This window comes from Psychrobium sp. 1_MG-2023, assembly GCF_030689115.1.
Classification (GTDB): Bacteria; Pseudomonadota; Gammaproteobacteria; order Enterobacterales; family Psychrobiaceae; genus Psychrobium.
Genome location: NZ_JAUYVJ010000023.1, coordinates 1 through 55,793 on the forward strand (window position 1 = coordinate 1; position 55,793 = coordinate 55,793).

The window sequence follows — 55,793 nt, forward strand, 5'->3', positions numbered from 1 at the left end:
ACATTGCTAGACACCTATTTAGAGAAAGCCGCTGCAGAAATGTAGCGGCTTTTTTGTTTTCTGATGTTTAGTTATTTTCGCGTGATGATAAGCCTCATCACTGTGTAGTGAAACGATGTAGCGCCGAGGCAACGATCATCGCTCGTTGCAGTGACCGTTGTTTGACGGACTACTGCTCAAGAGAGCAGGACATTGCTAATACCTATATAGCTGAAATAACGTATTATGTTGCGAGAGCTTTTTCGTTGTGGGGCTTTGGTCACTACAGTGGCTGTGATTAATGTGGGTGTAATGAGGGAGACTGTGCTCCTAGGTAGATAACCTGATGTTGGACAGCTAACGCAATGCCGCTCCACTTTAAGCGAGTGAATAACTGAAGTTGGGTTTTGACATCCTAGAAATTGTGGAGCGCCTGATAGATGAGTGCGTTTCGTGATTCATTTTACTTAATTGATAAGTGTTTGCAAAATAATGTGTGTCATCGATAGCAACACTGTTTTATCTGGTACTTAGCAAACTACTTTGTGTGTTCCTGTTAGTTAATTCGTCAGTGAGTTAATAACGAAGACCGAAGAATACATGGTTGATTGTTAAAGTGTGCAGTGTATATCGTCTTTTTACAACAATAGTTCGATAACGCCTACAATCGCACTAATTAATGTTATATGAAGTAAATATCTAGCCTGATAAGTTAAGGTTAATACAACGACTAATACAGCTATGGTTAAGCAACCAAAAAAGGCACTTGGGCCTATCGACCATCCAAACTGGATAACTGAAACGACTAAACTTAGCATTGTTATCAACCAAGCTGAAGCTTTCAAATAGGCCGTATTTGGTAGTGTTATATTTTGGGGGATCGTTTCCTTTCTGTGCTTAGTTAACACCAGGGAAAAGTTACTCATGGCAACAATACAAAAGCATAGTAGAGATATCATTAGGTTCTCCCCATTCGTTTTGTGGCTAGTGTAGCTGTTATTTTTTCTCGTCGATATATTGCTGACTCTAAAGGATCTGTTGGCTTTAGCCTGACTGCTGCTGCAGTAAAACATAGGCCAATAATTAACATAGATAAGTCAAAAGCGGCGTAATTCCAATCACCAATAAATAAGGTTTCACCTAGGTGGCGATCGGTCGTCAATAGGTTAACTAATGGAATGCAACTAAATGCTATTGCAGCGATCAAGGATTGATCAAACCATGCTCTGGAGGTCGGTCTAAACATAGGTTGAATTAACATTATCGCCCAAACAATAAACATGATGTGAACTTCCCATTGGCCGCGATTTACTATATCTAATGGCAGGAGCCTGTTAGAGATGAATAAACAGGCGAGTGCTATCGGGAAACCAATAATTGTACCGACATTTAATTGGTCAACTAACTTGAATCCAAAACTAGGACCACCTTCTTTTTTCATTTCTTTTGGTTTGCGCTTACTAGTCCAGAGGATTAAGCCTGAGGCTATCATTGCGGCACCGAGTAAACCAGAAATCACATAAAATAAACGTAACAGCGGACCTGCAAATTGCCCCTCATGCAGTGAAAACAGCCCATTATGAATCATCGCTGGTACAGTATATTGCTTAATTGGTTGTTCAATTAGTTTACTGCTGGACCCATCAAAGGAGACGTAATCATAAGGATTATAGGTAATATCAGTTTCCCAACGGACAAATTTAACCCGGGAATTTTTATCTTGAGGTAATGATACTTCAATTCGGTCAAGTGAATCTTCCCCCCATACTTGTTGAGCTTGTACATACATTTTAGATAAAGGCTGTAATGGGGCATGAAGATTAGCTGGCTCTACGCTTTGAACTTTTGGAAATATTTGTGCACGTAATTGTTTATATTGCTCTTCATTAGTTTGGTAATCGACACTTGGAGCCATATAAGTAAATAGAAAGAAAATTAAGCCACTGTAAGTAATCATGAAATGATAGGGTAGTGCTGCAACACTAAAGACATTATGTATATCTAGCCAACCAGTGAGCCCCTTTTTAGCTCGAAAAGTAAAGAAATCAACGAAAATCTTTTTGTAAATCACTACGCCTGTTACAACGGCAATGAGTAAAATTAACGAGCAGACACCAACAATCCAATAGCTTATGTCTGTGCTCATATAATGAAGACGATAATGCATTCGATATAGAACGCGTCCTCCTATCGTATCTCTAGTGTTCACTGCTTCACCCGTTTGGGGATCAATAACTTTCTTAATATATTTCCCCCTGCGTTCGCCTTCTTTTGCAGACGCGCGCCAGCCAACTTGTAAGTTACCATCCCGCGCGCTGGGTAAAAATATATCCCATGACTTTGAATCAGCTGCGTGAATTTCTAGATATTTTTGTCCAGTATCGATCAGTTTTGTTTTAGGGATATGAGGAGTAATCAACGGACGCTCGGGTTGCATCCATCGATTAACTTCTTCATAAACGTAACCCACTGTTCCAGTGATAAACATAAAAAACAGGACCCAACCAACAATTAGTCCTACGCCAGTGTGAAGCCATTTCATTGATTGCCTAAATGTATTTTTCATTAGCTGATAACCTGTTCGAGAATAGCAATGAGGATAACTAAGGCAATAGAGCTCATAATACTTGAGAAAAGTAGGCCTCTTACTGATTGCGAACTAAAGCAATACATCGCATAAGCTGCATAAATAGTAAAACTTAAGAGTAAACCGATATGAATCGCATAGCTTGTATCAGTGAATAAACCAAGTAATAGTCCAATCGCTATTGTTGATAGTGTCGTGATCAGGTATCCACCAAATAATGCAATGGCTATTCGGGAAAGGATCTGCCAGTGTTGAGGAGATATTGTGGAAAATAGGTTTTTCAAAATGCGGCCCGTTAAGTAGATAAACTTTCAAGTATCTTCGAGCACTAAAGATTAACATAATTGATACTGTTAATCATTATCATTTAGTTTTGGTGGTTGGGATTTGTACGTTTCTAGACTAAAGGATAAAGAGCTTAGTGTTCTTTATCCGATTGTTCTTGCTGGGCAGCTAATTGTCGCTGTTGTTTACGATAAATGGAGAGCTGTTCATAGAAGTGATCCCATACACACGGTGAGCAAGCACCGCCACCGCAACAGTCATCATCGGCGGGTTTGGTTGGCTTTTCGATTAAGTCGCTCATATATATTATTTACCTGCAATTCAAATTATTTTGATTATATCACTTCTGTTACACAAACAAAAAAGCCGCCTAATAGGCGGCTTATAAAGTGAGCGCTAAGGTTCTATAGTTTAGGACCTGCGTCAACTAATGCTTTACCTTCGTCAGTGTCAGTGAACTTTTCGAAGTTATTGACAAAACGAGCAGCAAGATCTTGAGCTTTAGTTTCCCATTCAGTGGTATCACTGTAAGTATCACGTGGGTCTAAGATATCACCTTCAACACCATCAACGCTAGTTGGTACTTCTAAGTTGAAGAATGGTAGGTTTTGGCTCTCAGCTTTATCGATTGAACCATCTAGAATTGCATCGATGATTGCACGAGTTGCTTTAATTGAGATACGTTTACCAGTACCGTTCCAACCTGTATTGACTAGGTAAGCTTCTGCACCAGCCGCTTCCATACGCTTAGTTAACACTTCTGCGTATTGCGTTGGATGTAGAGTTAAGAACGCCGCACCAAAACATGAAGAGAATGTTGGTGTTGGTTCTGTAATGCCACGCTCTGTACCTGCTAATTTCGCAGTGAAACCAGATAGGAAGTAATAACGTGTTTGCTCCGGTGTTAATTTAGATACTGGCGGTAATACTCCGAAAGCATCAGCAGTTAAGAAAATCACTTTCTTAGCATGACCCGCTTTTGACACTGGCTTAACGATATTATCAATGTGATAGATTGGGTAAGATACGCGAGTGTTCTCTGTTTTAGAGTTATCGTCATAATCAATCTTACCGTCAGCTGCAACGGTTACATTTTCTAGTAAAGCATCACGGCGGATCGCATGGTAGATATCAGGTTCGTTTTCTTTGCTTAGGTTGATAGTTTTAGCATAACAACCACCTTCAAAGTTAAATACGCCATTATCATCCCAACCGTGCTCGTCATCACCAATTAGTTGACGTTTAGGGTCAGTTGATAAAGTCGTTTTACCTGTACCAGATAAACCGAAGAATACAGCTGTATCACCATCTTCACCAACATTTGCACTACAGTGCATTGAAGCGATACCACGTAATGGTAATAGGTAGTTCATCATTGAGAACATACCTTTTTTCATTTCGCCGCCGTACCATGTGCCACCAATTAACTGCATGCGTTCAGTTAAATTGAAAGCAACGAAATTCTCAGAGTTAAGACCTTGTTTTTCCCAGTTAGGGTTTGTTGTCTTAGCACCATTCATTACAACGAAATCAGGTTCAAATGATTGTAACTCTTCATCTGAAGGGCGGATAAACATATTTTTAACGAAATGTGCCTGCCAAGCTACTTCAGTGATGAAGCGAACCTTTAGACGAGTATCATCGTTAGCGCCACAATATGTATCTACTACGAATAAACGTTTTCCCGATAATTGAGTTGAAACTAAACCTTTAAGTTCTGTCCAAGTCTCAGTGCTCATTGGTTTGTTGTCATTCTTACCTTGATCTGACCACCATACTGTATCGCGTGTCGTGTCATCACGAACGATATACTTATCTTTCGGTGAGCGACCGGTAAAAATCCCTGTATCAACAGAAACCGCACCCGATTCGGTAATTACACCTTTATCATAGCCTTCAAGCGTTGATTTTGTTTCTTCTTCAAACAATAAATCATACGAAGGGTTATAAATAACTTCTTGGACGTCGTTAATACCATATTTTGTTAAATCAATAGTATTGTTACCAGCTGTGGCGACGGTCATTTTTGCTGCTCCTAGAGAGTGGTAAGTAATAAATTAAAATTACATCAAGGTTGTGTAATCTAGCTCAATAGCTAACGCGATTGTACAGGATCTTGTAGTGTGATTTAAACCACGTTATTCATATATATTAGTCTAACTACCTTAGTATCATACAATTGTTGTTCTAATGGATTGTTTTTTAAACAAAAGTAAATAGATAATTTAGAATAAAAAATTATGTAAGTCGAGGTGAAAGTATTACATTTTTATGGCGGTTAAATAACTCGTGCGAGGATTGGGTATAAAAAAAGGTCTATTAAGAATAATAGACCTTTAGATTAACTTGATTAAATTTATTAATGAAGTCTAGTGGAGCGTTTTATTTTGATCTGAATCATCAAATAAAGCTTTAACATCGCTTTGGTCAAAAATATACTCTTTATTACAGTAGTCACAATGCATGGTAATGCTGCCTTGCTCTGCAATAATCGACTCTGCTTCTTCTTGTCCTACCGAGATAATTGCCCCAGCACTGCGCTCCTGTGAACAGGTGCAACTAAAAGAAAGGGGTTGTGGATCGAATACTCTAACCTCTTCCTGATGGTAAAGCCGGGTCAGAATATCATTGGCTTCAAGAGAAAATAACTCTTCATCTTTGATCGTGGCAGTGATTTGACGTAAGTGATCATATTCTACGTCACTTTCTTCTGACTCTTCTGGTAATGCTTGAATCATCATCCCAGCAGCGTTATCTGCTGTCGCGCGTAACCAAAAATGGGTTTTCAATTGTTCTGATTGCTTAAAGTAAGTTTCTAAACACTCAGCTAAAGAGTCTTTATCTAAAGCTACAATACCTTGATAACGTTCGCCTTGTTTTGGCGTGATCGTGATAACCATATATCCTTTGTGAAATAGTTCGGTTAAATTGGTCGTCATAACATCACCGGTGATACGTGCAACGCCACGTAGCTGCTGTTGGTCATTGCCATTTACAACGATCAAAGGTACAGGCCCTTCGCCCTGTAATTGCACCGCAATATCCCCTTCAAACTTTAAAAGCGCTGTTAGCATTGATGTTGCAGCTAATAATTCACCAATGATTTGGTTTACTTGCGCAGGGTAATCATGGTTTTCAATGATTTCTTGATAGGTATTTGACGCTTGAACGAGTTCACCTCGGACATGAACATTATCAAATAGGTAACGGTTTAATTGATCTTTCACTTGCATTCCAACATTTACTAAATTATTGATTCTTAAACTGGATTATTTTTCTTCGCTGCTTTTTATCTGGGCGTTTATCGGGTCTAGGGTTATCTAGAGCGTGTAATCGGCGTAATTCAGCATTTTTTTCACGTTTCTCGATGCTCGGTTGTGTTTCTTGATATAACAGCTGAGCTTCTGGAGCACCACGTCGTTGATCACTGAGCTTAAGGATTTCAACTTGCTTTTCTTCATTGCCTTGACGAAGCTTTATCATAGCGCCGATCTCAACAGGCTTGCTCGGTTTTCCTCGTTGTTCATTATACGAAACTTTTCCTGATTGGATCATGTCGCGTGCAATGGAACGTGTTTTGTAAAATCGAGCAGCCCACAGCCATTTATCTAAACGGACAGCGATAGGCTTGGTGTCTTGAGATGATGATTTCATGATAACAGTACTCGATGAAAAACTGCTGCAAAAAGTAGCATAAATTGAAGCTTTTTTCTATGTGTTTAGCGTGATTTGTCTTGTGTTATCTATGGTTGTGACCGAGGCCATAGAATAGTATAGTAGTCGGCTGTTGATAATAGTTCGCAAAAACAATAACTCGTTAATGAACTCTGATAAATAGCTGTTGCGATGATAGATGGAAACTATGAATAAAATAATGACTGCTTTAGCTCTGCCGATGCACCGAATTGCTAACGTGATATTTGCTATGGTCTTAGTCTTTGTTCTCTATCTTATTGCTGAGTTAACATGGCTGCTCTTAACGCCTGAACAGCAAACTATAGCTTGGAAGCCTACAGCCCAAGAGGTTAATACTCAAAGTAATATAGGCAACGACTATTCAAGTTTTACCTGGTTTGGTAAAGCGAATGAGGCCCCAAAGGCTGCACCTATAAAAAAAGTGGCTACAGAAGCCCCAAAAACACGTCTTAAAGTCACCTTAACAGGTGTCGTTGCTCATAACCTAGAAGAGCGTTCGATGGCGATTATTGAACATCAAGGATCGCAAGAAACGTATATTATTAACCAAAAGATTAAATCTACTCGGGCCACAGTCTCTGAAATACACCCGGATCGTGTCATCCTTAAAAATAATGGTCGCTTTGAAACATTAATGCTCGATGGTTTTGATTATACGACGAAAAGCGTTTCGCCTTCACGAATGACGGATCATAAGAGTAGCAACTTAAATGCTGAGTTAGCTAAAACGCGCCGTGAGATATTAAAGAATCCGGGAAAAATTACAGACTACATTTCAATTACGCCAGTTAAACGAGATGGAAAAATAAAAGGTTATCGCTTAAATGCTGGAAGAAACCCTGCTTTGTTTAATCAATCAGGACTTAAACCAAATGATTTAGCGACGGCGATAAACTCGTATGATTTAACCGATATGTCTCAGGCCATGCAAGTGATGGCTGAACTTAAGAATATGAACGAATTAATGATCACCGTTGAGCGCGAAGGGCAGTTGACGGATATCCAATTTGCATTACCACAATAGAATAAGACGCGAAGGAATTTTATAAATGTCTGCAACTAGACGCTTTATCCCTACAGGGAAATGTGCTGCTTTATTATTAATGGCAAGTAGTCTTATTATGCCACCTGTGATGGCAAGTCAGTATTCTGCGAGCTTTAAAGGGACTGATATCAATGAGTTTATCAATACCATTGGTCGTTCCCTTAACAAAACAATTATCATTGAACCGAATGTGCGTGGAAAAATTAATGTCCGCAGCTATGAAACGTTCAATGAAGAACAATATTATCAATTCTTTCTAAGTGTCTTAGAGGTTTATGGTTATGCCGTTGTTGAGATGGATAACAATATTCTTAAAGTCATTAAAGATAAAGATGCCAAATCATCCGCTATTCCTGTAACAGGAGCTGATGATAAAGGCGTTGGTGATGCGATGGTTACTCGAATTGTCCCTGTTTATAATGTGCCAGTGCGAGAGTTAACCCCAATTCTACGTCAATTAAATGATAATAGTGGTGGTGGTAACATTGTGTCCCATGACCCATCGAACGTTATTATGCTGACTGGCCGAGCTGCTAAAGTGAATCGTATTGTTGAAATGATCCGCCGCGTTGATAAGCAAGGTGATCAAGAAGTAGCAATCGTGCAATTAAAGTATGCTTCTGCGCCAGAGCTGGTTCGTATTATTGAGCAAATCATTACAAACTCTGCTGGCGGTAAAGGTAAAAGCTCAAATCAGCTAACACCTAAGCTGGTTGCTGATGAACGGACCAATAGTGTTGTTGTGAGTGGCGAAAAGCGTGCTCGCGAGCGTGCGGTCAATTTAGTTAAGCGTCTTGATAACGAACAAGAGAGTTCAGGAAATACTAAGGTTGTGCATTTGAAATATGCACAAGCAAAAGAAGTCGCTCAAGTTTTAACCGGCGTAGCTGACTCGATTAAAGATGGCTCTGGTGCTCAAAAAGCTAAGGCCCAAAGCAACAAACGTGATGTTAATATTCAAGCCCACGAAGATACAAACTCACTCGTCATTACCGCACAACCGGATGTGATGCGTAGTTTAGATAGTGTGATTCGCCAGTTAGATTTTCGCCGTGCTCAAATTAATGTTGAAGCAATTATTGTAGAAGTGAGTGAAGGTGACGGCATCGACTTAGGCGTGCAATGGGCCAGTGAAGATGGCGGCATGATCCAGTTTAATAACAGTACCCCGATTAGTAACATTGTTGGTGGTGCTCTATCAGCTAGAACGGTTACGACAAAAGGTTCGACGATTATATCGGCTGAAGGTGCAACGACTAAAAATGAAGACCAAACAACAGAACCTGACTTTACCCAACTTTTCCAAGTATTAACCGGGGTTAACGGTGCATTAGCGGGATTAGTAAAAGGTGATTGGGGCGCAATTATTGAAGCGGTGAGTGCATCATCAACGTCAAATATCCTAGCAACACCTAATCTAACCACCCTTGATAATCAAGAAGCGGAGTTTATTGTGGGTGAAGATGTGCCGATCATTACTGGTTCTTCAATAAGCGCTGGTGGCGGTACTTCAGACCCGTTCCAAACCATTGAGCGTCGTGAAGTCGGTATTAAGTTAAAAGTTACACCACAAATCAATGAAGGTACCTCGGTTCAGCTAACTATCGAACAAGAAGTATCAGGGGTGAAAGGCGGTACGGCTGGCACAGCGGTCGATGTTATTTTCTCTAAACGTTCTGTGGCAACGAATGTAATGGTTGATGATGGTGAAATCGTGGTTATCGGTGGCCTGATTGATGAAAGTGTTCAGGAAACCGAGTCTAAAGTACCTCTACTAGGCGATATCCCTATATTAGGTCATTTGTTCCGTTCGACGTCGAGCTCAACGCAAAAACGTAATCTGATGATTTTCATTAAACCAACGATTATTCGTGATGCCGCGACGATGAGTAGCTTGAGCTCTCGTAAGTACAATATGATCCGTGCGGTCCAGTTAGAACAACAAGATGACGGAATTTCGTTAATGCCATTTACTGATCAGCCTATGCTTAATCAATTAGATAAGCCGGTTGAGTTACCTAAAACGCTACAAGATTTCTTGAAAGAGCATGAAGGTAAAACGGACACTGTGGAAGATGGTCGCGATGAGTAATCTAGGTGACGTTGATGAGGTAGCTCCACTAATGGAAGGTGAGGCACCTGAGGCTATCACATTAGCTGGGCGATTAAACTTCGCCTTTGCTAAACGCCATGGGGTGTTGTTAATTGAAGAGCAACAACCAGCGGTGTTGTTTTATCATCAAGATACAACGATGAGTGCGTTACTTGAGGCACGTCGTTTTGCTGCGCAGCATGCTGAATTACGTCTAGTTGATAAGGATGAGTTTGAGCGCGAACTCACCATTGCTTATCAGCACGATACTTCAGAAACCCAGCAGCTGGTGGAAGACTTAGGTAATGATGTTGACTTATTTACTTTGGCTGATGAGCTAACTGAAACTCAAGACCTATTAGAGTCTGAAGATGACGCACCGATTATCAAATTAATCAACGCAACACTTAGCGAAGCTATCAAAGAAGGGGCCAGTGATGTTCACATTGAAACCTTTGAAAAGCAGCTTAATATTCGCTTTCGTGTCGATGGTATTTTACGCGAGGTGTTAAAGCCAAACCGCAAGCTTGCTTCATTATTGGTGTCACGTATTAAAGTCATGGCTAAGCTAGATATTGCCGAAAAACGTGTGCCTCAAGATGGTCGTATTTCGTTACGCATTGCTGGTAGAGCTGTTGATGTACGTGTATCAACCATGCCGTCGAGTCATGGCGAACGTGTTGTATTACGTTTACTTGATAAAAATCAGGCTAAGTTAAACTTAGTTGATTTAGGCATGACAGACAGTATTCGTATTCGATTTGATCGCCTGATTCATCGCCCCCATGGCATTATCTTAGTAACCGGACCAACAGGCTCAGGTAAGAGTACCACCTTATATGCTGGCCTGACTGACTTAAATACGAACGATCGGAATATCCTAACCGTTGAAGATCCGATTGAATATAACATTGATGGTATTGGCCAGACACAGGTTAATAGTAAAGTCGATATGACTTTTGCTCGAGGGCTACGAGCTATTTTACGTCAGGATCCTGATGTAGTGATGGTGGGTGAGATTCGAGATTTAGAAACGGCACAAATATCTGTTCAAGCAAGTTTGACCGGTCACTTGGTGATGTCAACTCTCCATACCAACACGGCAGTAGGTGCCGTCACTCGTTTGCAAGATATGGGGGTTGAGACATTCCTCCTTTCTTCGAGTTTACTGGGGGTGCTAGCACAGCGCTTAGTGCGAACATTGTGTGAAGAATGTCGTGAAGAGCATGTAGCCGATGCCAGCGAGTTAGCCATTTTAGGGCAAACCGATCCTAATACTACCATTTATCGTGCGACAGGATGTGAGCACTGTAATTATACAGGCTATCGTGGCCGTACAGGTATTCATGAATTATTAGAAGTGGATGATACGGTCCGTGAAATGATTCATTCAGGGGCTAGTGAGTTTGATGTTGAGCGTTATGCCCGTACACATAGCCCAGGCATTCGCAGTGACGGTGTCTCTAAAGTGCTTGCCGGTATTACTTCATTAGAAGAAGTGCTACGTGTAACACGCGAAGAGTAGGTGACTTGTGGCAGCATTTGAGTATAAAGCGTTAGATAAACGCGGTAAGGAAACAAAAGGGGTTATTGACGCGGATTCATCGCGCCAAGTACGTGCCCAGCTGCGTGAAAAGCAGTTAATGCCAATTGATGTAAAACAAGTAGCCAGTGCCAGTAATAAGCAAGGCAAGGCGCAGTCAAGGCATAAAATCAGCACCGCGGATTTAGCATTAATTACGCGCCAACTTGCGACGTTAATTCAGTCTGCTTTACCAATCGAAGAAAGCTTAAAAGCCGTTGCCGAGCAATGTGATCAGCCTAAGATTACATCTGTAGTAATGGCGGTACGAAGTCGTGTAGTCGAAGGCTATAGTCTGGCTGACTCAATGGCTGAGTTCCCGCAGATATTTGAGAAACTCTATACTGCCATGGTGGCTGCTGGTGAGAAGTCTGGGCATTTAGATGTTGTACTCAATCGCCTAGCGGATTACACCGAACAGCGTCAGGCAATGCGCAGTAAATTAATGCAAGCAATGATATATCCAACGATGTTGACTGTGGTTGCTATCGGCGTTATCGCCTTGTTATTAGCTTTTGTAGTGCCACAGGTGATTGAGCAGTTTGCTCACATGGGGCAAGAGTTACCGTGGGCCACTCAATTGTTGATTATTTTGAGTGATGGCGTGCGTGATTATGGATTGATTTTTATTGGCTTGCTGATAACGGCAGTAGTCGTTTTTAAGCAATCACTAAAGAGACCGGATTTTGAACTAAAAGTCCATCATAAGCTCTTAAATATAGCGCTGATTGGTAAAGTGGTTCGCGGAGTAAATACGGCACGGTTTGCGAGAACTTTAAGTATCTTAACCTCATCGAGCGTGCCCTTATTGGAAAGTATGAAAATTTCAGCCCGAGTACTTGCGAATCGCCATATGGAAGAGCAAGTGATGGTCGCGGCTAATTATGTGCGAGAAGGTTCAAGTTTACGTGCCGCATTACAGCAAACTAAATTGTTTCCACCCATGATGTTACACATGGTGGCATCAGGAGAGAAAAGTGGTGAGTTAGAGCAAATGCTTGGACGCGCTGCAGATAATCAAGATCGAGAGTTTGAAGCGATTGCTAATATGACCTTAGGTGTGTTCACCCCTGCCATCGTTGTCTCCATGGCAGTTATTGTGTTTTTTATTGTGATTGCGATTTTACAACCTATTTTAGCCCTGAATACGTTAGTTGGCTAAAGCGGAATAACAGATTTTTATTTAATTTATTGATTGATGCTAGAGGAAAATATGCAGCAGAAACGACGTAACCAAGCAGGTTTTACACTTATTGAAATTATGGTTGTTATCGTAATTTTAGGTATTTTAGCGGCGATGGTCATGCCAAGTGTTTTAGGCAACAAAGATAAAGCACAACAACAAAAAGTGATTTCAGATATCACGACCCTAGAAGGGGCGATGGATATGTTTAAGTTAGATAACAACCGTTTCCCTACGACTGATCAAGGCTTAGAAGCGTTGGTTAGCAAGCCTGAAATGGATCCTGTGCCACGTAATTACCCACAAGCTGGGTACATTAAGCGTTTACCGAATGATCCTTGGGGTAATCCTTATTTGTTATTGAGTCCGGGTGAAAATGGTCAGTATGATATCTTTTCTGCAGGCCTAGATGGCGAAGAAGGGACTGATGATGATATTGGCAACTGGAACATGCATGATTTAGCAGAACAAGAATAGACTTATTGTGCTTGTGTTTAACATCGCCATACCTGCTAGAACCAGGTCGTTAAAGCAATCTGGTTTTACGCTGATAGAAGTCATGCTTGTTGCTCTGTTAATGGGCCTGGCAGCGACGGCGGTAATGTTTGCGGTGGACAGCAGTGGTCCACAAAAAAAGCTCAAGCGTGATACGCATAAACTAGCCGCTTTAACGCAATATGCGCTTGATCGTGCAACACTTACTTCACGTGATTTTGGTATTGTTTTTAATGGTCATAAGTACCATTTCGTTGAGTTGGTTGAGCAGCGTTGGCAAGCTATTGATGATAAAACACTCGCTGAGCAACAACTTCAAAATGGTATAGTCGCATTGGAAGTCGAAGGCTTTATGTGGCTGCCAGAGCAACAAGACTTTTCATCGAGTGAACTGTTTCAAGATCGTGAGGTGGATAGAGAGCTTGATGAAAAGGAAAAGCAACATATACCTCAGGTATTGGTGTTATCTTCAGGAGAGTTAACTCCCTTTAAGGCTACCTTACGCATCAGCGATGATAATGCACGTTTTTTAAGTCAAGAGCAGCAAGATTATCGCGTATCATTAACCGCAGACTCATTAGGGCTGATCACGGTAGGAGATGGTAATGAAAAGCCGTAACCAACGTGGAATGACGCTTATTGAGGTGATGGCTGCACTGGCTATCTTCGCACTTGCAGCACTTTCAGTCGTTAATGTGGCAAGTGAACATATACGTTCATTATCCTATCTTGAACAAAAGACGATGGCACAGTGGCTAGCTAATAATCATTTAGTGGATGTACAATTAGACACTACGTTTCCTAGCTTAGGTGTAAAGCGAGGTGAAGTCGAACTTTCAGGGAAAAAATGGTTTTGGCTACAGCAAGTTGAAAAAACTGATGATCCACAATTTCGCTCGGTGAATATACGCTTATTTGCTGAAGAAGAGTCGACCAATGCTTTGGCTGATTTAACTACTTTTGTGGTGAAGAAATGATGGGTACTTCACGCAGAAAAGGCTTCACTTTAATAGAGATTTTAATCGCAATCGCCATCTTTAGTATGATTGGTTTAGCATCATCACAGGTCCTATCATCGGTATTACGCAGTAATGAAGCTTCAATAAAGGCATCTCAACGTATTACTACTATGCAACGTGCTTATCAAATTATGCAGCGTGATTTCATGCAAATGGTTGCTCGTGGTAATCGGGTTGGGGGGGAAGAGCCAAATAAAACATTTCTTGTGGCTGGTGAACGTGTCATCGATAGTGAAGATGATGGTATCGTCTTTTCTCGTTTAGGATGGCGTAACCCTGCTCAGTTATTTCCTCGGGGGAATGTGCAGGCAATGGGCTACCGACTTCGTGAAAATAAGTTAGAGCGCCTGTATTATTTATACCCTGACCCTGCGTTAGGTGAGGAACCACAGGTGAGTGTGATCCTTGATGATGTTGAAGGGTTGAAATTTCAATACTATGACAACAATAAGTGGCTCAAAAAATGGGATAAGCAAGCATTACCGCAAGGAGTCAAAGTCATATTCACCACTGAAAGGTTTGGCCAAGTACAGTGGCAGTTTTTAGTCACCGGTGGTCATGATGTTTAAACGTTTACAGCCGCAGCGAGGTGTTGCTTTAATAACGGTGATGTTGGTGGTTGCATTGGTTGTTATTATTGCGGCGAATATGACTGGTCGATTACACTTATTACTAAGTCGCAGTATCAATCAGCAGGCTTATCAGCAAGCAATGTGGTCAGCATTAGCAGGTGAACAACTGATTTATAAAGTCCTTGAGCAAGACTACAAAGACGATAAAACCAAGGTTCATTTAAAGCAATTATGGGCACGTGAAGGTATGGTTGTACCTCTAGGTGCAGGCTCACTATCAGGTGCTGTTCAGGATTTACATAGCTGCTTTAATTTAAACGCCTTGGTACAAGCGGCCCCCTCAAGTGGCCCCGTTAAAGAGTCATTAGCCCAACGGCAATTTGAACACTTATTATTGGCGATCGGCTTAGATAGCTATCAAGCAGAAATGGTGCAAAATCGCGTTAAAGACTGGGTGGACAGTGACAAGCAAATCACCGGTGGCCTTGGTGCTGAAGACGATAGTTATAGCAGTAAGCAATTGCCGTATTTGACCGCAAATAACAGTATGGTCGATGTATCTGAACTCAGAGCGATAGAAGGTGTAACAGCGGCAATCTATCGATTGATTCGGCCGTATGTTTGTGTACTTCCTGAACAAGAATTAGCGATTAATGTGAATACTATATCAGCAGACCAAGCGCATCTTCTCGTTGGTTTGTTTGAGGGTAAATTAACCTTAAATGATGCTCAGGCCTTAATCGGCAATCGTGATGATGAGGGTTATGATGATGTGGCTGATTTTTGGGGGACTCCTCAAATTAGTGCTATCACTGACGTTAACGCTGATATAAAAGAGCAATTACAGATCATCAGCAATAATTTTCAATCCGTATTGACCTTTACTGTTGATGAGCACAATTTTACGTTAGCTAGTACCTTTACTCGTAATGCAAAAGGCGAATTGGCAGTGACGCAACGCCAGTTTGGGCAAAATGATTAAGATGATGTTGGAGAATATAGAGTGAGCGAACGATTAGTTATACGCTTAGGTGGCCAGCAACAACAGCCAGTTAACTGGGTGGTGTTCTCTGATAAAGATCAGGAAATTATTGCATCGGGGCAACTTAATGATGCAGCTGAGCTAGATAACTTAACTGAGCAGGCCAAGGGGCGTACTGTGCAAGTGCTAGTGTCTGGTGGTGAAGTTAATTACTTTGAAGTTGAGTTACCAAAAAGTAATCGACGCCAAGCACTCAAAGCTATTCCATATATGTTGGAAGATGATTTAGCAACCGATGTTGAGTTATTGCACTTTGTTTATCCTCCTGCAGAAGGGGATAAGCAGGGCGTGTATGTCTGTGCTAAGCAGCAAATGGTGCAATGGGTTGATTGGTTAGCTCAGGCTGGGCTGGTGGTTAATAGCATGAGTGTTGATTATCTGGCTTTACCTTATAATGATAACGCTGGTCTTAGTGCATTGCAGTTAGGTCAAGACCTGTTATTCAGGCAAACTGCTACCCAAGGTTGCACTATTGATTTGCAGTGGAGCGACGTCTACATACAGCGTATTACTGCACCTCTGGAGGCTGAGCAAAGATTACAAGTGGCTAACTATGGAGTAGATCAAGTAATAGAGAGCGACAAGGTGGATTGGCAAGCTCAAACATTACAGATGCCTATGCAGTTATTAGCCTGTGGTATACAAGCAAACCCGGTTAATTTTTTAGTGGATGAGTATGCGCAAGAAAAAGAGCAGCCTATCACCTTTCAGCTATGGCGCCACGTGGCTGTAGTGGGTGTAATTGCGTTACTACTTATTTTTGTCGAACAGTTTTTTCGTGCGCAAAAATTGGAACAGCAAAGTGTTCAACTTAAACAACAATCTGAAGAGATTTATCGACAGTTAAACCCAGGGGTTAAGCGGGTTATCAAGTTAAAAAGTCAAATGAGAAAGCAACTTGGTCAACTCTCAGGCGGTAGTGGCGATATGCAATTGAGTAATATGCTAGTTACTTTGAATAAGGCTTTCAAGCAAGTACCGACGATAAAACCTGCGTCAATAAAATTTGACGCACGTAGAAAAGAGCTGAGGTTACAAGCTGAAGGTGATAGCTATCAGCAATTAGAAGAGTTTAAACGTGTGTTGGTAGGAGAATACTCTGTCACATCTGGCGCAATGAATAATACGGGCAGCAAAGTCACCGCTGCATTGACGATGAAGGTAGCATCATGAAGCAATGGTTTAACGGTTTAGATCAACGTGAGCAGAGACTTGTTTCACTCATGGGGCTAGTTATCTTCATCGCGGGTATTTTCTTTCTTGTATATCAACCATTACAGCAACGTTTAGTTAAAGCTGAACAAGCGGTAAAGCGTGAGAGCCAATTATTAGAATGGGTTAAAACCAACGCAGATCGTATTATCAGCTTACGTGCTGCTGGTGGTGTTAATGTTCAAAGTAGCAATTTACCTTTACAGCGAGTGATTAATAATTCATCGCGCCAATATAGCTTGGTTGTCAACAGGTTACAGCCGCAGAACAACAAACTTCAAGTGATGATTGATAAAGCTGAATTTAGCGTACTATTGCAGTGGATAGAGACATTACAGCTAGAGTATGGACTAACGGTTGATGTGGTTGATTTTCGTAGCGATGGCTTACCTGGTTTTGTTAAAACACGCTTGGTAGTGAGTAAATAACAATGAAGAAAATAGTTGGTTATATTATTGCTTCCGCCGTTGTTTATTTCGTATTTTTAATCTCGATTATGCCTGCAACAGCCGTATTGCCATGGGTGAAACTGCCTCCACAAATAAAATTGGGTGCCGTATCTGGCTCGATTTGGCAGGGGCAAGTGAGTTCACTGAGTTATCAAGGGTTAACAGTTGCACCGATACATTGGAAATTAGCCCCATTGTCGCTTGTATCGGCTTCAGCTCAGCTTGATATTAAGTTAGGTAGCCGTCAAAGTGAGATTCAAGGGGCTGGTCAGCTGACTGTAAAGCACAATGAAATTCTGATTGACGGTCTGACATTACAAGCGCCTATTGAACAGTTAACTCGAGTTGTCGCATTACCTATGGGGCTTAGTGCGTCTGGGAGAGCAAATCTAGACGTGTCTGCTTATCATTATACTGGCCTTTGGTGTCAAGAATTGAATGGTCAATTGAACGTTAATGAGTTGGTAGTATCGAGTGGTTTTGGCCAGGTTGATGTCACACGCGCACAGGCTAAACTTGGTTGTGACCAAGGAAACTTAGTGGCTAAGTTAGTGCCGAATACAAATAGCTTAGGAATTAAACTTGATGCTACTCTGGATAAAAGTCAACGATTGACTACGACAGGTTTCATTAAGCCGCCCGCAAATGCCCCGAAAGATTTTGTTAATTTATTAAAATTTATGGGGCAGCCTAACCCTAATGGACAATATCTAATTAACTACACGATGGCACTATAGGAACATCGACGATGTGGAGCGATCATGGATAAACCCAATCAATTACCTGAAATTTTATCGCTTAGTGTAAGTGCACAAAGCCGTTTATTTACGATTGAACAGGTAGAACTCAAGTTTTCTAATGGCGTTGAACGCCAGTATGAGCGCATGCGCAGTGGTGGGCATGGTGCCGTGATGGTTGTTCCTTTACTCGATGAAAAGACGATGTTATTAATTCGAGAGTATGCTTGTGGTACCCATACTTATGAATTGGGCTTTGTTAAGGGGTTAATTGACCCCGGAGAAACGCCTGAGCAGGCAGCAAACCGTGAGCTACAAGAAGAAATAGGTTATGGAGCCTCTAAGTTTACTAAACTTAAGTCATTGGCAATGGCCCCTACTTATTTTGGCTCCACAATGCATATCTTTATTGCTGAAGAGCTGTATGAGCAAAGGCTTGAAGGGGATGAGCCTGAGCCACTAGAGGTTGTTCAATGGCCGCTCGCGGGTATAGACAACTTAATGGTACAACAAGACTTTAATGATGCTCGATGTGTTGCCGCATTACTGATGGCGCAAACAAGATTAGCCATTTAATTAGGGGGCTCTTATGGATTTATGTGAATTAACACTAGCAGTGGAAAAGATTGCCCGCCAAGCTGGGGCCGAGATCAAGCGCTGTTATGATGCTGGTCAGTATGAATCTTATACCAAAGGGGACGAGTCACCAGTAACTAGTGCCGATTATGCTGCCAATGACATTATTTGTGCTGAGCTTTTAAAGCTTGCCCCTACAATTCCTATTGTGTCCGAAGAGTCAAAACCTGAGGCGATTGCTAATCGTCAACAATGGTCACGCTATTGGTTAATCGACCCGCTTGATGGTACTCAAGAATTTGTGGCAGGCAGTGGCGATTTCACCACTGTTATTGCGCTGATTGAAAATAATATTCCTGTTATTGGTGTGATATACGCACCAATACATGATCGTTGTTACTTGGCTTCATTGGGTAAAGGCGCATTTAAGCGGGAAGGTAATGAACTTATTCCCATTAAAGTCAATGATAACGCAAATGAGGGTATTTCTATTGCGGTCAGTTTGCGTCAGAGTAAAGAGACCGTACTTTCAAGGGTTTCTGCCGACTATGAATATCGATTGGTTCCAATGGGGAGTGCAACGCTTAAGGCGGGGTTAGTTGCTGAAGGCGGTGCGGATATTTATATGCGAGTGGGTCCTACTGGTGAGTGGGATACCGGGGCTGCTCATTGTATCTTAACTGAAGCGGGTGGTGATATTACTGATCTGTCTTTGAATCGTTTGACCTATAATTTAAGAGATACTTTAGCAAATCCCAATTTTGTTGTAACTGGTCATCAGAGCTTCCCTTGGTCTAAAATAATAATTGCGGAAGATAAATAAATTTGTAATGTAGATCAAGTTTGTATCCTTAAAGCGCGTTTATGATTGGCTTATTGAAATTAATCAGTTCGGAGTCTTAGCATCAGAAATGACTCGTGTACTAATTTAGTGAGGTAGGTATGGAGCAATTACAAAATATTCGTCAGCAGTTAATTCAAATGCAGCAAGAGCTATCCGATAAATTAGAACGGATTGTTAACCATATAACTACTGAGGCTAACTCCGATTGGTCTGAGCAGGCTCAAGAACGCGAAAATGATGAAGTTATCGATGCGCTTGGTAATGAAATGCGCCGCGAATTAAAACTAGTGAACCTCGCGCTACATCGCATGAAAGAGGGTGAATACGAGTTTTGTGAAGACTGCGGTGAAACAATCAATATCGAGCGCTTAAAAGTATTACCGTATACTCAACATTGTATTAAGTGTGCGAGTAAAGCGAGCTAAATAAACGATACTCATAAAAAAAGGCAATCATTGATTGCCTTTTTTGTATCCTCTCGTAAATTAGAATAGACGGTTTAGGCCATTAAGTGCCGCTACTCGATAGGCTTCTGCCATGGTTGGATAGTTAAATGTCGTATTGACGAAATACTCGATGTTATTACCTTCACCTTTCTGTTCCATGATTGCTTGCCCGATGTGAACGATTTCAGAAGAGCGTTCGCCGAAGCAATGGATACCAAGAATTTGTTTTGTTTCTCGGTGAAATAATAGTTTCAGGAAGCCTACATTAATACCACCAATTTGTGCGCGTGCGAGGTGTTTAAATTGGGCTCGTCCAACTTCGTAAGGGACTTTCTGCTCCGTTAGTTCCTGTTCGGTTTTACCAACTGAGCTAATCTCTGGGATAGTATAAATACCGGTTGGAATATCACGAGTTAGCTGTTCTTCACAATTACCACTGGCCATGGCTTTTGCTGCAATTCGTCCTTGATCATAGGCTGCACTCGCAAGAGAAGGGTAGCCTATGACATCGCCGACTGCGTAGATATTGTCAACACTCGTTTGGTAGTGGGAGTTCACTTTTACTTGCCCGCGAGAGTCCGCTTCAAGCCCAATGTTATTCAGCTTTAGTTTATCTGTATTACCCGTTCGACCGTTGGCAAATAATAAACAGTCTGCCCTCATTTTCTTACCAGACTCAAGGTGTACGATGACACCATCTGCCGTCTCTTCGATTTTTTCGTAGGATTCACTATGTCGGATCACCACACCACTATTCCAGAAGTGGTACGATAACGAATCAGTGACTTCAGCATCGAGAAATGACAATAAGCGGTCACGAGTGTTGACTAAATCGACTCGGACACCAAGGCCACGAAAAATTGAAGCGTACTCTGACCCAATAACACCTGCACCATAAATGATAATGCTTTTAGGTTGGTGGTCTAAAGATAAAATAGTATCACTGTCGTAAATTCGTGAGCTATTAAATTGAACGTCTGCAGGGCGATAAGGGCGTGAACCTGTAGCTATGACAATTTGATCGGCGCTAATATACTCTTTTTCGTTATTATGATTTACTTCAATAATTTTATTGGTGACAAAACTGGCTTCGCCGTTATAAATTGGACACTGATTACGGTAATAGAACCCTTGTCTTAGCTTTACTTGATCTTTAATGACACGCTCAGTGTGCTTGAGGATACTTTGAAATGTCATCTTCTCACCGAGACCATTTCCAATATCGAATCCGCCTTTTTTAAATTCAACAATACGCGATACAGAATGACGTAATGCTTTTGACGGGATCGTTCCCCAGTGAGTACAGCCCCCTCCAACATCATGAGCTCGTTCTATAACGGCAACGGTTTTCCCTTGTTTTGAAAGGCCCATTGCAGCTCCTTCACCACCAGGGCCTGTGCCGATAACAATGACATCGTAATGTGCAGAAATAGTTACATTGACGTTCTTTTCATTATCTATTTTATTCTTTTTGTTTGTCACCGACGTTATTCCTTTTATTCTTTTAATAGTTAAATACTACCTTGTGAAAGCTGAAAGCACCATGGCCTTAGCTATACTAGTAGTGATACGAGGGTTAGACCTTTGTATAGTTTTTTTGAATCGAAGTTATAATAAACAGTTGACTTTATATTGTTATGTTATAGCATCGTCGGGTTGTAATGTTATAACGTTTGGTGTATGAGATGTTTAAAAAGAGTTTAGTATTAACCGGTATGTTGGCTGGTGGTTATTTTGTTTCTGCGGGTGTTGCTGCTGAGGCGAACACTTCAGACAAAAAAAAGTCTGCAGAGCAAATTGAAACCATTGAAGTGAAATCCAAAGCGCATCTTTTGCGTAGTGACTTAGACTCTTTGATTTCCTCAACATTAGTGGAGCGCGAGCAACTTGATATTATGCAAGCAAGCAGCTTGGGTGAAACACTAAAAACCATTCCTGGTGTACATTCAAGTTATTTTGGTCCATCGTCTTCTAGTCCTGTTATCCGAGGCCTAGATGGCCCTCGTATTAAGGTCATGCAAAACGGTTTAGATGGGGGAGATGCGTCACGTAGTGCGCCTGATCATCAAGTCAGTAGTGAGTCTAGTACTGCGCAAGAGATTGAAGTATTAAGAGGGCCTGCAACACTACTTCATGGTAGTGGTGCCATTGGTGGTGTTGTTAATGTTGTCGACCAACGTATTCCGCAAGCACTTGTAGATGAAACAAGCACTGAATTAAGTGCTAGCTTTAATTCTGCGAATAAAGAAAAGAATGCAGCTTTTAAAGTGCTTACTGCTCAAGGTGATATTGGTTTGTATGTCGACGGCTTCGTTCGTGATGCTCAAGAAATGCAAACCCCATCATTTTACCTTCACGAAGAGCATGAGCATGATGACCACGAAGAACACGAGCATGATGACCACGAAGAGCACGGGCATGATGACCACGGCCATGATGAAGATAAAAATACCAAGTTAGACCATATAGAAAATAGCCAAGCTAAAAGCTCTGGCCTTACCTTTGGTACTAGTTACATTACTGATAAGCAAGTGACAGGTATTTCGGTCGGTTTCATTAAATCAGAGTATGGCTTAATTGGTCATGAGCATGATGAGCATGATGAGCATGATGAGCATGAGCATGATGAGCACGAGCATGATGAGCACGAGCATGAACATGACGAAGCCTTGCCTATCGCGAAAACTGAGCAATATCGAGTGCAGTTTTCAAGCCAATGGTTTAATCCATTTACAAATGTCAGTGAACTCTCGTTAAAAGCAGCCTATACGGATTATCAATTACAAGAAATTGAACACGGGCATGTGGCAACACAAATCGACACCTTAAATAGTGAAGCTAAATTACAGTTAACGCATCAATGGCTTCCAGAATGGGAAGGTATTGCAGGTATTCATTACTTAAACAATGAAACGAATCCTGTGGGAGAAGAAGCTAATTCGCCAAGCACAATAACGGAATCTTGGGCATTGTTCTTAACTCAAAAACGTCAAATTGATCAGGTTGAACTACATGTTGGTGCACGAATTGAGCAGGTTGATATCACCCCTGATCTAGAGTTAGCTGGTGCAGTAGATAATGTACAATTCACACCAGCAAGTTTCTCAGCAGGTATGAGCTGGCAGGTGAATAAACAGCACCAATTATTAACAAATCTAAGTCATAGCCAGCGGGCACTTAGTGCAAATGAATTATTTTCGTTTGGGGAGCACTTAGGTACAGCTTCTTTTGATGTTGGCGTATATTTTAATATGGCGTCAGAGCATGATGATGCTTTGCTAATACCAAGCTCTGATTATAATAAGCTTGAGACTGAAGACGCTACGACGATTGACTTAGGCTGGCGTTATGACGGTGATAAAGTCGTTATAGCTGCGTCACTATTTTATAGTGAGGTTGATAATTTTGCATATCAGGCACTTTCACCATTACATAATGATCATGGTTTGCCGATATATGAATATCAGCAGGATAATGTAGTGTTAAAGGGTGGTGAATTACAGTTAAGTTACTTCCATAATGATCATTTAACCCTGACCAGTTTTATCGATTACACTGCTGCGGAGTTAGAAGAGTCAGGGGAGTATTTACCACGTATTCCACCGATGCGCTTTGCAACGCAGATGAATTATGAACATCAAGATTGGCACTTTAACTTGTTAGCCAGCTATTATGCGAAACAGTCTGATGTTGCTCATTTAGAAGAGCCTACAGATGCATATACACTAGTAGATCTAAGTATTTATAAGCATCAGGCGTTGGTGACAGGTCAATTAAAGTATTACTTAAAGCTTAGTAATATTTTTGATGAAAAAGCCAATGTGCATAGTTCATTCTTAAAGGAGCAAGCACCATTGCCTGGCGTCAGTGCTAAAGTTGGTTTGCGCTGGAGCTTCTAAAGATACTGCAGTGAGTTAGTCGCTAGTTACATAGCAGGCGGCTAACTCATCTTTAGTGCTGTCGGTAGGGTTAATTGATGGTAATAATTACAGTATCTTTTAAATCTTTTTTCTTAGCATTTAATGCAGCTAAATCCGTAATCGATACTCTATTCTTGCGGTATTTATTAATATAAACAGCAGTATTCATTGCATCATATCGCGCAGCAAAATTGGCTATATTCTCACCATTACATTCTAACTTATTGGCTACAGTTTTGTCTTTTAAATGATACTCCTTGATCTTTTCTCTGTAACCTCTCAGATCACCACTTACGGCTTCAACGCATAACTTTGTTCCTGGTGCATCATTCCCAGGGATAAATTGGTAGGTAGTTGCTGCTGCGTTGTAAGATGTAGCGATAATAGCTGAAGCCAATGCAATATTTAAGATTTTCATATATTTCTCCAAATACATTTGATGATTAAGTTAGCCAAATCCTGGCCACAATATGTTCATTTTTTAACAGTACTTAATAAGTGGTTGTTACTGTGTTTTTCTCTCAGTAATAATGAGTGCTAAATGTAAAATTTTATGAATGCTTAGGTGAATTTAAATGTACCTATTGTGACTTGTTAGTCGTTGTAAGTTGGTGATCATTGGGTGGTTTTATAGTGATGCTAGGCTTTAATAAACCTGCTATCGACTGCAAGTCTGACATGATTTGTAACATTGGCTTTAAAATATTAATGGTTAAATGGGAGTTTTTGGAAGGCTAGGGACTTTGCTAGCTAATTTTTAAATACCTCTTAAATAAAAAACGGCCCATAAATGAAGGGCCGTTCGGGCTTTTATATAAATCACTTTTTTGAATATTAATTCACTGTGACAATGATAACTTCAGTGTCAGAGGTTTGTGGACTTTTATTCGCTGCAAGATCAGTAATTGTCACTCTATTTTTGCGGAATTTATTGATATGTGCGGCGGTTTTTAGCGCGTTGTATCGCTCTGCGAAACTTGCGACATTTTCGCCATTACAAGTAAGATTATTGGCTATACGTCTATTATTGAGACGATGGCTACGCATCTCGCTTCTATAGCCTTTCAGATCATTACTTCCTGCTTCAACACACAGCTTTGTGCCAACTTCATTATTGCCTGGGATAAATTTATATGTAGTCGCTGTTACTGCCATAGAAGAGAGAGTCAAACTGGTTATTATTGCTAATTTTAGAATGCCCATTGTATTTCTCCAGATTATTTATTTCTGACGTTGAACCTACAACATTTTAGATATGGCTATCCATAGTGTCCTTGCTCAGTCTACTAATAAGTGCACTGTACTGTGATTTCCTCTCACTATATTTTTATGCCAAATGTAAGATTTTATTTTTTATAATGATGCTTAAATATTGCTGTTTATTTAAACAAAAAAACTAATTGATTGAATAGATGAAGATTATCTTATTTACTGATTGAGTTTTGTGGCGGTAATGATCATATGTCATGACATGATTTGTAACATCAGAAAGAAAAACTGACATACATAGGCTAAATTTAAATGAGATAGTGATATCAAGATCATGTGTAGACGTGACTAGGTGGCAAGGATATCTTATGAATTCAGAGTATTATATTTCACACAATTACGTTAATGTTAATGACATTGCTTTAATGGCTTCGCTTGCTGAGCGGATAAAATTGAATGATCGCCATGCCGAGTGTGAGCTAATCAATAGCTTTTCAGCTTATTTAATGTCGTTTATTCATTCTAAGTTAAATGAAGAACAAATCAGTCTAGATATCTTCCAAGAAACCTTTACGCAAGTGATTATTAAGCTACGGCAGGGTAAATTATTAAAACCAGAGGCATTGAAATATTACATTACATCGACAGCTTCTCACTTAATTTATCAGGCAATAACATATAGGACAATTGTCCAATATAATGAAGATAATGAGAGTATTGATAGTCTACAAGATAATGGCATGAGTGGTTTTGATTGCGTGGTGACTGATGATAATACGCGATTATTAACCAATGCTATTGATTCATTGCCTACCGAGCGCGATAGGCAACTCTTAACTAGCTATTTTTTACATCAACAAGAAAAGAAAACGGTTTGTGATCAACTTAATTTAACTTCGTCCCAATTTGATCGCGTTTTATTTCGGGCAAAATCACGGCTTAAGGAAGTCATTACCTTAGAATTTGATGATTACATTAATTAAAGCCGATTAAGCTAGCCAGTCCAATACTTGGCGAATAATTCAGGGTACGTTTTTTTCACTAAGCGAGCTTTGTCTTTGAAGCGCTTCCCTTGTGGTTGTGTTTGACCAGAGGGGACGAAAGGTAGCTCTTGCTCGGTACGGTTTTCGTACAGTTGTCCTGCGATTAAGTCATATTCATCAAGGTAAGGGTTAGCGTACTCATCTTTCTGGTGAATCTCTAATTTCGCTAAACTATCAGGGTTGGCTAGTGCTTGTTCAAATATTGTTTGGCCCCGTGAAATTAACCAACACCTAAACTCAGCAAAGGCGAACTCACTATTACAGCCAGCAATAACAAAGGCGGCTCCCCATAGATCCCAAGTATATGCCTGGCGCATCTTTTGATTAAAAATTTTATCAAACGCTGCTAATTCCTCATTGCCAAGAGGTGTCAATTTCTCTGTTAAGCTATTTGCTAAGTGGTCTGAGTCGGCTAGAGGGTCAGTAGTACTAACAAGTTGCCAAAACTGTAATTCGGTCATAAAGTGATACGCTAAACATAGTTCAATAATGTGTGCTCTAGTGTATCACTTTATTACTAACAACTCGATGCAGCTTCAATGACTTGCTGTCTAAACCAAATATGACTGGCATCGTGATGCAATAGAGGGCTCCAGATCATTTTTAGTTCAATATCTGGGATTTCAAAAGGAGGAGCTAGGCTAGTATAATGGGGATCGTCTTCAAAACGCATAGCTGCTTTGCTAGGAAGTGTTGCAATGAGCTGGTCTTGTTGAGTCAGTTGGATCGCTACATTGTAATTACGAGTGAAGACCTTGATGGTTCGTTTTTCACCAATTTTAGCCAATGCTTCATCAACCCATCCAAGTTTTTGAACATCTTTAGGATCCATACCCACGCCGACACCAAACCCGGTCTTAGAAACCCAAATATGCTTAGCTCTGAGGTAACTTTGTAGTCCAAAGCGATTAACCATAGGGCTATTTGCTGCTAACAAGCAGGTAAATGAATCACGCCAAAGGGTTTTCTGGTGAAAAGATTGTGGCAACTCCTCAAAGCGATTTATCGCCATATCAACCTTGCCGGCTTCAACATCATGAAAGTTAATATCGCTTGGTGTCATGATATCAATGCTAATGTGCGGTGCGATTTTACTTATGTTGCTCAACAGGGTTGGTACAAGAGTTGAAGCTGCATAGTCACTGGCCATCAATCGAAATACACGATCACTGGTGGCAGGGTTGAAGTTATCTTCGTCTTGTAATGCTTCTTCTAGTTCTAATAAGATTTTACGAATCACAGGGGCTAAGGCTTGTGAGCGTTCAGTAGGTGCCATACCGTCAGAGGTGCGAACTAAAATAGGATCATTAAATAATGTCCTTAAACGTTTTAATCCATTACTCATGGCTGGTTGAGTAATGTTTAGTTGGTTTGCAGCTCGAGTGACATTTTTTTCTCGCAGTAATACATCGAGATAAATTAGTAAATTTAGATCGATCTTGTTTATATTCATGTTCTTAATACCTATGGGAAAACTATAAGTTACATGAATTATTAAAATATTTCCAATAATTATTAAAACGTGTGTTTGATTTGTTTTGTGTTGCTTTACTCCGTGTTTTATTAATGTCGAAAAGGGTCATTTTGATCTGCGTCAATATAAGGCATTGTTTTTAATTAGCTACTTAGGTCTACTTATTGTCATACTAAGGTTGTAGTTTGGTGTGGTGTGTTGTTCTTATGTTGTTAATTTGTTAAGTTATTCATCGTGTGAATGTCGGTAATAAAATATATAAAGTTATTTTATGGTGTGTTTTAGGGCTAATATTTGTCTGTCCGAAGCGGTATATTGTTTCAACCACTTCAAAATATTTGATATTTAAAACACAATGTAAGGATTATTGCTATGTCTAATTACAAAAGAGAAATTGATAACGTTGCAACGGTTTGTCAACAAGAAGGTAACGCGTGGAGCGCAATCAATCCTGAATCTGTAGCTCGTATGAGACTGCAAAATCGTTTTAAAAATGGATTAGATATTGCTCGCTACACAGCTGATATCATGCGTCGTGATATGGAAAACTATGACAACGATACATCTAAGTACACGCAATCACTAGGTTGTTGGCATGGCTTTATCGGTCAGCAAAAGATGATTTCTATCAAGAAACATTTTGAAAACAACACTGATCGTCGTTACCTATACCTTTCAGGTTGGATGGTTGCAGCACTTCGTTCTGAGTTCGGTCCACTTCCTGACCAATCAATGCACGAAAAGACTTCTGTTGCTTCTCTTATCGGTGAGTTATACACCTTCTTACGTCAAGCTGATGCTCGTGAGTTAGGTGGCTTATTCCGCGAATTAGATGCAGCCCCAGAAGCAGAAAAAGCAGCTATCCAAGATAAAATCGATAATCATGTAACACACGTTGTGCCAATCATTGCTGATATCGATGCTGGTTTCGGTAACGCTGAAGCGACTTACCTAATGGCTAAGCAAATGATTGAAGCGGGTGCTTGTTGTATTCAAATTGAAAACCAAGTATCTGATGAGAAACAATGTGGTCACCAAGACGGTAAAGTAACTGTTCCACATTCAGATTTCTTAGCTAAAATTAATGCTGTTCGTTACGCTTTCTTAGAACTAGGTGTTGATAATGGTGTAATCGTTGCACGTACAGACTCACTAGGTGCTGGCTTAACTAAGCAAATCGCTGTAACAAATGAACCAGGCGATTTAGGTGACCAATACAATGCATTCTTAGATTGTGAAGAAGTATCGGCTGACCAAGTTGGTAACGGTGATGTAATTATCAAGCAAGACGGTAAATTAGTTCGTCCTAAGCGTTTACCAAGCAACTTATTCCAATTTAAAGAAGGTACTGGTGAAGCTCGTTGTATCTTAGACAGCATTACATCGCTACAAAACGGTGCTGATTTAATTTGGATTGAAACAGAGAAACCACACGTTCGTCAAATCGGCGGCATGATGGATGAAATCAAGAAAGTCGTACCTAACGCTAAACTTGTTTACAACAACTCGCCTTCATTCAACTGGACATTAAACTTCCGTCAACAAGTATTTGATGCAATGGCTGAAGCAGGTCAAGACGTATCAGCTTACGATCGTGACAAATTAATGAGTGTTGACTACGACAATACTGAATTAGCAACACAAGCTGATGAGAAGATCCGTACTTTCCAAGCTGATGCAGCACGTGAAGCTGGTATTTTCCACCACCTAATCACGCTACCTACTTACCACACTGCGGCGTTATCAACTGATAACTTAGCAAAAGAGTACTTCGGTGACCAAGGTATGTTAGGTTATGTTGCTGGTGTTCAACGTAAAGAAATCCGTCAGGGTATCGCATGTGTTAAACATCAAAACATGGCTGGTTCAGACATGGGTGATGATCACAAAGAATACTTCGCTGGTGATGCTGCACTGAAAGCGGCTGGTGAAGACAACACAATGAACCAGTTCTCTTAATCTTAAGAGTCTAAGTTCTAATAAAAAGCCCAGATAATTATCTGGGCTTTTTTGTGCCAGTCAGTTAGTGAGTTAATAATATGGTGAACCAATTAATCATGAGGATTGTTACGTCGTGCTTGTTCAGCGCGGTCAATCAAGTGACTTAATCGATTCGCAACGATACCTAAGTAACCATAGGCACAAGTAATTAAGCTTAGTGTGATAATGATAACGGCTAGATACCCTTGCCAACTAGTACCTTGCTGATGGTAAGAGAGTAAGCCAAGGCCAGAACAGAAGCTTAATAAACCACAAAAAAATACCCGCACACTACGTTGCGGGTTATTTCCTTGGCGATAAAGCCAATATTTCACTTGCTGTAACACGATACTTAGTAGTAAGAGTGTTCGCCAGCTTGGTGCTCAGTCATATCTTTAACACCTGTTAGCTCGTTCGCAAAAATTTCTAGCATTTCTTTTTCAATGCCTTCTTTTAATGTTACATCAACCATTGAACAACCGTTACAGCCACCGCCAAATTGTAGGATCGCGGTACCATTATCAGTAATTTCCATTAGTGTTACTTGGCCGCCATGGCTCGCCAACTTAGGATTAATTTCTGATTGAATAAAATAATCAACACGATCTACTAGTGGAGCATCTTCAGCTACTTTTTTCATTTTCGCGTTTGGTGCTTTAAGCGTTAGCTGTGATCCCATCTTATCGGTGACATAATCGATTTCTGCTTCGTCTAGATAAGGCACAGACTGCGCGTCAACAACTGCAGAGAAACCATTGTACTCAAATGATTTATCAGTCTCTTCAAATGCTTCTGGTGGGCAATATGACACACCACATTCTGCATTAGGTGTCCCAGGGTTTACAACAAAAACACGAATTGCCGTATTCTCTGGTTGATTGCTTAACAGTTCACAAAAATGACTCTGAGCTTGTTCCGAAATTGAAATCATAAGGTGCCTCAAAATTGCTATTAAAAATAATTCTGTTGTTGGTGCTAATGATATGGCTTGCCAAACAACTTGAACGTATACCTCATTCTATTATTTTTGCTGTATGAGATTTACTAAATGTGATGCTAACTAAACTCTGCTAATGAATAAATCATACTTATTCAATTAATCCGACAAGTTTGGTCAGGTTTTACTATTCTACCGCTAAATTGCATGTCGCGATAGAGTTTAAGTAGCTAGATAATGAGTTTATTCAAGTTGGGTTCGAGCTATTGTCCAGAATTGAATATCGACATCTTTGGCGCGTATTATGGTAGATGCGAGTTCGTGTAAGGTGCTTCCTGTGGTGTAAACATCATCCACTAGTGCAATGGTATGTCCTGTGATTGGTTTGGTGATACTGAATGCCTTATTAAGGTTATGCTGTCGTTGTTTAAACGTTAATGACACTTGTGCTTTTGTGTATCGATTACGTTGGCAGCAATCTAAGATGGGGATATTTAGTTTCTGGCTTAAACACTCGGCGATTAGATTTGCCTGATTAAACCCTCGTTGGTAGTGCTTTTTCCAATGTAATGGTACAGCAATCAAAAAGTCTGGCTTGTTAATGGTTTGTGCAGCCAACAGCTGAGTGATACGGCGGGCAAGTAGGTCTGCAACTTCGTGTGCGATTAATTGGTTATTGCGATATTTGAGTGCTGAAATTAATTCTTTAACAGGAGTTTGATAGGCTCCCGCCGTAACTAAGTGATATGCCGGTGGAGATTGTTGGCAGTTACCACATAGTTTATTATTACTCGTTAATGGTATCGCACAACCTAAGCATAAGTAATCCACATAGGGTAAGTCGGTTCTGCAGGTATTACATAAGTATTGTTGATAATGTTCAGTTGGATTGAGGCAAAGTAAACAGGCGTGAGGTAGTGCGTTACGCAGATAATTTACCCCTGCGTAAAACTTATTAAATGTTACACTGTTTCTGAATATTTTCATCCCACCAGTGTAGTCGAGGAAATTGTGACTGATCAGTTAAATGTTGAAGTGAGTGGTCAAGGGCCTGCGTTAGTTTTAATTCATGGCTGGGGCTTAAATGGGGCGGTATGGCATCATATTGTTGACACTTTGGCGTTGCATTTTGAAGTGCATGTTGTTGATCTTCCCGGTTTTGGTCATAGTAACCAAGTGCCTGTAAAGACTCAATTAAGTTGTTGGGTGGATATGATAGCAAAGCAAATTGATAAACCGGCGATATGGTTGGGGTGGTCCTTAGGTGGCCTAGTCGCAACGCAAGCGGCGACTCGCTACCCACAGCTAGTGAGCAAGTTAGTGACGGTAGCGAGCTCACCTAAGTTTGTAGCAGATGCCGATTGGCATGGGATTAAGCCTGATGTTCTTAACATGTTTCAATCTCAACTAAAAACGGACTTTGCGGTTACATTGGAGCGATTTTTAGCTATACAGGCCATGGGAAGCGAGTCTGCTAAGCAAGATATCAAGAACTTAAAAAGTATTCTTCAGCAACGTCCATTGCCCAATGAATCAGCGCTAAAAATTGGATTGGATTTATTAGATTCTGTTGATTTAAGAGAGCAATTAACCGACATTAAGCAGCCATTCTTAAGGATGTATGGCCGTTTAGATTCATTAGTTAGCCATCGAGCGATTAAAGCGATCGATCAGTTAGCACCACAGAGTGAGAAAGTCGTTTTTCAAAAAGCATCTCATGCGCCGTTTATTTCGCATCATCAAGACTTTATTGAAGAGTTACTCACATTTACCTTAAATAAAGTCGTTGACTCTTGATCTTAGAAAGATAAAAAGCTTCCTTTTTTATAAATAATGGTCAATAATTAATCATAACTATATCGTGGGATGAGGAGCGAATTATGGTAATCCAATCGGCCTTTGATTCTGGTGTTGCAGGTTTTCAAGCTGCCACTGAGCGTGCTTCTGAAAGTGCAGCTAATATAGCCTCTCAACAGACTGACAATATACAAGCGCGCAGTAGCAGTACTAATGTTGAAACTGAACAGGCAGTTCAAGAAACAAAACCTCTCACTGAAGAGTTGGTTAGTCTTAAAGTGGCTGAGCGAGAAGCACAAGTTGCAGCAAAAGTGATTACTACTGCCGATGAAGTGGTTGGTAGTCTTATTGATACTCGTGCTTAGGCATCGACCAATTACTCAGTGCTAGATGAATATTACGACGAACTACCCAAATGTGAGTTTGGTCACCACTAACCCCGCTACAGATAGTGTAGTGCGTGAGAGTGCTGTTCGTCCGATTGTTCCTGCCACAGAAGCATTAACCCAAGGTAATGCTGAGCCCCCAGTGGCTGGTGAGCGTGATAAAGCTCAGCCTGCGCCTATTTCTCCTTCGTTAAATCCTACATACGATCTTACAAATCCAAGCCTTCCCGAAAAAACGGATTCGACAAATCAAGAACGAGATGCTTCCGAGCAAGACCCAAATGGTCAAGAGCAATCTGCACAAGGGGAAGAGCAGCAAGGGGAGCAGCGAGGTCGCGAGGAACAAGAAGAGGGTAAACGAAACTCAGCTCAACCTAATGAGCGTTATACGGAAGAAGAACAGCAGCAAATTGAGCAATTAAAGCGACGTGACTCCGAGGTCGTTGCTCATGAACAAGCTCACGCAGCTGTCGGTGGTAAATATGCTGGCTCTCCAAGTTACTCGTTTCAAACGGGGCCAGATGGCAATAAGTATGCCGTCGGTGGTGAAGTCTCTATTGATACTTCGAAGATTCCCAATGATCCACAAGCAACGCTCTTAAAGGCACAGCAAATTAGACGAGCAGCCTTAGCTCCTGCCAGCCCTTCAGGGCAAGATCGACGTGTTGCAGCGCAAGCTACCCAGATGGCTAGTGAAGCGAGACAAGATATTCTTGCTGACCAACGACAAGCCAGTGAAGAGCGCCCTAGTTACCGTATTAATAACGAAGTCGAGTCAGACAGTTTTAACCGTCGTATTAGTCAAGCACAAGATCCTGCTTTTCAGCAAACGATCAAGAACCGCACTCAACATATTAATGCCTATTATAATCAAGCAAGCCAAGCACTTGAGCCTGCTCAATTACAACAACAAGTCTAACTGTATTATCCTTTTGATTTTTGTCCCGCTTGCTTAAATGCCTGCTGCATGGTGTTATGTTGAGGTGCCAATTTCACTGGGTGAGCAGCTGGTTTGTTGTGGCGCTGTGTGGGTTTATCCGTTTCTCTTGATGTTGGTTGGGCCTTTTTCTGTTGTGCATTAGCTGGGGTATCAGATTTCATCGATAAGGCGATACGTTTTCGAGCGACGTCTATTTCTGTAACCGTAACTTTAACAATTTGCCCAGCTTTTACGATATCACGAGGATCACTGACAAAATGGTCGGCGAGTGCTGAGATATGCACCAAGCCGTCTTGATGTACGCCAATATCCACAAAAGCACCGAAGTGAGTGACATTACTTACCACCCCTTCTAAGCGCATACCTTCATGTAAATCGTTAATTGTCTCAACACCTTCTTTAAAGGATGCTGATGTAAACTCAGGTCGTGGATCTCGACCAGGCTTTTCAAGCTCTTTGAGTACATCTTTAATAGTCGGTAAACCAAAGTTCGGATTTATAAACTGGTGTGGGTCGAGTGTATGTAGAGCAGTTGTATTGCTAATTAGTTGATGGGTCGTTAGTTGACAATGATTGGCAATTTCGTTGACTAACGAGTAACTTTCCGGGTGAACGGCTGAACCATCTAATGGTTGCTTGCCATCGGTGATCCTAAGAAAGCCAGCCGCTTGTTGGTATGCTTTAGGGCCTAGACGTGAGACTTTTAATAACTGACTGCGCTGTTCGAAGCGTCCGTGTTCATCGCGGTAAGCAACAATGTTTTTTGCTAATGTTTGGTTTAATCCACTGATACGTGAAAGAAGAGCAGGTGATGCCATATTAAGGTCAACTCCGACGGCATTGACACAATCTTCGATAACCTCATCAAGACGCTGTTCTAATTGAGTCTGGCTGACATCGTGCTGATACTGACCTACACCAATTGCTTTTGGATCGATCTTGACCAGCTCTGCAAGTGGATCTTGTAAACGCCTCGCAATAGATATCGCTCCACGTAATGAAACATCTAACTCTGGGAACTCCGCAGCAGCTAATTCGGAGGCGGAATATACCGATGCACCGGCTTCACTGACAATTATACTGGTGATGTTAAGTTGATGGAGCTTGTTGCAGTCTTGTACTAACTTGTTTGTTTCTCGAGAGCCAGTGCCATTACCAATGCTAACCAAAGTGACTCGATAGCGCTTGATTAACTTAGCGAGCTGTTCAATAGACTCTTGCCATTGATTACGCGGAGCGTGAGGGTAAATGGTGTCAGTGGCTAGAACTTTATTATTGCTATCAATAATTGCCAGCTTTACACCCGTACGAATACCAGGGTCTAACCCTAATGTGATTTGGTTGCCCGCAGGGGCAGCCATTAATAGATCATGTAAATTGGCAGCAAAGACATCCATTGCACTTTGTTGTGCATGAGCTTTTACCTTGTTAATTAGCTCCGTTTCTAGGCTCGGGTAAAGCTTGTTTTTCCAAGCCTTGGTGGCTGTGTCTGCTAACCATTGTCCTGAAGTCGATTGAGTATTTATTCTATGGTGGGCTAAAAGTATTGCTAATCCAGTGTTAGTCTCACTATACGGATCTGGATTTATGGTTAGTTGTAAAACTCCTTCATTGTAACCACGTAAAATAGCAAGAATACGGTGCGGGGGAACTTTATTTAGCTGTTCACTATAGTCAAAATAATCACTGAATTTATTGCATAACTGTTCGGCGATTGGCGGGTTTTTTTTACGCGCTTTTTTAGTCTGTAGATAGCCCCGCCCCCATAGTAGCTCTCTTGCTTGTTTTACGATGCTCGTGTTATCAGACATTTGATCAATTAAAATTGCCTGCACGCCATCAAGTACAAGTTGTGAGTCATTGAACTTGTTATCTGCTCGTACATAACTTTGAGCTAAATGAGTCGGTGATTGGCGAGGTTGTGTCAATAAATGTTTAGCCAGAGGTAATAATCCTGCATCAATAGCCTGCTGGCTCTTGGTATTACGTTTACTCTTAAAAGGTTTATAAATATCTTCTAATAATGTTTTGCTTTGCGCTTGCGATATTTGTTGTTTTAGTTTGGGCGTCAGCTGCTCTTGCTCTATGAGGGAGTTGATAATTGTTTGTTTGCGTTGTTCTAATTCACGCAAATACTTTAAGCGCTTATCCAGTGTTCGTAACTGACCATCGTCGAGGCCATTTGTTGCTTCTTTACGGTAGCGTGCGATAAAAGGAACGGTTGCCCCTTCATCAAATAATTGAATCGCTGATTGAATACTATTAATAGAGGTATTGAGTTCAGAAGCTAGCGTTTTAAGTAGAGCAGACATAGGCACTTTTATTAATTGGAAGTATCGTTACATTTGATAACAGTTTATGACGATTGACAACATTAATTTATTTTTCACCACTCTAGAATCAAGCTCATAGATTGAACAGAGAAAAGGTTGAATGATGAATAAATTGAAGTTATTAGCAGTATTAACAATGCCATTAGCGATTAGCACTTACGCCAATGAAACGAACATTAACCAAAAAGAAGTTGAACGTATCGATGTTACTGGCTCGCGTATCAGCCGTGCTGATATGGAAACGGCTTCGCCTGTGAGCATTATCGATGCTAATGCAATTAAAGCTGGTGGTTTTACATCAGTTGATCAAATTCTAGGTCAAACATCAGCAGCAGCTGGCATGTCACTAGGGGCAACGACTAATAATGGCTCTGGTGGATCTGCAACGGTTAACTTACGTGGAATGGGATCGCAACGTACATTAGTGTTGCTAGATGGCAAACGTATGGTTAACTCAGGTACGGGCGCTGACTCAACTGTAGACTTAAATACAATCCCTGTTGCAATGATTGCAAGAATTGAGATTTTAAAAGATGGTGCCTCTGCTGTATATGGCTCGGATGCAATCGCTGGTGTAGTCAATATTATCACTAAGAAAGACTTTGACGGAGTTGAAGTAGATATTAGTGGCAACCAATCGAGTAAAGGTGATGGTCAATCTGCTGACATGAGCATATTAGTCGGGAGAAACTTTGAAAAGGGTAACGCCACCTTTGGTCTATCCTATACCGATCGTGGCGAAGTAATGCAGGGCGATCGTGACTATATCCCAGCGGGAGAGTCTTCGTTTATTCCTGAGGGCACTTTAGGTGGACGTGTTCCGGATGGAAATGGGGGCTTTAAAGAGCGTGATACCAGTTATGATTATGCCGCTGAGTCGTATGCACAAACACCATCAGAACGTTTAAGTATATTTGCCAAAGGTAGCTATGAATTTGAACAGTTCGAATTAAATACCGATGTGTTGTTTACTAATCGTAAGAGCAATCAGCAAATGGCCCCACAACCGGCCAGCGTAGACTTAGACACGGACAAATTAAATATCCCTGGTGGCACACCAGATGTTGGAATTCCAGGCTTAGATTTAGACTCGATAGAATATAAACGTCGAATGACAGATGCAGGTAACCGTATCTATGAACAAGATACTGATACCTTACGTGCCTCTATTTCAGCTATCGGTGAGTTTGATATTTTAAATGGCGTGAACTGGGAGTTATCTTATGTTCACGGATCTAATGAAGCATCTGATGTTACTTACAATAGTATTAACGCAACAAAAATGGAGCAATCTATTTATGATCACCAAGACCAGTGGTTTTCAGGTAACCCGTTAAGCCAAGATATTGTCGATGACATCTCGTATACCGATGTAGCGAGTGGCGGTAATAAACAAGATTTAGCCTCGTTCTTGGTGTCGGGTGATGCTTGGGAGATGCCAAATGGTGATGTGGCCGCATTTGCAGCCGGTGTTGAGTATCGTCGAGATGAAGGGTGGTATACGCCTGATCAAGTCGTGCAAGATGGTGATAGCACAGCGGCGCAGCAAGATGCGACAAAGGGATCGTATAAAACAGGCTCGGCTTATGTTGAGTTAAGTGTACCAGTCACGGATAAACTAACTTCTGAGTTTGCGGTTCGTTATGATAAGTACTCAACTTTTGGTTCTGCTACAACGTGGAAAGTTGGTAATACTTATACGGCGACCGATGAATTAAAACTTCGTGGTGTATTAGCGACAGGTTACCGTGCACCAAGTGTTGCTGAGCTATTCGGTGGTGATTCTGGCTCATTTGATTACCTAACTGACCCGTGGGGCAATGAGGAAGACTCGCAAATTAAAGTGATCTATACCTCGGATCCTAATTTACAGCCAGAACAGAGTAAGTCGTTAACCTTAGGAGCTGTTTATGAGCCGGCGAGCTTGGATGGTTTTAGTACGACGGTTGATTATTGGCAGTTTAAAATTACCGATGCTATCTCACGAGTCAACGTACAGACGTCACTTAATGATTGTTATGCCGGTGACACGGATGCGTGTGAGATTATTAATGTTACTCCTGAAGGTAACTTAGATGAGATGCAAGCCACACTAACGAATGTTGGTTATCAAGAGACGTCTGGCGTTGATTGGAATATGCAGTATGGTTTTACCTCTGGCGCAATTGATTGGAAGTTGAACTTAGATACCACCTTCTTATTAAACTTTGAAGAGGACGGTGTTGATTATACTGGTACCATTGATGGTAATAACGGTGCATATTCTGAGTTGAAATCAAACTTAACAGTTGGCGCACAACTTGATGCTTTATCACTGAACTATAGCGCTCGGTTCTTAAGTGGTATGGATGGTGATTACTACGGCACACCATTTGATACGGCTTCAGTGGTTTATCACAATGTGTCAGGGGCTTATCAATTCAATGATGCAGTGACATTTAGTGCTGGTATTAATAATTTATTTGATAAGGAGCCGGAAGAAGTGCCAAATGGTAACGATGCTGGAACCGTGCCCGCGGTCTATGATGTAGTAGGCCGAACAATCTTTGCTGGGGTCAATGTACGCTTTTAATTAACGATTGCTAGCATAACTTATCAAGGTCACTACATGTAGTGACCTTTTGCATTTCTATGAGTTAATTGATATTTTTTAGCAACGATAATTTTAAACGAATAAACACTTATGCTAAATAAATTAGATGGCGGCAGCTTTAAGGTGGGTGACGGGCGACTCAGTGGCTATATGGCTGTTGCTCTTGCTGTGTTGTCTTTTTTCGGTGTCATTGCTTTTCACTTCCCTGAATATTTAACAACTCCGCAATTGAGACAGTCTTATGATGTTAATGTCATCAGGCATGTGATGTTTGTTGCATTGGTTATTTCAGGTAGCTTAGGGCTGTGGAATATTATTCGTAATGTGAATAAGCGTGCGGCAGTTATTGCATGGTGTTTTATTTCAGTGACAATTGCATTAGGCGGGCATCGAGTCGAGGTTGGTGACTTTCCAGATAATACACCGTACTTGGGTCTTGACTGGTTTATCCTTGACTTACTTGGTTCGACTTTAATATTTGTGCTGATAGAAAAGCTATTTCCATTTAGAAAGCAACCCGTACTTCGTCCTGAATGGCAAACGGACTTACAGCACTTCTTGATTAATCATCTAATTATAGGTTTTGCTTTGATAGCAGGGAATCAATTCGTTAATGTATTCTTTGGTTGGGCTGTTAGTGATGCTATCCAATCATCGGTACAACAGTTACCATGGCTTGGGCAGTTATTCTTGGTGTTACTCATGGCCGATTTGGTTCAATACACACTGCATCGCGCGTATCATGAAGTCCCATTTCTATGGCGCTTCCACTCAGTACATCACAGTGTTGAGAGCATGGATTGGCTAGCGGGGTCTAGACAGCATATCGCAGAACTTATTGTGACACGCTGTTTTGTGCTTACCCCAATCTTTGTCTTTGGTTTTGAAAAGTCGGTGATTGATGCCTATATCATTATAGTTGGCTTCCAAGCGGTCTTTAACCACGCTAATGTTAATATAAATATAGGTTGGCTACGTTATATACTCGTGACACCACAATTTCATCATTGGCACCATGCTTCTGATAAGGCGGCGATTGATCGTAACTATGCGGCTCACTTTTCATTTATTGACTATATATTGAAAACTGCGGTGACAGGCGAAAGTAAATGGCCTAAAGCTTACGGAATTGTTGGCGGTGGCATGCCTCAAGGGTGGTTGAAGCAGCAGTTTTATCCATGGCTTAAACGCAGAAAGTTAGTAAAGTAGTAAGGCATTAATGTGTGAATTTTCTACTTGCACTCAATATGAATTTGAGTATAATGCCGCCATCTTTCGCCTAATCGCGAAATGAGTGCTCGAAGAACTATTATCTGAGCACAACAATATAAAAGACTTGCGTTTGCTAAAAAATGAGCATATAATTCGCGTCCACTGAGTTAGTGTCTAACATCAATTCAGTGTCCAGTAAGTAAACTTACTGGTTATACAGCGGCCCCGATTGGGGGTCGAACTTAACTAAATTAGCTCTCCACTTTTCTTTAGAGATTGTGTGAGGGGCTTTTTTGTCGTGTAAATTTAGATTGGAGCTCTGGTCTTATGCAGAACCAAAGAATCCGTATCCGCCTTAAGGCATTCGATCACAAGTTGATTGATCAGTCTACTGGTGAGATCGTGGAAACGGCCAAGCGCACTGGTGCGCAGGTACGTGGTCCGATCCCTTTACCAACACGTAAAGAGCGTTTCACTGTATTGACTTCACCGCACGTAAATAAAGATGCGCGTGATCAATACGAGATTCGTACTCATAAGCGCCTAATCGATATCGTTGAGCCAACAGAAAAAACTGTTGATGCTTTAATGCGTTTAGATTTGGCTGCTGGTGTTGATGTTCAAATCAGCTTAGGTTAATCCTAAGACGGTAAGAGGTTATAACAATGGCTATTGGTCTAGTCGGTCGTAAAGTTGGAATGACACGTATCTTCACAGAAGATGGTGTATCAATTCCAGTGACTGTTGTTGAAGTAGAGCCGAACCGTGTTACTCAAGTTAAAACTCTTGAGACAGACGGTTACCGCGCACTTCAAGTAACCACAGGCGCTAAAAAAGCGAGTCGCGTAAACAAACCAGAAGCAGGTCACTTTGCTAAAGCTGGTGTTGACGCTGGTCGCGGTCTGTGGGAATTCCGCCTTAATGAAGGCGAAGGTAATGATATCGAAGTTGGCGCTGAGCTAAAAGTAGATGTTTTTGCTGAGAACACTAAAGTAGACGTTACTGGTACATCTAAAGGTAAAGGTTTTGCTGGCGTTATTAAACGTTACAACTTTGCAATGCAAGATGCTACTCACGGTAACTCTATTTCTCACCGTGCCCCTGGTTCAATCGGTATGTGTCAAACTCCTGGACGTGTGTTCAAGGGTAAGAAAATGGCCGGTCACATGGGTGCAGAAAGAGTTACAGTTCAGCGTTTAGATGTTGTTCGCGTAGATGCGGAAAACAATTTAATCCTGATAAAGGGTGCGATCCCAGGTGCTACAAACGGCACTGTTATCGTTAACCCTACTGTTAAAGCATAGTTAGGAGATAGTAATGGAATTGGTATTGAAAGACGCGGGTAACGCTCTTGAAGTTTCTGATGCTACCTTTGGCCGTGACTTTAATGAAGCTCTGGTTCATCAGGTAGTTGTAGCCTACGCTGCTGGCGCCCGTCAAGGTAGCCGCAAGCAAAAAACACGCTCAGAAGTGAGTGGTGGTGGTCGCAAACCTTGGAAACAAAAAGGTACTGGCCGTGCACGTGCTGGTACAATCCGTAGCCCAATCTGGCGCTCTGGTGGTGTTACTTTTGCTGCTCGTCCACAGGACCACAGCCAAAAAGTAAACCGCAAGATGTACCGCGCTGCGCTACAGTCAATCTTCTCTGAGTTAGTTCGTCAAGAACGCTTAGTAGTGGTTGAAAACTTTGCAGTTGAAACGCCAAAGACTAAAGAATTAGTTGCAAAACTAAAAGAATTAGAACTTAAAGACGTTTTAATCGTTACTGAAGAAGTAGAAGAGAACTTGTTCTTAGCTGCTCGCAACTTATACAAAGTTGATGTTCGTGACGTTGCAGGTCTTGACCCAGTATCACTGGTTGGTTTCGACAAAGTTGTAATCACTGCTGCTGCAGTGAAGCAAATTGAGGAGATGCTAGCATGATCACTGAAGAACGTTTATTAAAAGTTTTAGTAGGTCCACATATTTCTGAAAAGAGTACGTTGACTGCTGAAACTAACAACACCATCGTTTTCAAAGTAGTTAATACTGCAACTAAAGCTGAAGTTAAAGCTGCTGTAGAAAAACTTTTTGAAGTTGAAGTTGACGTTGTTCGTACCTTAAATGTTAAAGGTAAGACAAAACGTACTGGTGCTCGCATGGGTCGTCGTAACGACTGGAAAAAAGCTTACGTAACGCTGAAAGACGGTAGTGATATCGATTTCGTTGGCGGCGCTGAGTAATAGAGGAGTATTCTGATGGCTATAGTTAAATGTAAGCCTACCTCTCCGGGTCGCCGCCATTTAGTTAAGGTAGTGAACTCTGAGCTGCATAAAGGTAAGCCTTATGCACCTCTTTTAGAGAGCAAAAGCAAATCTGGCGGTCGTAACAACAACGGTCGTATTACTGTTCGTCACGTTGGTGGTGGTCACAAGCACCATTATCGTCTGATTGACTTTAAACGTAATAAAGATGGAATCCCTGCAACAGTAGAGCGTTTGGAATATGATCCAAACCGTAGTGCAAACATTGCACTAGTACTGTACAAGGATGGTGAGCGTCGTTACATTTTAGCACCTAAGGGTCTAAAAGCTGGTGATCAAATCGTTTCTGGAATGGAAGCGCCGATCAAAGCAGGTAACACTATGCCTATGCGTAGCATGCCACTTGGTTCTGTTATTCATAATGTTGAAATGAAGCCTGGCAAAGGTGCACAAATTGCACGTTCTGCTGGTACTTATGCTCAGTTAATCGCAAAAGATGGCGCTTATGTAACTCTACGTTTACGTAGTGGTGAAATGCGTAAAATCTTAGCAGATTGTCGTGCTACCTTCGGTGAAGTTGGTAACGCTGAACATATGCTTCGTCGCCTTGGTAAAGCTGGTGCAAACCGCTGGCGCGGTGTTCGTCCTACCGTTCGTGGTGTTGCGATGAACCCGGTTGATCACCCACATGGTGGTGGTGAAGGCCGTACATCTGGTGGTCGTCATCCTGTGACTCCATGGGGCGTACCTACTAAAGGTTACAAAACTCGTAAGAACAAGCGCACAGACAAGTACATTGTCCGTCGTGGTTCTAACAAGTAATTTAAAGAGGAATTACTATGCCACGTTCTCTCAAGAAGGGTCCTTTCATTGACCTACACTTGTTAAAGAAGGTAGAGACAGCAGTGGAAAGCGAGAGCAAAAAGCCTATTAAGACTTGGTCTCGTCGTTCAATGATCATTCCTGATATGATCGGATTGACCATCGCTGTCCATAATGGTCGTCAACACGTTCCAGTATTTGTTACCGAAGATATGATCGGTCACAAACTGGGTGAATTTGCACCAACTCGTACTTATCGCGGCCACGCTGCTGATAAGAAAGCGAAGAAATAAGGGAGTTAAAGATGGAAGTTCTTGCTAAACATCGTTATGCCCAGATTTCTCCGCAGAAAGTACGTCTGGTAGCAGATCAAATCCGCGGCTTATCAGTTGCAGATGCGATCGACGTTTTAACTTACAGCCCTAAAAAAGCGGCTGGTCTAGTTAAGAAAGTGCTTGAGTCAGCAATGGCTAATGCAGAGCACAATGAAGGTGCAGACATTGATGAGCTAGTAGTAGCTAAGGTTTTCGTAGACGAAGGCCCTACTATGAAACGCATCATGCCTCGTGCGAAGGGTCGTGCAGACCGTATTCTTAAGCGTAGCAGTCACATTTCTGTGATTGTTTCAGATAGCTAGGAGCAAGCAATGGGACAAAAAGTACATCCTAATGGTATCCGCCTAGGTATCTCGAAGCCTTGGAATTCTACTTGGTTCGCGGAATCAAAAGATTTTGCAGATAACCTACACGGTGACCACCAGGTTCGTAAGTTCTTAGTAAAAGAACTTGCTAAAGCCTCTGTATCTCGCATCGTTATCGAACGCCCAGCGAAAAGCATTCGTGTGACTATTCACACTGCTCGTCCTGGTGTTGTTATCGGTAAGAAAGGCGAAGATGTTGAAAAACTACGTAAGCACATCACTAAAATTACTGGTGTACCTGCGCAAATCAACATTGCAGAAATTCGTAAGCCTGACCTAGATGCTAAACTAGTAGCTGAAGGTATCGCTAGTCAACTTGAGCGTCGTGTTATGTTCCGTCGTGCTATGAAGCGCGCAGTACAAAACGCAATGCGTCAAGGCGCTAAAGGTATCAAAGTACAAGTTGGTGGTCGTCTAGGTGGTGCTGAAATCGCACGTTCAGAATGGTATCGTGAAGGTCGTGTACCTCTACATACTCTTCGTGCTGACATCGATTACGCAACGGCTGAAGGTCTAACACAATACGGTATCTTAGGTATCAAAGTGTGGATCTACAAAGGTGACGTTCTAGGTGGTTTACCACTTAAAACAGAAGAGCCTAAGAAGCCAGCTAAGCGTAAGCAACGCGGTAAATAGGAGACTGAATCATGTTACAACCAAAACGTATGAAGTTTCGTAAAATGCACAAAGGCCGTAACCGTGGCGTAGCTAAAGGATCTGAAGTTTCTTTCGGTGAATTTGGTCTTAAAGCGGTTGGTCGTGGGCGTCTTACTGCTCGTCAAATCGAAGCTGCACGTCGTGCTATGACTCGTCATGTTAAGCGTCAAGGTAAAATCTGGATTCGTGTTTTCCCAGATAAGCCAATTACCTCTAAGCCATTAGAAGTTCGTATGGGTAAAGGTAAAGGTAACGTTGAATACTGGATTTGTCAGATTCAACCAGGCCGCGTTTTATATGAAATGGAAGGTGTACCAGAAGAACTTGCTCGTGAAGCATTTGAACTGGCTGCAACTAAACTTCCTATGAAAACTACTTTTGTAACTCGGACGGTGATGTAATGAATACAGTCGAACTGAGAGAAAAGTCGGTTGAAGAGCTGAACACAGCGCTATTAGAATTATTACGTGAGCAATTTAACTTACGTATGCAAAATAGCACTGGTCAGCTTGCTCAAACTCACTTGTTAAAGAATGTGCGTCGCGATATCGCACGTGTTAAAACCATTCTAAACCAGAAGGCAGGTGCATAATGAGCGATAAGATCCGTACTCTTCAAGGTCGCGTAGTTAGCGACAAAATGGACAAATCAATTGTTGTCCTTATTGAACGTCGTGTAAAGCATCCTATGTATGGCAAGTTTTTAACTCGCTCTACAAAGATCCATGCTCATGACGAGACAAACCAGTGTAAAGAAGGTGACTTAGTAGCGATTCGCGAATGTCGTCCTCTATCTAAGACTAAGTCTTGGACTCTGGAATCAATCATCAAAACTGCTTAATTCAATTAAGTAAATCTGATGATTAAAAAGCGGCCTTCGGGTCGCTTTTTTTTTACCATCTGGAATATTGTGAACAAAATCACGTCAAAATATAAGCTCGTTTAATGATGTTTTTGTCTTATGTTGTTGATTTTGAATGCGATAGTTCCCTAAAAAGGTGACTTTCGATAATTGTATATTCAATGAACATTTAACTATCTATATAAAATTTGATTTGTTATACTATCGCGCCTCTTAATGGGAAGGGGTCCATATCAGTCGATGTGGATTTAGTTAAATATAGCGGAGCATATAATATGATCCAAATGCAATCTAAACTTGACGTAGCAGATAACTCTGGCGCACGTCGAGTACAGTGTATTAAGGTTCTTGGCGGTTCTCACCGTCGTTATGCGCGCGTTGGTGATATCATCAAAGTTTCTGTTAAAGAAGCTATTCCTCGCGGTAAAGTGAAGAAAGGTGATGTAATGAACGCCGTAGTTGTTCGTACGTCTAAAGCAATCCGTCGTGCAGACGGCAGCGCAATTCGTTTCGACAACAATGCAGCTGTAATGTTAAATGCTAACTTACAGCCTGTTGGTACTCGAATCTTTGGTCCAGTAACGCGTGAACTACGTACAGAAAAGTTCATGAAAATCGTTTCTCTGGCTCCAGAAGTACTGTAAGGAATTAATCATGGCAGCGAAAATTCGTCAAAATGATGAAATCATTGTTATTGCTGGTAAAGATAAAGGCAAAACGGGTAAAGTTACTCGCATTTTAGCCGACGGCAAAGCAATTGTAGAAGGTGTAAACCTTGTCAAGAAACACCAAAAGCCAAACCCACAATTGGGCGTAGCTGGCGGTATTATTGAGAAAGAAGCACCAATCCAAGTATCTAACATTGCACTTGTAGACGCCACTGGCAAAGCAAGTCGTGTTGGTTTCCGACTAGAAGACGGCAAAAAAGTCCGTTTCTTCAAGTCTAATAATGAACTAGTTTAATTCGGAGATAACGATGGCGAAACTGCATGGTTATTATAACGAGACTGTTGTAAACCAACTTAAAGAAGAGTTCGGCTTTACCAGTGTCATGCAAGTCCCTCGGATTGAAAAAATCACCCTAAATATGGGTGTTGGTGAAGCACTATCTGATAAGAAAGTTTTAGAGCACGCAGTTAAAGATATGACTGCTATCTCTGGTCAAAAGCCAGTGATCACTAAAGCTCGTAAATCAGTAGCTGGCTTCAAAATCCGTGAAGGCTACCCTATTGGTTGTAAAGTAACTCTACGTGGCGAACGTATGTGGGAATTCTTAGAGCGTTTAATCTCTATTTCAATTCCTCGTATCCGTGATTTCCGTGGTTTAAGCGATAAGTCTTTTGACGGTCGTGGTAACTACAGCATGGGTGTACGTGAGCAGATCATCTTCCCAGAAATTGATTACGATAAAGTAGATAAAATCCGTGGTATGGATATTACCATTGGTACTACTGCATCTAACAATGCTGAAGGTCGTGCTCTGTTAGCCGCATTCAACTTCCCATTCCGCAAATAAGGTGTAGGGTTATGGCAAAGCAATCAATGAAGGCCCGCGAGGCCAAACGCGAAAAATTAGCTGCTAAGTTCGCTGAAAAGCGTGCAGCTCTAAAAGCGATTATCAGCAGCACTACTGCTTCTGAAGAAGAAAAGTGGGATGCAGTTTTAACACTGCAATCATTGCCACGTGATTCTAGTAAGTCACGTGCTCGCAACCGTTGTAACGTTACTGGCCGTCCACACGGTTACGTACGTAAGTTCGGCATGAGTCGTATCAAAGTTCGCGAAGCTGCGATGCGTGGTGAAATCCCTGGCTTAACAAAAGCCTCTTGGTAATCGGAGTAAGCTAATATGAGCATGCAAGATCCTATCTCGGATATGTTAACACGTATTCGTAATGGTCAGAAAGCAGTGAAAACTGTTGTATCAATGCCTTCTTCAAAACTTAAAGTAGCAATTGCTAAGTTACTTAAAGAGGAAGGTTATATCACTGACTACGCTGTTTCTGGTGACGTAAAATCAGAATTAGAAGTTACTTTAAAGTACTTCGAAGGCAAAAAAGTTATTGAAACTATCCAACGTGTAAGCCGTCCAGGTTTACGCATTTATAAAGGCAAAGACGAGCTACCTAAAGTTATGGGTGGCATGGGCGTTGCTGTAGTTTCTACTTCTAAAGGTTTGATGACCGACCGTGCTGCACGTGCTGCAGGCATGGGTGGCGAGATCATCTGCTACGTAGCTTAATAAGGAGTTAATAATGTCACGTGTCGCAAAAGCACCCGTTGCAATTCCTGCTGGCGTAGAGATTTCTCTAAACGGTCAGGAAATTACTGTTAAAGGCAGTAAAGGTTCACTAACTCGCGTTATTAATAGCGAAGTAGCCTTAGCCGTTGAAGACAATGCTGTTACATTTGGACCTGCTGAAGGTTCAGTGAACGGTTGGGCACAAGCTGGTACAGCTCGCGCTTTAGTTAACAACATGGTTATAGGTACAAGCAACGGTTTCGAAAAGAAACTTGAGCTAGTTGGTGTTGGTTACCGTGCTAAAGTTTCTGGTAACGCAATCGATCTTTCACTTGGTTTTTCTCACCCTGTAGTACACCAACTTCCAGAAGGTGTATCTGCTGAGACTCCAAGTCAAACTGAAATCATTCTTAAGGGCGTAGACAACCAGGTTGTAAACCAGGTTGCTGCTGAAATCCGCGGATACCGTCCACCAGAGCCTTACAAAGGTAAAGGTGTTCGTTACGCTGATGAGCATGTTCGCCGTAAAGAAGCTAAGAAGAAGTAGGTAATTACGATGGATAAGAAAGCAACTCGTTTGCGCCGTGCTACTCGCACTCGCGCAAAAATGGCTGAGTTAGGCGCTACGCGTCTTGTTGTACACCGTACATCTAGCCATATCTACGCTCAAGTAATCGCTGCTGGTACTGGCGAAGTAGTAGCAAGTGCCTCTACTGTAGAAAAAGCGATCCGTTCTGAACTTAAGAACACTGGTAACGTTGAAGCGGCGACTATCGTCGGTAAAACTGTTGCAGAACGTGCTTCTGAAAAGGGTGTAACAGCTGTTGCATTCGATCGTTCAGGTTTCAAATACCACGGCCGCGTTGAAGCATTAGCTAATGCTGCACGTGAAGCTGGTCTGAAATTCTAGGAGTAGGGCATGGCAAAGTTTGAAGAACAACAACAAAGCGATATGGCTGAAAAGCTAATCGCAGTAAACCGTGTATCTAAAGTAGTTAAAGGTGGTCGTATCTTTAGCTTCACAGCACTAACAGTAGTTGGTGACGGTGCAGGTAAAATTGGTTTTGGTTACGGTAAAGCACGTGAAGTTCCAGCTGCTATTCAAAAAGCAATGGAAAAAGCGCGTCGTAACTTAGTAACTGTTAACCTACGTGGTACTACATTGCAACACGCAATCAAAGGTAAGCACTCTGGTTCACAAGTTTACATGCAACCAGCATCAGACGGTACTGGTATCATCGCCGGTGGTGCAATGCGTGCAGTACTTGAAGTTGCAGGTGTACAAAACGTACTATCTAAAGCTTACGGTTCTACTAACCCGATCAACATCGTTCGTGCAACGTTCAACGCTTTAGAAGGTATGAATACTCCTTCTGCTATTGCTGCGAAACGTGGTCTGAGCGTTAAAGAGATCCTGGAGTAAGAAATGGCTAAGAAAACAGTTAAAGTAACTCAGGTAAAAAGCTCAATCGGCCGTTTACCTAAGCACAAAGCTTGTTTAGCAGGTCTTGGCTTACGTCGCATTAACCACACTGTTGAACTAGAAGATACTCCTTCTGTTCGCGGTATGATTAATAAAGTTTACTACATGGTTAAGGTAGAGGATTAAGACATGCGTTTAAATACTCTTTCTCCAGCTGCAGGTTCTAAGAAAGTAGCTAAGCGTGTAGGCCGTGGTATCGGTTCTGGTCTTGGTAAGACTGGTGGTCGTGGTCACAAAGGTCTAAAATCACGTTCTGGCGGTAGTGTACGTCCAGGTTTTGAAGGTGGTCAAATGCCTTTGAAACAACGTTTACCAAAATTTGGTTTTACTTCACGTAAAGCCTTGGTAACAGCTGAAGTTCGTTTACACGAGATTGCTAAAGTGTCTGGTGACGTAGTTGAACTGGCTAGCTTAATGGAAGCTAATGTTATTACACGTAACATTAAGTTTGCTAAAGTAGTACTTTCGGGTACTATTGAGCGTCCAGTGACCGTTAAAGGTCTACGTGTAACTAAAGGCGCTCGCGCAGCTATTGAAGCTGCCGGTGGCAAAATCGAGGAATAGTAGCTGATGGCTAAGCCAGGAAAAGATTTACAAGGTGCGCAAGGTGGTCTTTCAGAATTGAAAGCACGCTTGTGGTTCGTTTTAGGCGCGATTATCGTGTTCAGAGCCGGCTCATTTGTGCCAATTCCTGGTGTTGACGCCGCTGTACTAGCCCAGCTGTTTGAACAGCAAAAAGGAACTATCCTGAGCATGTTTAACATGTTTTCAGGTGGTGCCCTTGAACGTGCCTCTATCTTTGCTTTAGGGATCATGCCATACATTTCTGCAAGTATTATCATGCAGCTAATGACCGTGGTACATCCGGCTATGGCAGAGCTTAAAAAAGAGGGTGAGGCTGGTCGCCGTAAGATCAGTCAATATACTCGCTGGGGCACATTAGTGTTGGCAACATTCCAAGCAATCGGAATTGCAACGGGGTTGCCAAACCTTATCAACGGACTTGTAGCTAATCCAGGCCCTGCTTTCTACTTTGTAGCAGTAGTGAGTTTGGTAACAGGTACAATGTTCTTGATGTGGTTAGGTGAACAAATTACAGAGCGTGGTATCGGTAACGGTATCTCAATCTTAATTTTTGCCGGTATTGTTGCCGGTCTACCGTCTGCACTAGGCGAAACAGTTGAGCAAGCGCGTCAAGGGGATTTAAATATACTACTGGCATTGTTATTGGCCGGAATTATGTTCGCCGTCACATATATTGTGGTGTTCGTCGAGCGCGGGCAGCGTCGCATTGTGGTAAACTATGCGAAACGTCAGCAAGGCCGTAAGGTTTTTGCAGCGCAAAGCACACACTTACCGTTAAAGGTAAACATGGCGGGTGTTATCCCACCAATATTTGCATCAAGCATCATCCTGTTCCCAGGTACATTGGGTCAATGGTTTGGTCAAACAGAAGGTTTGACTTGGCTAGCTGATATTTCTCTGGCAATTGCGCCGGGGCAACCACTGTATTCAATGCTTTATGCAGCTGCTATAATCTTCTTCTGTTTTTTCTACACGGCTCTTGTTTTCAATCCGCGTGAAACTGCAGATAACTTGAAGAAAAGTGGTGCATTTGTTCCAGGAATTCGCCCTGGTGAGCAAACATCAAAATACATTGATAAAGTAATGACACGTTTAACCTTCGCGGGTGCGTTGTATATTACCTTTATTTGTTTGGTACCAGAATTCATGACCATGTCTATGAATGTACAATTCTACTTCGGTGGCACATCGCTATTGATTATGGTTGTGGTAATCATGGATTTCATGGCTCAAGTTCAGACCCATCTGATGTCTCATCAGTATGATTCGGTCATGAAAAAAGCAAATCTTAAAGGTGTTGGCCGATAGGCTGACAACTTAAGAATATATATCGGAGTAATGATATGAAAGTTCGTGCATCGGTAAAGAAAATCTGCCGTAACTGTAAAGTTATCAAACGCCATGGCGTGGTTCGCGTAATTTGCGTAGAACCTAGACATAAACAACGTCAAGGCTAATATCGTCAGATATTGCACCAAGTTGCTTAATTAAACTTGGTGCAAATATTATTTGCAAACTGACATGAGGTCGAGTATCCTAACGGGCTTTTCGACCCCAGTCCATTAAACTTAGAGGAGTGCTACAGTGGCCCGTATCGCTGGCATTAACATTCCTGATCACAAACACACAGTAATCGCACTGACTGCCATTTATGGTATCGGTCTTACTCGTGCACAAGCTATTTGTGCAGAAACGGGTATTGCTGAAGATGTTAAGATCAAGGAATTAGACGAAACACAATTAGATGTTCTACGTAACGCCGTTGGCGAATTCACCGTTGAAGGTGATTTACGTCGTGAAGTTTCTATGAACATTAAACGACTAATGGATCTCGGTTGTAACCGCGGTCTGCGTCATCGTAAGAGCTTGCCTCTACGTGGACAGCGTACTAAGACTAACGCTCGTACTCGTAAAGGTCCTCGTAAACCAATTAAGAAGTAGGCGGGATAAATAATGGCTAAAACTCCATCACGTTCTCGTAAGCGCGTACGTAAGCAAGTCGCAGACGGCATGGCACACATCCATGCTTCTTTTAACAACACAATCATTACGTTGACTGATCGCCAAGGTAACGCTCTTTCATGGGCAACATCTGGTGGTTCTGGCTTCCGTGGTTCTCGTAAATCAACTCCGTTCGCTGCACAGGTTGCTGCTGAGCGTGCAGGTGAAGCTGCGAAAGAATACGGTTTAAAGAACATTGAAGTATTCGTAAAAGGTCCGGGACCAGGTCGTGAATCAGCAATCCGTGCATTAAATGCAGTGGGTTACAAGATCACTAACATCACTGATGTTACACCTATTCCGCACAATGGTTGTCGTCCACCTAAGAAACGTCGCGTTTAAGACGTCTTAGGCAAGTTGGAGAAGAAACATGGCAAGATATTTGGGTCCAAAACTCAAACTAAGCCGTAGAGAAGGTACTGACCTTTTCTTGAAGAGTGGCGTTCGTGCAATCGACTCTAAGTGTAACATCGAGCAAGTGCCTGGTGTTCACGGAGCGCGCAGAACCCGTCTATCAGAATACGGTATTCAATTACGTGAAAAGCAAAAAGTACGTCGTATGTACGGTGTATTAGAAAAGCAATTCCGTAACTACTATAAAGATGCAGCACGTCTAAAAGGTAACACAGGTGAAAACCTATTAGTTATCCTTGAAGGTCGTCTGGATAACGTTGTTTACCGCATGGGCTTCGGCTCTACACGTGCTGAGTCACGTCAACTAGTTAGCCACAAAGCTATTCTAGTAAACGGTAAAGTAGTAAACATTCCGTCGTATAACGTTAAGCCTAGCGACGTAATCAGCGTTCGCGAAAAATCTAAGAAGCAAGCACGTATTGCCGCTTCATTAGAATTGGCCGCACAACGCGAGCCAAGCGCTTGGGTTGAAGTTGACAGCACTAAAGTTGAAGGTACTTTTAAACGCCTTCCAGAACGTAGTGATTTGTCTGCGGAAATCAACGAACAGCTGATCGTCGAGCTTTACTCTAAGTAGAGCTAATAATAAGAGAGGACACAATGCAGGGTTCTGTTACAGAATTTCTAAAGCCACGGCTGGTCGATATCGAGCAAGTCAGTGCTACCCGTTCAAAGGTTATTTTAGAGCCTTTAGAGCGTGGATTTGGTCATACACTAGGCAATGCGCTACGTCGCATTTTACTATCTTCAATGCCTGGTTGTGCAGTGACCGAAGTTGAGATCGATGGTGTACTTCATGAGTACAGCTCTAAAGAGGGCGTTCAAGAAGACGTACTTGAGATTTTGCTAAACCTAAAGGGCTTATCTATTAAGCTTGAAGGTAAAACTGAAGCTATGTTGACACTCACCAAGAGTGGTGCAGGCCCTGTGACTGCAGGTGACATCACCCATGATGGTGATGTTGAAATAGTAAACCCTGAACACGTAATTTGTCATTTAACTAATGATGGCGAAGTTAACATGCGTATCAAGGTTGAAATGGGTCGTGGTTATGAAGCAGCTACAGCTCGTCAATCTGACGAAGATGAAGAACGTCCTATTGGTCGTTTGTTAGTTGACTCTTCTTACAGCCCTGTTGTTCGTATCGCTTACAACGTTGAATCAGCTCGTGTTGAACAACGTACTGACTTAGATAAGTTAGTAATTGATATGACAACTAACGGTACTCTTGATCCTGAAGAAGCGATTCGTCGTGCTTCAACGATCTTAGCTGAGCAATTAGATGCATTCGTAGATTTACGTGATGTAACTGAGCCAGAAGAGAAAGAAGAGAAACCAGAGTTCGATCCGATCCTGCTGCGTCCTGTAGACGATCTAGAACTCACAGTTCGTTCGGCTAACTGTCTGAAAGCCGAAGCTATTCACTATATTGGTGATTTAGTTCAGCGTACTGAGGTTGAGTTACTTAAAACTCCTAACCTTGGTAAGAAATCGCTTACTGAAATTAAAGATGTTCTTGCTTCACGCGGTCTATCTTTAGGTATGCGCCTTGAAAACTGGCCACCGGCTAGTATCGCTGACAGCCTATAGTTTTTATAGATTGTTATAGTCGAACAAGATTTAGTTAAAAGGATAAGGTCATGCGCCATCGTAAGAGTGGACGTCAACTGAACCGTAACAGCAGTCACCGTCAAGCTATGTTCCGTAACATGGCGGTATCTTTGTTAGAAAACGAAGTTATCAAGACAACTTTGCCAAAGGCAAAAGAACTGCGTCGCGTAGTTGAACCATTAATCACACTCGCTAAGAGTGACAGCGTTGCTAACCGTCGTTTAGCATTTGCCCGCACACGTGATAAAGCGGTTGTAGGCAAATTGTTCACCGACCTAGGTAAACGTTATGAAGATCGCCCAGGCGGTTATACTCGTATTCTTAAGTGCGGCTTCCGTGCTGGTGACAACGCTCCAATGGCATACATTGAGCTAGTTAACCGCCCAGTAGTTGAACAAGAAGTAGAGTCTTCAGAAGATTAATTTCTTCAGGTTTAGCTTTTAGCTAAGCCACTTAAAAAACCCAGCTTCGGCTGGGTTTTTTTATGTTTGATTTTTATGCTCACTTTTATTTCAGTTTTTATCCACTATCCACTATCCACTATCCACTATCCACTATCCACTATCTTTACTTTAGAGTTTGATATATAGTCGAAAATACTTTCAGGAAGTTATATTACAAGGATAAGAAATGAATAAAGTATTTGGTCTAGCTGGGTTGATTCTGTTTTCTTCTGCTAACGCAGGTTTTGCCACAGCAGGTGATGTTGAATCTAAAGCAGACATTGATGGTAAGCGGTATACAGACGTTGCTGCGATGTCATCGTCGGACTTTAATCGGCACCTTTCGTTTACGGTCGTTTATCAACCTTTCAATGGTCTTGATCAGCACACAAAAAAAGTAACAACCTCAAAACAGCTTGCCCCTTCAAGCCTTACAACATTATTGAGCATCGAGTCTTCTAATGAACCGGCGGCTAGTCTTGGTGATGTTAAAACCTATAAAACAGTGACTATAACGGATGGTCTTTCTTACGATCATTTTTGGCAATATACATTAATAGAGCAAAAAAATGCAAAGCGGTGGTTATTAACAGAACAGAGAAGTTCAGCACTGCTGAAATCTTAACTGACTTCAATTTGATCAGTCTTCGAGCTGTTTAATTACTTTTTTGAAAACGGAAGCAGAAAGTGAGTAACTTACTCGCTTTCTGCTTCAAAATAACGGTCTTAATCTTCTTTTAACCACTTAGCTACATCTTTAGCAAAATAAGTCAAAATACCGTCCGCTCCGGCACGTTTAAAGCACAACAATGATTCCATCACAACAGACTTCTCATCTAACCAGCCATTCTGTGCAGCAGCTTTATGCATCGCGTATTCACCACTGACCTGATATGCAAACGTAGGAACTGCTAATTCAGTTTTCACTCGACGTACAATGTCAAGATATGGCATGCCTGGTTTAACCATTACAGTGTCAGCGCCTTCAGCTATATCTAAAGCGACTTCATGTATTGCTTCATCGCTATTTGCCGGGTCCATTTGGTAGTTTTTCTTGTTACCGCCTTTAAGGTTGCCTGCAGAACCTACTGCGTCTCTAAAAGGACCGTAATAGGCACTAGCGTATTTTGCTGAATAGGCCATGATTTGGGTGTTAATGTATCCGGCTTCTTCTAACGCTTGTCGTATTGCGCCAATACGCCCATCCATCATATCTGATGGCGCGACCATATCCGCTCCTGCTTCAGCATGAGAGAGTGCTTGCTTGACTAGTAGTTCAGTGGTTACATCATTGAGCACATAGCCATCTTCATCGATTATTCCGTCTTGGCCATGAATAGTGAATGGGTCTAAGGCGACATCTGTAATAACCCCAAGTTCAGGGCATTTTGATTTGACGGCCCTAACTGCTTTTTGAGCCAGGCCTTCAGGGTTATAGGCTTCTTCAGCATCCAGCGATTTTAACGCCGCAGGGGTAACAGGAAACAAAGCAATAGCGGGGATCCCAAGTGATGTTAACTCTTCTGCCTCAGCTACTAATAAATCAATCGAGATGCGATATACACCAGGCATCGATTCTACTTCTTCACGGCGATTTTTACCTTCAACCACAAACATTGGATAAATTAAATCATTGACCGTCAGATTATTTTCTGACATTAAACGGCGACTAAAGTCATGTTTTCTTAAGCGGCGCATACGGCGGTTCGGGTAACTTCCAGTAACGAGGTTCACACTTTACTCCTTAGTTTTTTGATATTTAAGCGGCAACAACTTGATTTCTACCTGAATTTTTTGCCTGATAAAGCGCTTTATCTGCTGCTGAAAATAAAGCGGTTTCTGGCGTTTCAGCATCAACGATGATAGTTGATACTCCTATACTTACAGTCACGTTTAGTTGTGCAGATTCTGTTTTTATTTTAGTGCTTTCGATTTTCTGTCTAATTAGTTCAGCAACTTTTTCTGCCCCTTTGCTATCAGTATTTGATAACAATATCGCAAATTCTTCCCCACCATAACGACAAACATAATCATTAGGCCGACTTAATGCATTTCTTGCAATTTGAC

Annotated in this window: 70 protein-coding genes (1 of these 70 running past the window's edge); 52 read left to right on the forward strand and 18 right to left on the reverse strand. The window is 41.6% G+C overall.

What is annotated here, in order from left to right; genetic code table 11:
• Positions 1-617: 617 nt before the first annotated feature.
• The 7 genes from Q8W26_RS17935 to hslR form a co-directional block, all read right to left on the reverse strand.
• Positions 618-1,052, reverse strand: coding sequence for a DUF3325 domain-containing protein (locus tag Q8W26_RS17935; protein ID WP_101213243.1), 435 nt, complete (start codon positions 1,050-1,052; stop codon positions 618-620).
• Entirely contained in the window at positions 938-2,545 is a 1,608-nt protein-coding gene (locus tag Q8W26_RS12280) for a PepSY domain-containing protein (protein WP_101213242.1), read from the reverse strand. The genes Q8W26_RS17935 and Q8W26_RS12280 overlap by 115 nt, the downstream gene beginning before the upstream one ends.
• Positions 2,545-2,850 (reverse strand): hypothetical protein, encoded by a 306-nt coding sequence (locus Q8W26_RS12285; protein ID WP_101213241.1) that lies wholly within the window; start codon positions 2,848-2,850, stop codon positions 2,545-2,547. The genes Q8W26_RS12280 and Q8W26_RS12285 overlap by 1 nt, the downstream gene beginning before the upstream one ends.
• A 134-nt stretch (positions 2,851-2,984) precedes the next feature.
• Positions 2,985-3,152: an oxidoreductase-like domain-containing protein gene (locus Q8W26_RS12290; RefSeq protein ID WP_101213240.1), complete on the reverse strand. Its 168-nt coding sequence runs from the start codon at positions 3,150-3,152 to the stop codon at positions 2,985-2,987.
• 103 nt (positions 3,153-3,255) lie between these two features.
• A complete protein-coding gene (gene pckA, locus Q8W26_RS12295) occupies positions 3,256-4,875 on the reverse strand; it encodes a phosphoenolpyruvate carboxykinase (ATP) (RefSeq protein WP_101213239.1) in 1,620 nt (539 codons plus the stop codon).
• A 345-nt stretch (positions 4,876-5,220) separates the two neighbouring features.
• Entirely contained in the window at positions 5,221-6,078 is an 858-nt protein-coding gene (gene hslO / locus Q8W26_RS12300; protein ID WP_305473535.1) for an Hsp33 family molecular chaperone HslO, read from the reverse strand.
• Positions 6,079-6,100: 22 nt separating this feature from the next.
• Entirely contained in the window at positions 6,101-6,505 is a 405-nt protein-coding gene (gene hslR, locus Q8W26_RS12305) for a ribosome-associated heat shock protein Hsp15 (RefSeq protein ID WP_101213237.1), read from the reverse strand.
• A gap of 208 nt (positions 6,506-6,713) precedes the next feature.
• On the opposite strand from hslR, the gene gspC reads away from it, so the two are divergent.
• The 15 genes from gspC to Q8W26_RS12380 all read left to right on the forward strand — a co-directional run bounded on the left by gspC (position 6,714) and on the right by Q8W26_RS12380 (position 19,820).
• On the forward strand, positions 6,714-7,571 hold the full coding sequence (gene gspC / locus Q8W26_RS12310) for a type II secretion system protein GspC (RefSeq protein WP_305473537.1): 858 nt from the start codon (positions 6,714-6,716) through the stop codon (positions 7,569-7,571).
• A 25-nt stretch (positions 7,572-7,596) separates the two neighbouring features.
• Complete coding sequence (gene gspD / locus Q8W26_RS12315; protein WP_101213235.1) at positions 7,597-9,684, forward strand: type II secretion system secretin GspD; 2,088 nt, start codon at positions 7,597-7,599, stop codon at positions 9,682-9,684.
• 31 nt (positions 9,685-9,715) lie between these two features.
• On the forward strand, positions 9,716-11,209 hold the full coding sequence (gspE, locus tag Q8W26_RS12320; protein WP_305473573.1) for a type II secretion system ATPase GspE: 1,494 nt from the start codon (positions 9,716-9,718) through the stop codon (positions 11,207-11,209).
• Positions 11,210-11,216: 7 nt separating this feature from the next.
• Positions 11,217-12,428 carry a type II secretion system inner membrane protein GspF gene (gene gspF, locus Q8W26_RS12325; RefSeq protein ID WP_101213233.1) on the forward strand — a complete coding sequence of 404 codons (1,212 nt, stop codon included), beginning with the start codon at positions 11,217-11,219 and terminating at the stop codon, positions 12,426-12,428.
• A 51-nt stretch (positions 12,429-12,479) separates the two neighbouring features.
• Positions 12,480-12,926 carry a type II secretion system major pseudopilin GspG gene (gspG, locus tag Q8W26_RS12330; protein ID WP_101213232.1) on the forward strand — a complete coding sequence of 149 codons (447 nt, stop codon included), beginning with the start codon at positions 12,480-12,482 and terminating at the stop codon, positions 12,924-12,926.
• A 13-nt stretch (positions 12,927-12,939) separates the two neighbouring features.
• Positions 12,940-13,563, forward strand: coding sequence for a type II secretion system minor pseudopilin GspH (gene gspH, locus Q8W26_RS12335; protein WP_305473574.1), 624 nt, complete (start codon positions 12,940-12,942; stop codon positions 13,561-13,563).
• Complete coding sequence (gene gspI, locus Q8W26_RS12340) at positions 13,550-13,921, forward strand: type II secretion system minor pseudopilin GspI (RefSeq protein WP_305473540.1); 372 nt, start codon at positions 13,550-13,552, stop codon at positions 13,919-13,921. The genes gspH and gspI overlap by 14 nt, the downstream gene beginning before the upstream one ends.
• Complete coding sequence (gene gspJ / locus Q8W26_RS12345) at positions 13,918-14,532, forward strand: type II secretion system minor pseudopilin GspJ (RefSeq protein WP_101213229.1); 615 nt, start codon at positions 13,918-13,920, stop codon at positions 14,530-14,532. Before gspI ends, gspJ begins: the two co-directional genes overlap by 4 nt.
• Positions 14,522-15,517, forward strand: a complete 996-nt coding sequence (gene gspK / locus Q8W26_RS12350; protein ID WP_101213228.1) for a type II secretion system minor pseudopilin GspK — start codon at positions 14,522-14,524, stop codon at positions 15,515-15,517. Before gspJ ends, gspK begins: the two co-directional genes overlap by 11 nt.
• Positions 15,518-15,538: 21 nt before the next feature.
• A complete protein-coding gene (gene gspL / locus Q8W26_RS12355) occupies positions 15,539-16,750 on the forward strand; it encodes a type II secretion system protein GspL (RefSeq protein WP_101213227.1) in 1,212 nt (403 codons plus the stop codon).
• Positions 16,747-17,217 carry a type II secretion system protein GspM gene (gene gspM / locus Q8W26_RS12360; RefSeq protein ID WP_101213226.1) on the forward strand — a complete coding sequence of 157 codons (471 nt, stop codon included), beginning with the start codon at positions 16,747-16,749 and terminating at the stop codon, positions 17,215-17,217. Before gspL ends, gspM begins: the two co-directional genes overlap by 4 nt.
• Positions 17,218-17,219: 2 nt before the next feature.
• Positions 17,220-17,975 carry a type II secretion system protein N gene (locus Q8W26_RS12365; protein WP_101213225.1) on the forward strand — a complete coding sequence of 252 codons (756 nt, stop codon included), beginning with the start codon at positions 17,220-17,222 and terminating at the stop codon, positions 17,973-17,975.
• 24 nt (positions 17,976-17,999) lie between these two features.
• Positions 18,000-18,551, forward strand: coding sequence for an ADP compounds hydrolase NudE (gene nudE / locus Q8W26_RS12370; RefSeq protein WP_101213224.1), 552 nt, complete (start codon positions 18,000-18,002; stop codon positions 18,549-18,551).
• Positions 18,552-18,564: 13 nt separating this feature from the next.
• Positions 18,565-19,374: a 3'(2'),5'-bisphosphate nucleotidase CysQ gene (cysQ, locus tag Q8W26_RS12375; RefSeq protein ID WP_101213223.1), complete on the forward strand. Its 810-nt coding sequence runs from the start codon at positions 18,565-18,567 to the stop codon at positions 19,372-19,374.
• Between the two features lie 119 nt (positions 19,375-19,493).
• A complete protein-coding gene (locus Q8W26_RS12380; RefSeq protein ID WP_101213222.1) occupies positions 19,494-19,820 on the forward strand; it encodes a TraR/DksA family transcriptional regulator in 327 nt (108 codons plus the stop codon).
• Positions 19,821-19,880: 60 nt separating this feature from the next.
• Here the strand turns inward: Q8W26_RS12380 and sthA are convergent, their stop codons facing one another.
• Positions 19,881-21,323, reverse strand: a complete 1,443-nt coding sequence (gene sthA / locus Q8W26_RS12385; RefSeq protein WP_370694282.1) for a Si-specific NAD(P)(+) transhydrogenase — start codon at positions 21,321-21,323, stop codon at positions 19,881-19,883.
• 203 nt (positions 21,324-21,526) lie between these two features.
• On the opposite strand from sthA, the gene Q8W26_RS12390 reads away from it, so the two are divergent.
• Positions 21,527-23,740, forward strand: a complete 2,214-nt coding sequence (locus Q8W26_RS12390; RefSeq protein ID WP_101213221.1) for a TonB-dependent receptor — start codon at positions 21,527-21,529, stop codon at positions 23,738-23,740.
• Positions 23,741-23,810: 70 nt separating this feature from the next.
• On the opposite strand, the gene Q8W26_RS12395 is transcribed toward Q8W26_RS12390, so the two are convergent.
• Positions 23,811-24,179, reverse strand: a complete 369-nt coding sequence (locus Q8W26_RS12395) for a DUF3718 domain-containing protein (RefSeq protein WP_305473546.1) — start codon at positions 24,177-24,179, stop codon at positions 23,811-23,813.
• A gap of 416 nt (positions 24,180-24,595) precedes the next feature.
• A complete protein-coding gene (locus Q8W26_RS12400) occupies positions 24,596-24,964 on the reverse strand; it encodes a DUF3718 domain-containing protein (protein ID WP_101213219.1) in 369 nt (122 codons plus the stop codon).
• A gap of 374 nt (positions 24,965-25,338) precedes the next feature.
• On the opposite strand from Q8W26_RS12400, the gene Q8W26_RS12405 reads away from it, so the two are divergent.
• On the forward strand, positions 25,339-25,953 hold the full coding sequence (locus Q8W26_RS12405) for an RNA polymerase sigma factor (RefSeq protein WP_101213218.1): 615 nt from the start codon (positions 25,339-25,341) through the stop codon (positions 25,951-25,953).
• 11 nt (positions 25,954-25,964) lie between these two features.
• Here the strand turns inward: Q8W26_RS12405 and Q8W26_RS12410 are convergent, their stop codons facing one another.
• Both Q8W26_RS12410 and Q8W26_RS12415 read right to left on the reverse strand, forming a co-directional pair.
• On the reverse strand, positions 25,965-26,474 hold the full coding sequence (locus Q8W26_RS12410; protein WP_101213217.1) for a DUF4240 domain-containing protein: 510 nt from the start codon (positions 26,472-26,474) through the stop codon (positions 25,965-25,967).
• 56 nt (positions 26,475-26,530) lie between these two features.
• On the reverse strand, positions 26,531-27,466 hold the full coding sequence (locus tag Q8W26_RS12415) for a LysR family transcriptional regulator (RefSeq protein WP_101213216.1): 936 nt from the start codon (positions 27,464-27,466) through the stop codon (positions 26,531-26,533).
• A gap of 393 nt (positions 27,467-27,859) precedes the next feature.
• On the opposite strand from Q8W26_RS12415, the gene Q8W26_RS12420 reads away from it, so the two are divergent.
• Positions 27,860-29,446 carry an isocitrate lyase gene (locus Q8W26_RS12420; RefSeq protein WP_101213215.1) on the forward strand — a complete coding sequence of 529 codons (1,587 nt, stop codon included), beginning with the start codon at positions 27,860-27,862 and terminating at the stop codon, positions 29,444-29,446.
• A gap of 92 nt (positions 29,447-29,538) precedes the next feature.
• Here Q8W26_RS12420 and Q8W26_RS12425 read toward each other — a convergent pair whose 3' ends face one another.
• The 3 genes from Q8W26_RS12425 to Q8W26_RS12435 all read right to left on the reverse strand — a co-directional run bounded on the left by Q8W26_RS12425 (position 29,539) and on the right by Q8W26_RS12435 (position 31,391).
• The gene (locus tag Q8W26_RS12425) at positions 29,539-29,802 is read right to left on the reverse strand and encodes a hypothetical protein (RefSeq protein ID WP_153071461.1); all 264 of its coding nucleotides are present in this window, start codon (positions 29,800-29,802) and stop codon (positions 29,539-29,541) included.
• A 17-nt stretch (positions 29,803-29,819) separates the two neighbouring features.
• Positions 29,820-30,398, reverse strand: a complete 579-nt coding sequence (nfuA, locus tag Q8W26_RS12430; protein WP_101213213.1) for a Fe-S biogenesis protein NfuA — start codon at positions 30,396-30,398, stop codon at positions 29,820-29,822.
• 249 nt (positions 30,399-30,647) lie between these two features.
• Positions 30,648-31,391 (reverse strand): ComF family protein, encoded by a 744-nt coding sequence (locus Q8W26_RS12435; protein WP_153071460.1) that lies wholly within the window; start codon positions 31,389-31,391, stop codon positions 30,648-30,650.
• 21 nt (positions 31,392-31,412) lie between these two features.
• Here Q8W26_RS12435 and bioH point away from each other — a divergent pair, with 21 nt between their 5' ends.
• The 3 genes from bioH to Q8W26_RS12450 all read left to right on the forward strand — a co-directional run bounded on the left by bioH (position 31,413) and on the right by Q8W26_RS12450 (position 33,506).
• Complete coding sequence (gene bioH / locus Q8W26_RS12440) at positions 31,413-32,201, forward strand: pimeloyl-ACP methyl ester esterase BioH (RefSeq protein WP_370694283.1); 789 nt, start codon at positions 31,413-31,415, stop codon at positions 32,199-32,201.
• Between the two features lie 83 nt (positions 32,202-32,284).
• Positions 32,285-32,566, forward strand: a complete 282-nt coding sequence (locus Q8W26_RS12445) for a hypothetical protein (RefSeq protein ID WP_101213210.1) — start codon at positions 32,285-32,287, stop codon at positions 32,564-32,566.
• A gap of 25 nt (positions 32,567-32,591) precedes the next feature.
• The gene (locus Q8W26_RS12450; RefSeq protein ID WP_101213209.1) at positions 32,592-33,506 is read left to right on the forward strand and encodes a putative metalloprotease CJM1_0395 family protein; all 915 of its coding nucleotides are present in this window, start codon (positions 32,592-32,594) and stop codon (positions 33,504-33,506) included.
• Between the two features lie 5 nt (positions 33,507-33,511).
• Here Q8W26_RS12450 and Q8W26_RS12455 read toward each other — a convergent pair whose 3' ends face one another.
• Positions 33,512-35,839, reverse strand: a complete 2,328-nt coding sequence (locus tag Q8W26_RS12455) for a Tex family protein (protein ID WP_101213208.1) — start codon at positions 35,837-35,839, stop codon at positions 33,512-33,514.
• A gap of 121 nt (positions 35,840-35,960) precedes the next feature.
• Between Q8W26_RS12455 and Q8W26_RS12460 the strand changes: the two genes are divergently transcribed.
• From Q8W26_RS12460 to Q8W26_RS12610, 31 genes are all read left to right on the forward strand, one after another.
• Positions 35,961-38,432, forward strand: coding sequence for a TonB-dependent receptor (locus tag Q8W26_RS12460; protein WP_101213207.1), 2,472 nt, complete (start codon positions 35,961-35,963; stop codon positions 38,430-38,432).
• A 111-nt stretch (positions 38,433-38,543) separates the two neighbouring features.
• Complete coding sequence (locus tag Q8W26_RS12465) at positions 38,544-39,662, forward strand: sterol desaturase family protein (RefSeq protein WP_101213206.1); 1,119 nt, start codon at positions 38,544-38,546, stop codon at positions 39,660-39,662.
• A gap of 330 nt (positions 39,663-39,992) precedes the next feature.
• On the forward strand, positions 39,993-40,304 hold the full coding sequence (rpsJ, locus tag Q8W26_RS12470; protein WP_101213205.1) for a 30S ribosomal protein S10: 312 nt from the start codon (positions 39,993-39,995) through the stop codon (positions 40,302-40,304).
• A 26-nt stretch (positions 40,305-40,330) separates the two neighbouring features.
• Positions 40,331-40,969, forward strand: a complete 639-nt coding sequence (gene rplC, locus Q8W26_RS12475) for a 50S ribosomal protein L3 (RefSeq protein WP_101213204.1) — start codon at positions 40,331-40,333, stop codon at positions 40,967-40,969.
• Between the two features lie 13 nt (positions 40,970-40,982).
• Complete coding sequence (gene rplD, locus Q8W26_RS12480) at positions 40,983-41,588, forward strand: 50S ribosomal protein L4 (RefSeq protein WP_101213203.1); 606 nt, start codon at positions 40,983-40,985, stop codon at positions 41,586-41,588.
• Positions 41,585-41,887 (forward strand): 50S ribosomal protein L23, encoded by a 303-nt coding sequence (gene rplW, locus Q8W26_RS12485; RefSeq protein ID WP_101213202.1) that lies wholly within the window; start codon positions 41,585-41,587, stop codon positions 41,885-41,887. Before rplD ends, rplW begins: the two co-directional genes overlap by 4 nt.
• Before the next feature lie 15 nt (positions 41,888-41,902).
• A complete protein-coding gene (gene rplB / locus Q8W26_RS12490) occupies positions 41,903-42,730 on the forward strand; it encodes a 50S ribosomal protein L2 (protein ID WP_101213201.1) in 828 nt (275 codons plus the stop codon).
• A 17-nt stretch (positions 42,731-42,747) separates the two neighbouring features.
• Positions 42,748-43,023 (forward strand): 30S ribosomal protein S19, encoded by a 276-nt coding sequence (gene rpsS, locus Q8W26_RS12495; RefSeq protein ID WP_101213200.1) that lies wholly within the window; start codon positions 42,748-42,750, stop codon positions 43,021-43,023.
• Between the two features lie 11 nt (positions 43,024-43,034).
• Positions 43,035-43,367, forward strand: a complete 333-nt coding sequence (gene rplV / locus Q8W26_RS12500) for a 50S ribosomal protein L22 (protein ID WP_101213199.1) — start codon at positions 43,035-43,037, stop codon at positions 43,365-43,367.
• A gap of 9 nt (positions 43,368-43,376) precedes the next feature.
• Complete coding sequence (gene rpsC / locus Q8W26_RS12505) at positions 43,377-44,066, forward strand: 30S ribosomal protein S3 (RefSeq protein WP_101213198.1); 690 nt, start codon at positions 43,377-43,379, stop codon at positions 44,064-44,066.
• A gap of 11 nt (positions 44,067-44,077) precedes the next feature.
• Positions 44,078-44,488, forward strand: coding sequence for a 50S ribosomal protein L16 (gene rplP / locus Q8W26_RS12510; protein WP_101213197.1), 411 nt, complete (start codon positions 44,078-44,080; stop codon positions 44,486-44,488).
• The gene (gene rpmC / locus Q8W26_RS12515) at positions 44,488-44,679 is read left to right on the forward strand and encodes a 50S ribosomal protein L29 (RefSeq protein ID WP_101213196.1); all 192 of its coding nucleotides are present in this window, start codon (positions 44,488-44,490) and stop codon (positions 44,677-44,679) included. Before rplP ends, rpmC begins: the two co-directional genes overlap by 1 nt.
• Complete coding sequence (gene rpsQ, locus Q8W26_RS12520; protein WP_101213195.1) at positions 44,679-44,927, forward strand: 30S ribosomal protein S17; 249 nt, start codon at positions 44,679-44,681, stop codon at positions 44,925-44,927. The genes rpmC and rpsQ overlap by 1 nt, the downstream gene beginning before the upstream one ends.
• 296 nt (positions 44,928-45,223) lie before the next feature.
• On the forward strand, positions 45,224-45,592 hold the full coding sequence (rplN, locus tag Q8W26_RS12525) for a 50S ribosomal protein L14 (protein ID WP_101213194.1): 369 nt from the start codon (positions 45,224-45,226) through the stop codon (positions 45,590-45,592).
• 10 nt (positions 45,593-45,602) lie between these two features.
• Positions 45,603-45,911 carry a 50S ribosomal protein L24 gene (gene rplX / locus Q8W26_RS12530; RefSeq protein ID WP_101213193.1) on the forward strand — a complete coding sequence of 103 codons (309 nt, stop codon included), beginning with the start codon at positions 45,603-45,605 and terminating at the stop codon, positions 45,909-45,911.
• Between the two features lie 13 nt (positions 45,912-45,924).
• Positions 45,925-46,464, forward strand: coding sequence for a 50S ribosomal protein L5 (rplE, locus tag Q8W26_RS12535; protein ID WP_101213192.1), 540 nt, complete (start codon positions 45,925-45,927; stop codon positions 46,462-46,464).
• 11 nt (positions 46,465-46,475) lie between these two features.
• A complete protein-coding gene (rpsN, locus tag Q8W26_RS12540; RefSeq protein WP_101213191.1) occupies positions 46,476-46,781 on the forward strand; it encodes a 30S ribosomal protein S14 in 306 nt (101 codons plus the stop codon).
• A gap of 15 nt (positions 46,782-46,796) precedes the next feature.
• Positions 46,797-47,189 (forward strand): 30S ribosomal protein S8, encoded by a 393-nt coding sequence (rpsH, locus tag Q8W26_RS12545; RefSeq protein WP_101213190.1) that lies wholly within the window; start codon positions 46,797-46,799, stop codon positions 47,187-47,189.
• Between the two features lie 13 nt (positions 47,190-47,202).
• Positions 47,203-47,736, forward strand: coding sequence for a 50S ribosomal protein L6 (gene rplF / locus Q8W26_RS12550; protein ID WP_101213189.1), 534 nt, complete (start codon positions 47,203-47,205; stop codon positions 47,734-47,736).
• Positions 47,737-47,745: 9 nt separating this feature from the next.
• Entirely contained in the window at positions 47,746-48,099 is a 354-nt protein-coding gene (gene rplR, locus Q8W26_RS12555) for a 50S ribosomal protein L18 (RefSeq protein WP_101213188.1), read from the forward strand.
• A gap of 9 nt (positions 48,100-48,108) precedes the next feature.
• On the forward strand, positions 48,109-48,612 hold the full coding sequence (rpsE, locus tag Q8W26_RS12560) for a 30S ribosomal protein S5 (protein ID WP_101213187.1): 504 nt from the start codon (positions 48,109-48,111) through the stop codon (positions 48,610-48,612).
• Positions 48,613-48,615: 3 nt separating this feature from the next.
• Complete coding sequence (rpmD, locus tag Q8W26_RS12565; protein ID WP_101213186.1) at positions 48,616-48,798, forward strand: 50S ribosomal protein L30; 183 nt, start codon at positions 48,616-48,618, stop codon at positions 48,796-48,798.
• Positions 48,799-48,801: 3 nt separating this feature from the next.
• Entirely contained in the window at positions 48,802-49,236 is a 435-nt protein-coding gene (gene rplO, locus Q8W26_RS12570; RefSeq protein WP_101213185.1) for a 50S ribosomal protein L15, read from the forward strand.
• A gap of 6 nt (positions 49,237-49,242) precedes the next feature.
• A complete protein-coding gene (secY, locus tag Q8W26_RS12575; RefSeq protein WP_101213184.1) occupies positions 49,243-50,565 on the forward strand; it encodes a preprotein translocase subunit SecY in 1,323 nt (440 codons plus the stop codon).
• A 35-nt stretch (positions 50,566-50,600) separates the two neighbouring features.
• A complete protein-coding gene (gene rpmJ, locus Q8W26_RS12580) occupies positions 50,601-50,714 on the forward strand; it encodes a 50S ribosomal protein L36 (RefSeq protein WP_101213183.1) in 114 nt (37 codons plus the stop codon).
• 127 nt (positions 50,715-50,841) lie between these two features.
• Positions 50,842-51,198, forward strand: a complete 357-nt coding sequence (rpsM, locus tag Q8W26_RS12585) for a 30S ribosomal protein S13 (protein WP_101213182.1) — start codon at positions 50,842-50,844, stop codon at positions 51,196-51,198.
• A gap of 12 nt (positions 51,199-51,210) precedes the next feature.
• Positions 51,211-51,600, forward strand: coding sequence for a 30S ribosomal protein S11 (gene rpsK, locus Q8W26_RS12590; protein ID WP_101213181.1), 390 nt, complete (start codon positions 51,211-51,213; stop codon positions 51,598-51,600).
• Between the two features lie 28 nt (positions 51,601-51,628).
• Positions 51,629-52,249, forward strand: coding sequence for a 30S ribosomal protein S4 (rpsD, locus tag Q8W26_RS12595; RefSeq protein WP_101213180.1), 621 nt, complete (start codon positions 51,629-51,631; stop codon positions 52,247-52,249).
• Positions 52,250-52,272: 23 nt separating this feature from the next.
• Complete coding sequence (gene rpoA / locus Q8W26_RS12600; RefSeq protein WP_101213179.1) at positions 52,273-53,262, forward strand: DNA-directed RNA polymerase subunit alpha; 990 nt, start codon at positions 52,273-52,275, stop codon at positions 53,260-53,262.
• A 50-nt stretch (positions 53,263-53,312) separates the two neighbouring features.
• On the forward strand, positions 53,313-53,705 hold the full coding sequence (rplQ, locus tag Q8W26_RS12605) for a 50S ribosomal protein L17 (RefSeq protein WP_101213178.1): 393 nt from the start codon (positions 53,313-53,315) through the stop codon (positions 53,703-53,705).
• 208 nt (positions 53,706-53,913) lie between these two features.
• The gene (locus Q8W26_RS12610) at positions 53,914-54,351 is read left to right on the forward strand and encodes a hypothetical protein (protein ID WP_101213177.1); all 438 of its coding nucleotides are present in this window, start codon (positions 53,914-53,916) and stop codon (positions 54,349-54,351) included.
• Between the two features lie 101 nt (positions 54,352-54,452).
• Here the strand turns inward: Q8W26_RS12610 and hemB are convergent, their stop codons facing one another.
• A complete protein-coding gene (gene hemB / locus Q8W26_RS12615) occupies positions 54,453-55,460 on the reverse strand; it encodes a porphobilinogen synthase (RefSeq protein ID WP_101213176.1) in 1,008 nt (335 codons plus the stop codon).
• A 25-nt stretch (positions 55,461-55,485) separates the two neighbouring features.
• On the reverse strand, positions 55,486-55,793 hold the 3' portion of the coding sequence (locus Q8W26_RS12620) for a diguanylate cyclase (protein WP_305473570.1). It continues 1,555 nt past the right edge of the window; 308 of the gene's 1,863 nt are visible here — the last part of the coding sequence; its start codon lies off the right edge, out of view; the stop codon is at positions 55,486-55,488.

Coding starts and splice junctions, on each gene's coding strand:
- rplO (WP_101213185.1), top strand. CDS start 48,802: ATGCGTTTAAATACTCTTTCTCCAGCTGCAGGTTCTAAGAAAGTAGCT.
- rpmJ (WP_101213183.1), top strand. CDS start 50,601: ATGAAAGTTCGTGCATCGGTAAAGAAAATCTGCCGTAACTGTAAAGTT.
- Q8W26_RS12610 (WP_101213177.1), top strand. CDS start 53,914: ATGAATAAAGTATTTGGTCTAGCTGGGTTGATTCTGTTTTCTTCTGCT.
- Q8W26_RS12460 (WP_101213207.1), top strand. CDS start 35,961: ATGATGAATAAATTGAAGTTATTAGCAGTATTAACAATGCCATTAGCG.
- rplC (WP_101213204.1), top strand. CDS start 40,331: ATGGCTATTGGTCTAGTCGGTCGTAAAGTTGGAATGACACGTATCTTC.
- Q8W26_RS12280 (WP_101213242.1), bottom strand. CDS start 2,545: ATGAAAAATACATTTAGGCAATCAATGAAATGGCTTCACACTGGCGTA.
- Q8W26_RS12455 (WP_101213208.1), bottom strand. CDS start 35,839: ATGTCTGCTCTACTTAAAACGCTAGCTTCTGAACTCAATACCTCTATT.
- rpsK (WP_101213181.1), top strand. CDS start 51,211: ATGGCTAAAACTCCATCACGTTCTCGTAAGCGCGTACGTAAGCAAGTC.
- Q8W26_RS12465 (WP_101213206.1), top strand. CDS start 38,544: ATGCTAAATAAATTAGATGGCGGCAGCTTTAAGGTGGGTGACGGGCGA.
- rplF (WP_101213189.1), top strand. CDS start 47,203: ATGTCACGTGTCGCAAAAGCACCCGTTGCAATTCCTGCTGGCGTAGAG.
- Q8W26_RS12410 (WP_101213217.1), bottom strand. CDS start 26,474: ATGACCGAATTACAGTTTTGGCAACTTGTTAGTACTACTGACCCTCTA.
- rpsN (WP_101213191.1), top strand. CDS start 46,476: ATGGCAAAGCAATCAATGAAGGCCCGCGAGGCCAAACGCGAAAAATTA.
- hslR (WP_101213237.1), bottom strand. CDS start 6,505: ATGAAATCATCATCTCAAGACACCAAGCCTATCGCTGTCCGTTTAGAT.
- rplW (WP_101213202.1), top strand. CDS start 41,585: ATGATCACTGAAGAACGTTTATTAAAAGTTTTAGTAGGTCCACATATT.
- Q8W26_RS12405 (WP_101213218.1), top strand. CDS start 25,339: ATGAATTCAGAGTATTATATTTCACACAATTACGTTAATGTTAATGAC.
- rpsD (WP_101213180.1), top strand. CDS start 51,629: ATGGCAAGATATTTGGGTCCAAAACTCAAACTAAGCCGTAGAGAAGGT.
- Q8W26_RS12415 (WP_101213216.1), bottom strand. CDS start 27,466: ATGAATATAAACAAGATCGATCTAAATTTACTAATTTATCTCGATGTA.
- Q8W26_RS12395 (WP_305473546.1), bottom strand. CDS start 24,179: ATGAAAATCTTAAATATTGCATTGGCTTCAGCTATTATCGCTACATCT.
- Q8W26_RS12450 (WP_101213209.1), top strand. CDS start 32,592: ATGAATATTACGACGAACTACCCAAATGTGAGTTTGGTCACCACTAAC.
- nudE (WP_101213224.1), top strand. CDS start 18,000: ATGGATAAACCCAATCAATTACCTGAAATTTTATCGCTTAGTGTAAGT.
- rpsQ (WP_101213195.1), top strand. CDS start 44,679: ATGAGCGATAAGATCCGTACTCTTCAAGGTCGCGTAGTTAGCGACAAA.
- rplP (WP_101213197.1), top strand. CDS start 44,078: ATGTTACAACCAAAACGTATGAAGTTTCGTAAAATGCACAAAGGCCGT.
- rplE (WP_101213192.1), top strand. CDS start 45,925: ATGGCGAAACTGCATGGTTATTATAACGAGACTGTTGTAAACCAACTT.
- rpsJ (WP_101213205.1), top strand. CDS start 39,993: ATGCAGAACCAAAGAATCCGTATCCGCCTTAAGGCATTCGATCACAAG.
- rpsH (WP_101213190.1), top strand. CDS start 46,797: ATGAGCATGCAAGATCCTATCTCGGATATGTTAACACGTATTCGTAAT.
- nfuA (WP_101213213.1), bottom strand. CDS start 30,398: ATGATTTCAATTTCGGAACAAGCTCAGAGTCATTTTTGTGAACTGTTA.
- rplB (WP_101213201.1), top strand. CDS start 41,903: ATGGCTATAGTTAAATGTAAGCCTACCTCTCCGGGTCGCCGCCATTTA.
- secY (WP_101213184.1), top strand. CDS start 49,243: ATGGCTAAGCCAGGAAAAGATTTACAAGGTGCGCAAGGTGGTCTTTCA.
- rpmC (WP_101213196.1), top strand. CDS start 44,488: ATGAATACAGTCGAACTGAGAGAAAAGTCGGTTGAAGAGCTGAACACA.
- rplX (WP_101213193.1), top strand. CDS start 45,603: ATGGCAGCGAAAATTCGTCAAAATGATGAAATCATTGTTATTGCTGGT.
- Q8W26_RS12365 (WP_101213225.1), top strand. CDS start 17,220: ATGAAGAAAATAGTTGGTTATATTATTGCTTCCGCCGTTGTTTATTTC.
- gspM (WP_101213226.1), top strand. CDS start 16,747: ATGAAGCAATGGTTTAACGGTTTAGATCAACGTGAGCAGAGACTTGTT.
- rpmD (WP_101213186.1), top strand. CDS start 48,616: ATGGCTAAGAAAACAGTTAAAGTAACTCAGGTAAAAAGCTCAATCGGC.
- pckA (WP_101213239.1), bottom strand. CDS start 4,875: ATGACCGTCGCCACAGCTGGTAACAATACTATTGATTTAACAAAATAT.
- Q8W26_RS17935 (WP_101213243.1), bottom strand. CDS start 1,052: ATGTTTTACTGCAGCAGCAGTCAGGCTAAAGCCAACAGATCCTTTAGA.
- Q8W26_RS12290 (WP_101213240.1), bottom strand. CDS start 3,152: ATGAGCGACTTAATCGAAAAGCCAACCAAACCCGCCGATGATGACTGT.
- gspG (WP_101213232.1), top strand. CDS start 12,480: ATGCAGCAGAAACGACGTAACCAAGCAGGTTTTACACTTATTGAAATT.
- rpoA (WP_101213179.1), top strand. CDS start 52,273: ATGCAGGGTTCTGTTACAGAATTTCTAAAGCCACGGCTGGTCGATATC.
- gspJ (WP_101213229.1), top strand. CDS start 13,918: ATGATGGGTACTTCACGCAGAAAAGGCTTCACTTTAATAGAGATTTTA.
- Q8W26_RS12400 (WP_101213219.1), bottom strand. CDS start 24,964: ATGGGCATTCTAAAATTAGCAATAATAACCAGTTTGACTCTCTCTTCT.
- Q8W26_RS12380 (WP_101213222.1), top strand. CDS start 19,494: ATGGAGCAATTACAAAATATTCGTCAGCAGTTAATTCAAATGCAGCAA.
- rplV (WP_101213199.1), top strand. CDS start 43,035: ATGGAAGTTCTTGCTAAACATCGTTATGCCCAGATTTCTCCGCAGAAA.
- Q8W26_RS12445 (WP_101213210.1), top strand. CDS start 32,285: ATGGTAATCCAATCGGCCTTTGATTCTGGTGTTGCAGGTTTTCAAGCT.
- gspK (WP_101213228.1), top strand. CDS start 14,522: ATGATGTTTAAACGTTTACAGCCGCAGCGAGGTGTTGCTTTAATAACG.
- gspD (WP_101213235.1), top strand. CDS start 7,597: ATGTCTGCAACTAGACGCTTTATCCCTACAGGGAAATGTGCTGCTTTA.
- Q8W26_RS12435 (WP_153071460.1), bottom strand. CDS start 31,391: ATGAAAATATTCAGAAACAGTGTAACATTTAATAAGTTTTACGCAGGG.
- cysQ (WP_101213223.1), top strand. CDS start 18,565: ATGGATTTATGTGAATTAACACTAGCAGTGGAAAAGATTGCCCGCCAA.
- Q8W26_RS12390 (WP_101213221.1), top strand. CDS start 21,527: ATGTTTAAAAAGAGTTTAGTATTAACCGGTATGTTGGCTGGTGGTTAT.
- rpsE (WP_101213187.1), top strand. CDS start 48,109: ATGGCAAAGTTTGAAGAACAACAACAAAGCGATATGGCTGAAAAGCTA.
- gspI (WP_305473540.1), top strand. CDS start 13,550: ATGAAAAGCCGTAACCAACGTGGAATGACGCTTATTGAGGTGATGGCT.
- gspE (WP_305473573.1), top strand. CDS start 9,716: ATGGAAGGTGAGGCACCTGAGGCTATCACATTAGCTGGGCGATTAAAC.
- rpsS (WP_101213200.1), top strand. CDS start 42,748: ATGCCACGTTCTCTCAAGAAGGGTCCTTTCATTGACCTACACTTGTTA.
- Q8W26_RS12420 (WP_101213215.1), top strand. CDS start 27,860: ATGTCTAATTACAAAAGAGAAATTGATAACGTTGCAACGGTTTGTCAA.
- rplR (WP_101213188.1), top strand. CDS start 47,746: ATGGATAAGAAAGCAACTCGTTTGCGCCGTGCTACTCGCACTCGCGCA.
- rpsC (WP_101213198.1), top strand. CDS start 43,377: ATGGGACAAAAAGTACATCCTAATGGTATCCGCCTAGGTATCTCGAAG.
- rplD (WP_101213203.1), top strand. CDS start 40,983: ATGGAATTGGTATTGAAAGACGCGGGTAACGCTCTTGAAGTTTCTGAT.
- rplQ (WP_101213178.1), top strand. CDS start 53,313: ATGCGCCATCGTAAGAGTGGACGTCAACTGAACCGTAACAGCAGTCAC.
- rplN (WP_101213194.1), top strand. CDS start 45,224: ATGATCCAAATGCAATCTAAACTTGACGTAGCAGATAACTCTGGCGCA.
- gspC (WP_305473537.1), top strand. CDS start 6,714: ATGAATAAAATAATGACTGCTTTAGCTCTGCCGATGCACCGAATTGCT.